49 protein-coding genes and 2 pseudogenes (1 of these 51 running past the window's edge) are annotated in these 57,671 nt (G+C 59.4%); 22 read left to right on the top strand and 29 right to left on the bottom strand.

What is annotated here, in order from left to right; all coding sequences use genetic code 11:
* Positions 1 to 36, top strand: the 3' end of a protein-coding gene (locus tag ACYZT0_RS02205; RefSeq protein WP_218536281.1) for a putative RNA methyltransferase. The gene continues 774 nt to the left of window position 1, outside the view; only the last 36 of its 810 coding nucleotides appear in the window; its start codon lies beyond the left edge, outside the window; the stop codon is at positions 34 to 36.
* Between the two features lie 75 nt (positions 37 to 111).
* A complete protein-coding gene (locus ACYZT0_RS02200) occupies positions 112 to 489 on the top strand; it encodes a hypothetical protein (RefSeq protein WP_462044447.1) in 378 nt (125 codons plus the stop codon).
* Positions 490 to 595: 106 nt separating this feature from the next.
* Here ACYZT0_RS02200 and ACYZT0_RS02195 read toward each other — a convergent pair whose 3' ends face one another.
* Complete coding sequence (locus ACYZT0_RS02195) at positions 596 to 1,864, bottom strand: IS110 family RNA-guided transposase (RefSeq protein ID WP_462041914.1); 1,269 nt, start codon at positions 1,862 to 1,864, stop codon at positions 596 to 598.
* A gap of 307 nt (positions 1,865 to 2,171) precedes the next feature.
* On the bottom strand, positions 2,172 to 2,381 hold the full coding sequence (locus ACYZT0_RS02190) for a cold-shock protein (RefSeq protein ID WP_010462862.1): 210 nt from the start codon (positions 2,379 to 2,381) through the stop codon (positions 2,172 to 2,174).
* Between the two features lie 165 nt (positions 2,382 to 2,546).
* Between ACYZT0_RS02190 and plsB the strand changes: the two genes are divergently transcribed.
* The 3 genes from plsB to ACYZT0_RS02175 all read left to right on the top strand — a co-directional run bounded on the left by plsB (position 2,547) and on the right by ACYZT0_RS02175 (position 6,283).
* Positions 2,547 to 5,048, top strand: coding sequence for a glycerol-3-phosphate 1-O-acyltransferase PlsB (plsB, locus tag ACYZT0_RS02185; RefSeq protein WP_462044446.1), 2,502 nt, complete (start codon positions 2,547 to 2,549; stop codon positions 5,046 to 5,048).
* Positions 5,049 to 5,167: 119 nt separating this feature from the next.
* Complete coding sequence (locus ACYZT0_RS02180; protein WP_462044445.1) at positions 5,168 to 5,566, top strand: YbaY family lipoprotein; 399 nt, start codon at positions 5,168 to 5,170, stop codon at positions 5,564 to 5,566.
* 27 nt (positions 5,567 to 5,593) lie between these two features.
* A complete protein-coding gene (locus tag ACYZT0_RS02175; RefSeq protein ID WP_462044444.1) occupies positions 5,594 to 6,283 on the top strand; it encodes a DUF4197 domain-containing protein in 690 nt (229 codons plus the stop codon).
* Positions 6,284 to 6,376: 93 nt separating this feature from the next.
* Here ACYZT0_RS02175 and ACYZT0_RS02170 read toward each other — a convergent pair whose 3' ends face one another.
* The 3 genes from ACYZT0_RS02170 to ACYZT0_RS02160 form a co-directional block, all read right to left on the bottom strand.
* Positions 6,377 to 7,726 (bottom strand): Fic family protein, encoded by a 1,350-nt coding sequence (locus ACYZT0_RS02170; protein ID WP_462044443.1) that lies wholly within the window; start codon positions 7,724 to 7,726, stop codon positions 6,377 to 6,379.
* A gap of 96 nt (positions 7,727 to 7,822) precedes the next feature.
* Entirely contained in the window at positions 7,823 to 10,894 is a 3,072-nt protein-coding gene (locus ACYZT0_RS02165) for an efflux RND transporter permease subunit (protein WP_462044442.1), read from the bottom strand.
* A 6-nt stretch (positions 10,895 to 10,900) separates the two neighbouring features.
* Positions 10,901 to 12,001, bottom strand: a complete 1,101-nt coding sequence (locus ACYZT0_RS02160) for an efflux RND transporter periplasmic adaptor subunit (RefSeq protein WP_462044441.1) — start codon at positions 11,999 to 12,001, stop codon at positions 10,901 to 10,903.
* Positions 12,002 to 12,094: 93 nt separating this feature from the next.
* Between ACYZT0_RS02160 and ACYZT0_RS02155 the strand changes: the two genes are divergently transcribed.
* Positions 12,095 to 12,739: a TetR/AcrR family transcriptional regulator gene (locus ACYZT0_RS02155; RefSeq protein WP_462044440.1), complete on the top strand. Its 645-nt coding sequence runs from the start codon at positions 12,095 to 12,097 to the stop codon at positions 12,737 to 12,739.
* Positions 12,740 to 12,846: 107 nt separating this feature from the next.
* Here ACYZT0_RS02155 and ACYZT0_RS02150 read toward each other — a convergent pair whose 3' ends face one another.
* Positions 12,847 to 13,629 (bottom strand): class I SAM-dependent methyltransferase, encoded by a 783-nt coding sequence (locus tag ACYZT0_RS02150; protein WP_462044439.1) that lies wholly within the window; start codon positions 13,627 to 13,629, stop codon positions 12,847 to 12,849.
* A 93-nt stretch (positions 13,630 to 13,722) separates the two neighbouring features.
* On the opposite strand from ACYZT0_RS02150, the gene ACYZT0_RS02145 reads away from it, so the two are divergent.
* The gene (locus tag ACYZT0_RS02145) at positions 13,723 to 14,343 is read left to right on the top strand and encodes an energy transducer TonB (protein ID WP_462044438.1); all 621 of its coding nucleotides are present in this window, start codon (positions 13,723 to 13,725) and stop codon (positions 14,341 to 14,343) included.
* A gap of 17 nt (positions 14,344 to 14,360) precedes the next feature.
* Here ACYZT0_RS02145 and ACYZT0_RS02140 read toward each other — a convergent pair whose 3' ends face one another.
* From ACYZT0_RS02140 to ppc, 7 genes are all read right to left on the bottom strand, one after another.
* The gene (locus ACYZT0_RS02140) at positions 14,361 to 15,056 is read right to left on the bottom strand and encodes an extensin-like domain-containing protein (protein WP_462044437.1); all 696 of its coding nucleotides are present in this window, start codon (positions 15,054 to 15,056) and stop codon (positions 14,361 to 14,363) included.
* A gap of 2 nt (positions 15,057 to 15,058) precedes the next feature.
* A complete protein-coding gene (locus ACYZT0_RS02135; RefSeq protein WP_462044436.1) occupies positions 15,059 to 15,880 on the bottom strand; it encodes an isocitrate lyase/PEP mutase family protein in 822 nt (273 codons plus the stop codon).
* A gap of 33 nt (positions 15,881 to 15,913) precedes the next feature.
* The gene (locus ACYZT0_RS02130; RefSeq protein ID WP_462044435.1) at positions 15,914 to 16,774 is read right to left on the bottom strand and encodes a DUF72 domain-containing protein; all 861 of its coding nucleotides are present in this window, start codon (positions 16,772 to 16,774) and stop codon (positions 15,914 to 15,916) included.
* Positions 16,774 to 17,079, bottom strand: coding sequence for a hypothetical protein (locus ACYZT0_RS02125; protein ID WP_462044434.1), 306 nt, complete (start codon positions 17,077 to 17,079; stop codon positions 16,774 to 16,776). Before ACYZT0_RS02125 ends, ACYZT0_RS02130 begins: the two co-directional genes overlap by 1 nt.
* Positions 17,080 to 17,367: 288 nt before the next feature.
* Positions 17,368 to 18,042: a tRNA (adenosine(37)-N6)-threonylcarbamoyltransferase complex dimerization subunit type 1 TsaB gene (tsaB, locus tag ACYZT0_RS02120; RefSeq protein ID WP_462044433.1), complete on the bottom strand. Its 675-nt coding sequence runs from the start codon at positions 18,040 to 18,042 to the stop codon at positions 17,368 to 17,370.
* Between the two features lie 86 nt (positions 18,043 to 18,128).
* Positions 18,129 to 18,776: an adenylate kinase gene (gene adk, locus ACYZT0_RS02115; protein WP_461965824.1), complete on the bottom strand. Its 648-nt coding sequence runs from the start codon at positions 18,774 to 18,776 to the stop codon at positions 18,129 to 18,131.
* A 286-nt stretch (positions 18,777 to 19,062) separates the two neighbouring features.
* A complete protein-coding gene (gene ppc / locus ACYZT0_RS02110) occupies positions 19,063 to 21,693 on the bottom strand; it encodes a phosphoenolpyruvate carboxylase (RefSeq protein WP_462044432.1) in 2,631 nt (876 codons plus the stop codon).
* Positions 21,694 to 22,016: 323 nt separating this feature from the next.
* On the opposite strand from ppc, the gene ACYZT0_RS02105 reads away from it, so the two are divergent.
* The 4 genes from ACYZT0_RS02105 to ACYZT0_RS02090 all read left to right on the top strand — a co-directional run bounded on the left by ACYZT0_RS02105 (position 22,017) and on the right by ACYZT0_RS02090 (position 26,036).
* Positions 22,017 to 23,321, top strand: coding sequence for an IS4 family transposase (locus tag ACYZT0_RS02105; RefSeq protein WP_462046491.1), 1,305 nt, complete (start codon positions 22,017 to 22,019; stop codon positions 23,319 to 23,321).
* 843 nt (positions 23,322 to 24,164) lie between these two features.
* On the top strand, positions 24,165 to 24,509 hold the full coding sequence (locus tag ACYZT0_RS02100) for a pilin assembly protein (RefSeq protein WP_462044431.1): 345 nt from the start codon (positions 24,165 to 24,167) through the stop codon (positions 24,507 to 24,509).
* 275 nt (positions 24,510 to 24,784) lie between these two features.
* Complete coding sequence (locus ACYZT0_RS02095) at positions 24,785 to 25,198, top strand: DUF4398 domain-containing protein (RefSeq protein ID WP_462044430.1); 414 nt, start codon at positions 24,785 to 24,787, stop codon at positions 25,196 to 25,198.
* Positions 25,199 to 25,247: 49 nt separating this feature from the next.
* The gene (locus ACYZT0_RS02090; protein ID WP_462046490.1) at positions 25,248 to 26,036 is read left to right on the top strand and encodes an OmpA family protein; all 789 of its coding nucleotides are present in this window, start codon (positions 25,248 to 25,250) and stop codon (positions 26,034 to 26,036) included.
* A gap of 178 nt (positions 26,037 to 26,214) precedes the next feature.
* Here the strand turns inward: ACYZT0_RS02090 and ACYZT0_RS02085 are convergent, their stop codons facing one another.
* From ACYZT0_RS02085 to ACYZT0_RS02010, 16 genes are all read right to left on the bottom strand, one after another.
* Positions 26,215 to 26,544, bottom strand: a complete 330-nt coding sequence (locus ACYZT0_RS02085; RefSeq protein ID WP_462044429.1) for a hypothetical protein — start codon at positions 26,542 to 26,544, stop codon at positions 26,215 to 26,217.
* Positions 26,541 to 27,455 carry an alpha/beta hydrolase gene (locus ACYZT0_RS02080; RefSeq protein ID WP_462044428.1) on the bottom strand — a complete coding sequence of 305 codons (915 nt, stop codon included), beginning with the start codon at positions 27,453 to 27,455 and terminating at the stop codon, positions 26,541 to 26,543. Before ACYZT0_RS02080 ends, ACYZT0_RS02085 begins: the two co-directional genes overlap by 4 nt.
* A gap of 138 nt (positions 27,456 to 27,593) precedes the next feature.
* Complete coding sequence (locus ACYZT0_RS02075; protein ID WP_462044427.1) at positions 27,594 to 28,871, bottom strand: flavohemoglobin expression-modulating QEGLA motif protein; 1,278 nt, start codon at positions 28,869 to 28,871, stop codon at positions 27,594 to 27,596.
* A 35-nt stretch (positions 28,872 to 28,906) separates the two neighbouring features.
* Positions 28,907 to 29,461, bottom strand: a complete 555-nt coding sequence (locus ACYZT0_RS02070) for a hypothetical protein (protein WP_462044426.1) — start codon at positions 29,459 to 29,461, stop codon at positions 28,907 to 28,909.
* Between the two features lie 164 nt (positions 29,462 to 29,625).
* Entirely contained in the window at positions 29,626 to 30,330 is a 705-nt protein-coding gene (locus tag ACYZT0_RS02065) for a TetR/AcrR family transcriptional regulator (RefSeq protein ID WP_462046489.1), read from the bottom strand.
* 114 nt (positions 30,331 to 30,444) lie between these two features.
* The gene (gene lysS, locus ACYZT0_RS02060) at positions 30,445 to 31,947 is read right to left on the bottom strand and encodes a lysine--tRNA ligase (protein ID WP_462044425.1); all 1,503 of its coding nucleotides are present in this window, start codon (positions 31,945 to 31,947) and stop codon (positions 30,445 to 30,447) included.
* Between the two features lie 71 nt (positions 31,948 to 32,018).
* A protein-coding gene (gene prfB, locus ACYZT0_RS02055) for a peptide chain release factor 2 (RefSeq protein ID WP_462044424.1) occupies positions 32,019 to 33,114 on the bottom strand; the annotation gives its coding sequence in 2 pieces (ribosomal slippage) (positions 32,019 to 33,041 and positions 33,043 to 33,114; 1,095 coding nt in all).
* 106 nt (positions 33,115 to 33,220) lie between these two features.
* The gene (locus tag ACYZT0_RS02050) at positions 33,221 to 34,222 is read right to left on the bottom strand and encodes a diguanylate cyclase domain-containing protein (protein ID WP_462044423.1); all 1,002 of its coding nucleotides are present in this window, start codon (positions 34,220 to 34,222) and stop codon (positions 33,221 to 33,223) included.
* Positions 34,223 to 34,270: 48 nt separating this feature from the next.
* Positions 34,271 to 35,281 carry a chemotaxis-specific protein-glutamate methyltransferase CheB gene (cheB, locus tag ACYZT0_RS02045; protein ID WP_462044422.1) on the bottom strand — a complete coding sequence of 337 codons (1,011 nt, stop codon included), beginning with the start codon at positions 35,279 to 35,281 and terminating at the stop codon, positions 34,271 to 34,273.
* A complete protein-coding gene (locus ACYZT0_RS02040; RefSeq protein ID WP_462044421.1) occupies positions 35,278 to 37,566 on the bottom strand; it encodes a response regulator in 2,289 nt (762 codons plus the stop codon). The genes cheB and ACYZT0_RS02040 overlap by 4 nt, the downstream gene beginning before the upstream one ends.
* Entirely contained in the window at positions 37,563 to 38,246 is a 684-nt protein-coding gene (locus tag ACYZT0_RS02035; protein WP_462044420.1) for a chemotaxis protein CheW, read from the bottom strand. The genes ACYZT0_RS02040 and ACYZT0_RS02035 overlap by 4 nt, the downstream gene beginning before the upstream one ends.
* On the bottom strand, positions 38,243 to 39,514 hold the full coding sequence (locus ACYZT0_RS02030) for a CheR family methyltransferase (RefSeq protein WP_462044419.1): 1,272 nt from the start codon (positions 39,512 to 39,514) through the stop codon (positions 38,243 to 38,245). The genes ACYZT0_RS02035 and ACYZT0_RS02030 overlap by 4 nt, the downstream gene beginning before the upstream one ends.
* Positions 39,511 to 40,047, bottom strand: coding sequence for a chemotaxis protein CheW (locus ACYZT0_RS02025; protein ID WP_462044418.1), 537 nt, complete (start codon positions 40,045 to 40,047; stop codon positions 39,511 to 39,513). Before ACYZT0_RS02025 ends, ACYZT0_RS02030 begins: the two co-directional genes overlap by 4 nt.
* Positions 40,047 to 41,669, bottom strand: coding sequence for a methyl-accepting chemotaxis protein (locus ACYZT0_RS02020; RefSeq protein WP_462044417.1), 1,623 nt, complete (start codon positions 41,667 to 41,669; stop codon positions 40,047 to 40,049). Before ACYZT0_RS02020 ends, ACYZT0_RS02025 begins: the two co-directional genes overlap by 1 nt.
* Positions 41,670 to 41,954: 285 nt before the next feature.
* On the bottom strand, positions 41,955 to 44,345 hold the full coding sequence (locus ACYZT0_RS02015) for an Ig-like domain-containing protein (protein WP_462044416.1): 2,391 nt from the start codon (positions 44,343 to 44,345) through the stop codon (positions 41,955 to 41,957).
* Between the two features lie 206 nt (positions 44,346 to 44,551).
* Positions 44,552 to 45,274 (bottom strand): tellurite resistance TerB family protein, encoded by a 723-nt coding sequence (locus ACYZT0_RS02010; protein WP_462044415.1) that lies wholly within the window; start codon positions 45,272 to 45,274, stop codon positions 44,552 to 44,554.
* 186 nt (positions 45,275 to 45,460) lie between these two features.
* On the opposite strand from ACYZT0_RS02010, the gene ACYZT0_RS02005 reads away from it, so the two are divergent.
* The 11 genes and pseudogenes from ACYZT0_RS02005 to ACYZT0_RS01955 all read left to right on the top strand — a co-directional run.
* Entirely contained in the window at positions 45,461 to 46,375 is a 915-nt protein-coding gene (locus ACYZT0_RS02005; protein WP_462044414.1) for a LysR family transcriptional regulator, read from the top strand.
* Positions 46,376 to 46,475: 100 nt separating this feature from the next.
* A complete protein-coding gene (locus tag ACYZT0_RS02000; RefSeq protein ID WP_462044413.1) occupies positions 46,476 to 47,963 on the top strand; it encodes a gamma-aminobutyraldehyde dehydrogenase in 1,488 nt (495 codons plus the stop codon).
* Between the two features lie 80 nt (positions 47,964 to 48,043).
* The gene (gene ydcS, locus ACYZT0_RS01995) at positions 48,044 to 49,195 is read left to right on the top strand and encodes a putative ABC transporter substrate-binding protein YdcS (RefSeq protein WP_462044412.1); all 1,152 of its coding nucleotides are present in this window, start codon (positions 48,044 to 48,046) and stop codon (positions 49,193 to 49,195) included.
* A 192-nt stretch (positions 49,196 to 49,387) separates the two neighbouring features.
* The gene (locus ACYZT0_RS01990) at positions 49,388 to 50,425 is read left to right on the top strand and encodes an ABC transporter ATP-binding protein (RefSeq protein WP_462044411.1); all 1,038 of its coding nucleotides are present in this window, start codon (positions 49,388 to 49,390) and stop codon (positions 50,423 to 50,425) included.
* Between the two features lies 1 nt (position 50,426).
* Positions 50,427 to 51,374 (top strand): ABC transporter permease, encoded by a 948-nt coding sequence (locus ACYZT0_RS01985; protein WP_462044410.1) that lies wholly within the window; start codon positions 50,427 to 50,429, stop codon positions 51,372 to 51,374.
* Positions 51,364 to 52,188, top strand: coding sequence for an ABC transporter permease (locus ACYZT0_RS01980; RefSeq protein ID WP_462044409.1), 825 nt, complete (start codon positions 51,364 to 51,366; stop codon positions 52,186 to 52,188). Before ACYZT0_RS01985 ends, ACYZT0_RS01980 begins: the two co-directional genes overlap by 11 nt.
* A 174-nt stretch (positions 52,189 to 52,362) precedes the next feature.
* Entirely contained in the window at positions 52,363 to 53,787 is a 1,425-nt protein-coding gene (locus ACYZT0_RS01975; protein WP_462044408.1) for a gamma-aminobutyraldehyde dehydrogenase, read from the top strand.
* 106 nt (positions 53,788 to 53,893) lie between these two features.
* The gene (locus tag ACYZT0_RS01970) at positions 53,894 to 55,378 is read left to right on the top strand and encodes an APC family permease (protein ID WP_462044407.1); all 1,485 of its coding nucleotides are present in this window, start codon (positions 53,894 to 53,896) and stop codon (positions 55,376 to 55,378) included.
* A gap of 445 nt (positions 55,379 to 55,823) precedes the next feature.
* Positions 55,824 to 55,949, top strand: a pseudogene (locus ACYZT0_RS01965) (phage antirepressor protein); the annotation flags it as partial.
* Positions 55,950 to 56,012: 63 nt separating this feature from the next.
* Positions 56,013 to 57,175 (top strand): IS3 family transposase gene (locus tag ACYZT0_RS01960; RefSeq protein WP_462042754.1). Its coding sequence is split into 2 segments (ribosomal slippage): positions 56,013 to 56,268 and positions 56,268 to 57,175, totalling 1,164 coding nucleotides; the frame shifts between segments, so codons are not numbered across the junction.
* 9 nt (positions 57,176 to 57,184) lie between these two features.
* Positions 57,185 to 57,568, top strand: a pseudogene (locus ACYZT0_RS01955) (BRO-N domain-containing protein); the annotation flags it as partial.
* Between the last annotated feature and the right edge of the window lie 103 nt (positions 57,569 to 57,671).

Below are 57,671 nucleotides of genomic sequence, written 5' to 3'. Positions count from 1 at the left end.
GTATCGATGCGCTACGATTATTTCGTACTTCAATAATTTTTGGTCTTGAGCAAAGGCTCAAGGCCGGCTAAATCCGCGAATGGATTTTTCAGACCCGCAGTGAGGACATCCATGCGCCAACCCGATATCGAGATTTACCTGAAAGACGCCGACGTCGACTACAAGGCCATCGCGGCCTGGCTCGGCGAAGCTTTGGGCCCATGCACCGACTGGGTCCAGAAAGGCCAGACCTACAAGTGCAAGGCCGGCAACGTGCCCGTGACCTGGCTACCGAAAGCCGTGGGCAAATGGAACAGCCTGTACCTGGAAAGCGACCAGACCCCGTGGGAAGACGACATCGCTTGCGCCCGCGCTGCGTTTGCTGCGCTGAATGTTGAAGTGCGTTGCGCGCCGGGCAGTTGGGTTGAAGAAGAAGGTGAAGAGACAGCCGATCGCTGGATGCGAATCAGCGCTGATGGTGAAGAAGAAATCACCTGGAAAACTGTTTAAAACCAGTACACAAATCAAATGTGGGAGCGAGCCTGCTCGCGAATGCGGTGCATCAGTCAACATCATCGTCGAATGGCACACCGCATTCACGCCCTGAGCCTTTCCGTCAACACGGTTTTGCTGTGTCCGGCTCGCTGGTCAACGGTGAGCCGTGCCGGAGCAAGGCTTGTAAATAAACCTTTTCGTCGTACACGGTGCTGCTCTTCCAGCACTGATAAACGATCCGGATCCACTTGAACGCCAGGGCCCTGAGGGCCGCTTGGTATGAGCAGCCTTTGGCCCTTTGCTGGCGATAATAAGCCTCTGCCCACACCGATTGATTGATGCTGTGTGCAGCCCACTCAACAAAGGTCTGGCGCAAAAAAGTTGCGCATTGATAGCGCCAGTGGACGACTTTTTTCTTGCCACTGCGTTCGGTGACCGGGGCAATCCCGGCATATCGCTGCACAGCACTGGCATCCTTGAAGCGATCACGCTGCTCACCAAAGGCGACCATCAACCGTGGTGCAAGCTGCTGTCCCGCGCCGGGCAAGGCCTTGAAGAGTCGATAGTCGGCCAGGGTGTTGGCAGTTTTTTCGATCTCCCGATCAAAATCTTTGATCGCCGTGATGACCCCTTTCAGTTGCGAGACCAGGGCCAGCACATACAGCGCTGAAGGACTGACCACGCCTGGATCTTCAGTCAACGGCATGGCTTTGGCGATCAATGCCAAACGCTGCTGATTGAGCTCAGCATGGCGAACATTATGCGCGTGAAGGAACTTCAAAACGCTGGCCGGCCGAGCGTGCTTAAGCACTTCAAATGTCGACCAGCGCGCCAAAAACTCACAGAAAACCAGCGTGTCATGGTCATGAAACAGCTCAAGAGCCAACGGATAATACTGTTTGAGCATGCAGACCAGACGATTGCTGATCTTGACCCGGTCATCGACCAACCCGCGGCGATGTTCGGTCAGGCTGGCGAGCGAACGCATGGCGGAGCTTTGCTGGACCAGTTGAGGAAACCGTTCGGGGTGATTCAGCAACAGCTCAAGCGCCCATTGAGCATCCGTTGGATCATCCTTGGCGCCACTGGGGACGAAGGTTTTACGGTGCCGGGCCAAGATGCTCGGATTGATCGGAAAGATACAAAAAAACTCATATTTTTGCAGAGCCGCTATCAGTGGCCCTTTGTTCAACTCCACGGCGATCGCGATCGGGCCACCGTAACGTTGATGCAGCGACTTGGCCCAGCGATCAATCGACTCGGGCTTGTGGTCGATGACCTCGAAACTCCGCTGCGCCTCTCCAGCAATCTGCAAACAGATGTCGTGCTTGGCGTCTGCCCAATCAATTCCGATATAAGCAGTGAAATTCTGAGACAGGAGCGTTTGCATGGAATACCTCCACAGGCGCTAAAGTACATGCAGGGACATGCATGCTTGCGTCCAGCGAAAGCGATATAGAGAGCCGTGTCGGGCTTTCCCTGAGAATTCGTTAGAGGGCGCAAGCGCACCTGTGGACTCGAAGGTGAAGGCGTAATCATCGAGTGCTGCGCGAGCATATTCGTAGCCCGCAGGTGCATGTTCCTTCCTCGCCGACAGCCAACTTCCAGCGAAGTCAGTATGGAAGAGAAAGGAACGGACTACCTATATCGCGAGCAGGCTCGCTCCCACAGGGTTTCCGGTGATGTGAAGAGGGTGTTTACAGCCCCACCACATCCTCAGCCTGCAAGCCCTTCTCACCCGTCACCACCGCATATTCAACCTGCTGGCCTTCAGCCAACGAACGGTGTCCTTCGCCGCGGATCGCGCGGTAGTGCACGAACACGTCCACCCCGTCTTCGCGCTGAATGAAGCCATAACCCTTGGCGTCGTTGAACCACTTCACATTGCCGGTTTCGCGCGTTGCCATGTATCAGTCCCTCTTCTTTTTATTTTGAACGGCCGAGTATATGACAGCCGTCAAAACTCTCAACTCAACTTTACTTAACCGCTTTTTGCCGATTTTCGACGAATACGGCACACTATCGGCCGCCCGAGCATTTGCTCGGTTTAACCCCACTCACGCAGAAGCCGTATGACCCGCTCCCCGCTCCGCCGTCTTGTGTTTGGCACCCTGCGCCGACTGTTGTACCTCTGGGTTCGCTCGGAGACGATCAACCAGTCGTCGTTCACCCTCAACCTCGACCGCAGTCGTCCGGTGTTCTACGTCCTGCAAAACCCTTCGCTGACCGACCTTGCCGTAGTCGATACCGAGTGCAGCAAGGCCGGCCTGCCGCGCCCGGTGTTGCCGGTATCCGTAGGTACGCTGGTGGAACCCGCCGCGTTCTTTTACCTGACGCCGGAGCCCGACTGGCTCGGCCGCCAGGACAAACGGGGCGCGCCGCCGACCCTGACTCGCCTGGTCAGCGCCCTGAGCCAGAACGCCGCTGAAGATGCGCAGATCATTCCGGTCAGCGTGTTCTGGGGTCAGTCGCCGGACAGCGAATCGAGCCCGTGGAAACTGCTCTTCGCCGACAGCTGGGCGGTCACCGGGCGTCTGCGCCGGTTGCTGAGCATCATTGTGCTGGGGCGCAAGACCCGGGTGCAGTTCTCCGCGCCGATTCACCTGCGTGAGCTGATCGATCACAACAAGGGCCACGAGCGCACCGTGCGCATGGCCCAGCGAATTCTGCGGGTGCACTTCCGCAACCTGAAAGCCGCCGTGATCGGCCCGGACATTTCCCACCGTCGCAACCTGGTCAAGGGCCTGCTCAACCAGCCCCTGGTCAAGCAAGCGATCCTCGACGAAGCCGAGCGCGAGAACATCTCCCCGGAGAAAGCCAAGGCCCAGGCCCTGCGCTACGGCAACGAAATCGCCTCGGACTACACCTACACCGCGATCCGCTTCCTCGAAGTGGTGCTGAGCTGGTTCTGGAACAAGATCTACGACGGGATCAAGGTCAACCACATCGAAGGCGTGCAGAAGGTCGCTCAGGGTCACGAAGTGATCTACGTGCCGTGCCATCGCAGCCACATCGACTACCTGCTGCTGTCCTATTTGCTGTTCCGCAACGGCCTGACCCCGCCGCACATCGCCGCCGGGATCAACCTCAACATGCCGGTGATCGGCAGCTTGCTGCGGCGCGGCGGTGCGTTCTTCATGCGCCGCACCTTCAAGGGCAACCCGCTCTACACCTCGGTGTTCAACGAATACCTGCACACCCTGTTCACCAAAGGCTTCCCGGTGGAGTACTTCGTCGAGGGTGGCCGCTCGCGCACCGGGCGCATGCTGCAACCGAAAACCGGGATGCTCGCGATCACCCTGCGCAGCTTCTTGCGTTCGTCGCGGATGCCGATCGTCTTCATCCCGGTCTACATCGGCTACGAGCGCGTGCTGGAAGGCCGGACCTACCTCGGCGAACTGCGTGGCGCGAGCAAGAAGAAAGAATCGATCTTCGACATCTTCAAAGTCATCGGCGCCCTCAAGCAGCGCTTCGGCCAAGTGGCGGTGAACTTCGGCGAACCAATCAAACTGGCGGAATTCCTCGACAGCGAACAGCCGGACTGGCGTCAACAGGAACTCGGTCCGCAGTTCAAACCGGCCTGGCTCAACGAAACCACCAACCGCCTCGGCGAGAAAGTCGCACAGCATCTCAACGAAGCCGCGGCAATCAACCCGGTTAACCTCGTGGCCCTGGCGCTGTTGTCCACCAGCCGCCTCGCGCTGGATGATCGCGCCATGGCGCGGGTACTTGATCTGTATTTGGCGTTGTTGCGCAAGGTTCCTTACTCGCCGCACACCACGTTGCCGGAAGGCGATGGCCGTGCGTTGATAGAGCACGTGAAGGACATGGATTTGTTGTCCGAGCAGAGTGATGCCCTGGGCAAGATTCTGTATCTGGACGAGCAGAACGCCGTCCTGATGACCTACTACCGCAACAATGTGCTGCACATCTTCGCCCTCCCCGCGCTGCTGGCGAGTTTCTTCCAAAGCGCCTCGCGCATGAGCCGCGAACAGATCCTGCGCTACACCCGCGCTCTGTACCCGTACCTGCAATCGGAGCTGTTCATTCGCTGGTCGATGGACGAGCTGGATGCGGTGATCGACCAATGGCTCGAAGCGTTCGTCGAACAAGGTTTGCTGCGTTTTGAGAATGACGTCTATCTACGTCCGGCGCCGAGTTCGCGGCATTTCGTGCTGCTGACGCTGCTGTCGAAAAGCATCGCCCAGACCCTGCAACGCTTCTACATGACGGTTTCCCTGCTGCTCAACAGCGGCCAAAACAGCATCAGTGCCGAAGAACTGGAAGACCTGTGCACGGTCATGGCCCAGCGGTTGTCGATCCTCCACGGCTTGAACGCCCCGGAGTTCTTCGACAAGAGCCTGTTCCGCCACTTCATCCAGACCATGCTCGACCTCGATGTACTGCGTCGCGACGAAGCCGGCAAGCTGAGCTATCACGAACTGCTCGGTGAACTGGCCGAAGGCGCGGCCAAACGAGTGTTGCCGGCGGAGATTCGCTTGTCGATCCGTCAGGTGGCGCTGCATCGCAGTGAAGATGCGGCGGATCAGGTCGCAACACAGCCCGAGACTTGATGCAACAAAACCTGTGGGAGCGAGCTTGCTCGCGATAGCGGTGTGTCAGATAACAGAGATGTTGAATGTCACACCGTCATCGCGAGCAAGCTCGCTCCCACATTAATACGAGAACTGCGATGAAAAAACTTTCTCTATTGGCCATGACCACCCTGCTGGGCGCCTGTCAGTCAATGCAACCCGCCGCTAAAACCAGCCTCGATGGCGAAGTGTTCTACCTGCAACGCATCGCCCTGCCGCCCAGCGCTACCTTGAGCGTCAGCTTGCAGGACGTGTCCCTGGCCGATGCGCCTGCCGTGGTCCTCGACGAACAGAAAGGCCCGATCAAAGGCCAGGTGCCGCTGCCGTTTCATCTGAGTTACGATCCGAAACAGATCAAACCGGGTCATCGCTACTCGGTCAGCGCACGGATCGAAGTCAACGGCGAGCTGATGTTCATCACCACCGAACATCACGCCGTACAGCTTGATGGCAGCGACCCGCAGCCACTTAAAATCCGCGTCGACGCCGCCCGCTAATCCTCTACTTTGAACAAGGAAGCTGCCATGTTCCGCCCCACCCTCCGCTTCGCCGGCCTGTGCGCAGGCTTGATGATCTCCGCCAGCGCCCTGGCGCTGTCACTCAGCGACCTGTCGCAAAAAGACGCCACCGGCGGCCTCAAGGACGCCCTGACCCAAGGTGCGCAACTGGCCGTGAAACAACTTGGCACGCCGGGCGGCTTCAGCAACAACCCGGATGTGAAGATCGAATTGCCGGGCAAGCTCGGCAAGGTCGCCAGCAAGATGAAAGCCTTCGGCATGGGTGATCAGGTCGATCAGCTGGAAACCAGCATGAACAAAGCGGCGGAAACCGCCGTGACCCAGGCCCAGCCGATCCTGGTGGAGGCTGTGAAGAAAATGAGCGTGGAGGATGCCAAGGGCATTCTCAGCGGCGGTAAGGACTCCGCCACTCAGTACCTGAGCAAAACCAGCCGCGAACAGATCCGCGTGAAATTCCTGCCCATCGTCAAGCAAGCCACCGATCAGGTGGGCCTGGCCAAGCAGTACAACTCGTTCGCAGGGCAAGCCGCGACGCTGGGTGTCGTGGATGCGAAGAACGCCAACATCGAAAGCTACGTGACCGAGCAGGCGTTGAACGGTTTGTTCGAGATGATTGGTAAACAGGAAGAAACCATCCGCCAGAATCCGGCGGCGGCAGCGACCAGTTTGGCGAAGAAGGTGTTTGGTACCCTTTGACATTCTTCCCGTAGGAGCAAAGCTTGCTCGCGAAGGCCATAACACGGTCTGAATGATGGACCGCGTTGAGGCCATCGCGAGCAAGCATTGCTCCTACGGGGCTGTGTTTTGAGCCCGCAGAAAGAACACCCACTCGCGCCCCATCTTCCGCTTCTCAAACACCTCCAATTCGACCAACCCATTCAAGGTCGCCGACGCGGTGTTGTAAGAACAGTCCAGATTTTCCTTCACATTGACCGCCGTAAACTCCTTGGCCATCCCGCTCTTGGCCACTTGGAATACGGCTCGTTGCTTCTCGGTCAATCGGTCAAAAAAACCGGACTCCAATAACCAGCGATCAAAGCTTTCGGCATACGCCAGACTTTTCCGATAAGCCTCGGTAAAACCGCTGACAGCCCGCAGGATGACCGAACACTGGAATTCGATAAAATAAGTCAGGTCGAGGTCATCAGCTTCAGTGTTCAAATACGACCGCCCGTATTTCACCGGCGCGTTGCGCAGCAAAATACTGATCGCAATGTAGCGAAAGGCAGAGAAGTCATTCTTAAACATGAACCAATAAAACAACGCCCGCGCCACCCGGCCGTTGCCATCGCGGAACGGATGCTCATAGCCCAGAGCAAAATGCAGTGCGATACCTTTGATCAGTGGATGAAGGTAATCCACTTGATTGGGATCGTTATGGGACTGGTTGATCCACTTCGACAGCACCTGCAATCGTGACACCAGCCCCGCTGCAGGAGGCGGTGTGTGAACGGTGTTTCCTTCGCCGTCCTGCACCACCACGTCATCGCTGCCCCTGAATTCCCCCGGCGAATATTGCGCGTCATCAATGCCCTCGACGCCAACCCGGTGCATGGCTGAAATCAGCTCGACACTCAAGACCTCATTACGCGTTTCCCAGGCGAAGTTCATCATCTTGTAGTTGCCAATCACCATTCGCTCATCCGGTGTACGCGGCAGGCGTTTGCGCTTGAGCATGTCCTTGGCCACCCGCGTGGTGGTCGCCGCGCCTTCGAGCTGGCTGCTGCTGATGGCTTCGTCTTCGATCAAATCGTTGAGCAGATAGCTGAAGTGCGCATGCTCACCAATCCGACTGGTCATGTACTCCAGCGCGGCCGTTGTGGCTTGCCGATCGACGGCGGAAATAGCTTTCTGCGCCAACGGCGTGAGCACGAAGTTGCCCCATTGAAGCGGCTCGCCCAGTGGCAAAAGATTTGAGTACTGCGCAGTCCGGGCTTTCTTCACCAACGCCCAGCAGAGATTCGAATCCAGCCCCGGCGCCCAGCGGTAGCGCAACTCATCGAAAGGCAGATAGCGCCCCTGATCGTCCAGCGGCTTCAGCAGGGCGAGGTAGTCCGAGAGGCGTTCCTTGTGGGGCGACTTCCCCAACAGGTCGAACACCGGGTCGGTCTTTCCCGTCAAAATGGGCGGCTTTTTCATTATCGATGTCTCAAAAACTCATGAAACTGAGTCTTGAGTACAGCATTCGGACCTCTCTGACTCAATATCAGAGGGATCTGAAATACACGTAGGAAGTCAGACCGGCCCTTTCTTGACCCTGAACCAAGCCGCATACAGCGCCGGCAAAAACAGCAACGTCAACGCCGTCGCCACAATCAACCCACCCATGATCGCCACCGCCATCGGCCCGAAGAACACACTGCGCGACAGCGGAATCATCGCCAGCACCGCCGCGAGCGCAGTCAGCACAATCGGTCGGAAACGCCGCACCGTGGCTTCGATAATCGCTTGCCACGGCTTGAGCCCGGCCGCGATGTCCTGCTCGATCTGGTCCACCAGAATCACCGAATTACGCATGATCATCCCGGACAGCGCGATGGTCCCGAGCATGGCGACGAAACCAAAAGGCTGACGGAACACCATCAGGAACAAGGTCACGCCGATCAAACCCAAAGGTGCCGTCAGAAACACCATCACGGTGCGTGAGAAACTGCGCAGTTGCAGCATCAGTAACGTCAGCACCACCACGATGAACAGCGGCACACCGGCCTTCACCGAGTTTTGCCCACGGGCCGAGTCTTCTACCGTGCCGCCGACTTCCAGCAAGTAACCATCCGGCAATTCTGCGCGAACCGGATCGAGAGTCGGCAGGATCTGCTGCACCAGCGTCGCCGGTTGTTCCTTGCCGTAAATGTCGGCGCGCACCGTCACGTTAGGCAAGCGGTTGCGGTGCCAGATGATGCCTTCTTCAAAGCCGTACTCCAGCGTCGCGATCTGCGACAGCGCTACGCTGCGACCGTTGTCAGTCGGTACGGCCAGACTCGGCAGCAACGACAGCTCAGTGCGCTCATGCAACGTGCCGCGCAACAGAATCTCGATCAATTCGTTGTCTTCACGGTACTGGCTGACGCTGGAACCGGTCAGAGAGCTTTGCAGGAACTTCGACAGGTTCGCGGTGCTTACGCCAAGCGCCCGGGCGCGGTCCTGATCGACGTTCAGATAAACGACTTTGCTCGGTTCTTCCCAGTCCAGGTGGACGTTGACCACGTGAGGGTTCTCGCGAACCTTGGCCGCGACTTTGCGAGCCAGCGCGCGGACTTCCTCGATGTGCTCACCGGTGACCCGGAACTGCACCGGATAGCCAACCGGCGGCCCGTTCTCCAGACGCGTAACTCGCGAACGCAGGGCCGGGAATTGTTCATTGAGGGTTTCGATCAGCCAGGTGCGCAGGGTTTCGCGCTCCTCGATGGTCTTGGCCAGGACTACAAACTGCGCGAAGCTCGCTGCAGGAAGTTGTTGATCCAGCGGTAGGTAAAAACGCGGCGAACCGGTGCCAACGTAAGCGACATAGTTATCGATACCGGCGTGATCCTTGAGCAGGGTTTCGAGGCGCTTGACCTCATCGCTGGTGTTGCTTAGTGATGCACCCTCGGCCAGTTTCAGATCGACCATCAATTCCAGACGACCCGATGCCGGGAAAAACTGCTGTGGCACAAAGCGAAACAGGACGACAGAACCGATAAACAACACGACCGTCAGGACAATGACCGTCTTGCGCCGCCGCACGCACCACTCCACCAGACGTCTGACGCGCTGATAGAACGGCGTGTCGTAAGGGTCGGGCTGACCATTGCCAGTGCCGTGTTTGGCTGCATGAATTTTCGCCAGATCCGGCAGGAGCTTCTCCCCCAGATACGGCACAAACACCACGGCGGCCACCCACGAGGCCAGCAGCGCGATGGTCACCACCTGGAAGATCGAACGGGTGTATTCGCCGGTACCCGATTGTGCAGTGGCAATCGGCAAGAAGCCGGCAGCGGTGATCAGCGTGCCGGTGAGCATCGGGAATGCGGTGCTGGTCCAGGCGTAACTGGCAGCCTTGATCCGGTCAAAACCTTGCTCCATTTTGATCGCCATCATTTCCACGGCGATGATTGCGTCGTCCACCAACAAACCCAGCGCCAGTACCAACGCGCCGAGGGAAATTTTATGCAGGCCGATGCCGAGGTAATACATGCAGGCGAAGGTCATCGCCAATACCAAAGGAATCGCCAGCGCTACCACCATGCCGGTGCGCACGCCGAGGGAGAAAAAGCTCACCAGCAGGACGATTGCCAGCGCTTCCACCAGCACCTGAACAAATTCGCCAACACTGCTTTTCACGGCGGCTGGCTGGTCGGAAACCTTACGCAGCTGCATACCGGCAGGAAGATTTTTCTGGATCCGGTCGAACTCGATTTCCAGCGCCTTGCCCAGCACCAGAATGTCGCCACCGTCCTTCATGGCCACGGCCAGACCGATGGCGTCTTCGGCCATGAAGCGCATACGCGGCGCCGGCGGATCATTAAAACCGCGATGCACATCCGCCACATCGGAGATGCGGAAGGTGCGATCTCCTACGCGAATCGGGAAGCTCTTGATCTCTTCGACTGTCTGAAAATTCCCCGAGACGCGTAGCTGCAAGCGCTCGCTTGTGGTCTCGAAGAACCCGGCGGTGGACACCGCGTTCTGTTCTTCAAGGGCCTGCTGCACCGCCGCCAAAGGGAGACCCAGGGTGGCGAGCTTGACGTTGGAGAGTTCGATCCAGATCTTCTCGTCCTGTAACCCGAGCAGATCGACCTTGCCGACATCCTTGACCCGTTGCAGCTGAATCTGGACGCGGTCGGCGTAGTCCTTGAGCACCGCGTAATCAAAACCGTCGCCGGTCAGCGCGTAGATATTGCCAAACGTGGTGCCGAACTCATCATTGAAGAATGGCCCCTGGATGCCCGGTGGCAGGGTCTGGCGGATGTCGCTGATCTTTTTGCGAACCTGGTACCAGAGGGCCGGGATTTCCACCGAGTGCATGGAATCACGGGCGACGAACGTCACCTGGGATTCCCCCGGACGGGAGAACGAAACGATGCGCTCGTACTCGCCGGTTTCCATCAGTTTCTTTTCAATGCGCTCGGTGACCTGGCGCGACACTTCCTGCGCCGTGGCCCCCGGCCAATTGGTACGAATCACCATGGCCTTGAAGGTGAACGGCGGGTCTTCACTTTGGCCGAGTTTGGTGTAGGACAGTGCGCCGACAACTGCCAGCAAGAGCATCAGGAACAGTACGATCTGGCGATTACGCAGCGCCCATTCGGAAAGATTGAAACCCATCGGGGATTACTCCTTGTCCGCCAGATTGACCACGCGGTTGGAACGATCCACCGGGCGCACTTGCTGCCCGTCATGAAGCACATGAACACCCGCAGCCACCACCCAATCGCTGGCGTTCAGGCCTTCGAGCACCGGCACGGTTTTCTCGCCGAAGGCACCAACCCGGACCGGGGCTTTTTTCAAGGTGTTGTTGGCGCCAACCACCCAGACGTAGGTGGCACCGTTTTCCGCGGTGACGGCCGACAGCGGCACCGACAGCGACACCACATCGGCGGTCTGGATGAACACTCGGGCGCTTTGGCCAAGCTCTGCGGAGACCTTGCCGGCGGTGAAAGCAATGCGGGCGGCAAAGGTGCGCGATTTTGGATCGGCAGCAGGCGACAGTTCACGGATGCGCCCGGCGAAACGTTGGTCCGGTTGGGTCCAGAGTTCTACCGACACCGGCTGACCGACCTTGAAACGGCCGAAACTTTGTTCCGGCAGGCTGATCGACACTTCGCGCTCACCCTCGGTGGCGAGGGTAAACACCGTTTGCCCGGCCGCCACGACTTGCCCGACTTCGACCGCACGTTTGGCCACCACGCCATCCTGAGGCGCACGCAGCACAGCGTAACTGGCCTGATTGGTCGAGACGTTGAATTCGGCTTTGATTTGCTTGAGGCGTGCTTCACCGGATCGGTAAAGGTTTTCAGAATTGTCGTACTGCGAACGGCTGACCATCTGACGGTCCATCAGGGTCTTGTAGCGATCACGCTCAGCACGCACCAGGCTCAGATTGGCCTCGGCAGCGGCGACCTGGGCGCGGGTGGCTTCCAGTTGCAGGCGTACATCCTGAGGATCGAGCTCCGCCAACGGTTGGTCGGCCTTGACCCGCTGTCCCTCTTCGACCAGTCGTCGACTGACTTTGCCGCCGATGCGAAACGCCAGGTCCGGCTCATACCGTGCGCGCACTTCACCGGGAAAACTTTCCATCGCCTGGACCGAAGGCTCTGGCTGCACGACCATGGCCGGGCGAACGGTGACTTGGGGCGCCTCTTCGTGACCACACGCAGACAATAAAAACGCCAGACTGACTGGCAACGCGAGGGGCAAGGCATAGCGGAACATGGTGAAGGACCTTTCGCTAATGGTGCTTGGAATAATTATACTGAGCGGTATGTTATTAATAGCAAACTCACCAGTCCAGTAATAAAAGCGCATATGCCTAACAATCTTTCAGCACCCAACGGCCCAGGCCGCCCCAAGGATTTGGCCAAGCGCCAAGCGATCCTCGATGCGGCGAAAATTCTGTTTCTGAGCAAGGGTTATGCGAATACCAGCATGGACGCCGTGGCGGCCGAGGCCGGTGTGTCGAAGCTGACGGTCTACAGCCATTTCAACGACAAGGAGACACTGTTCTCCGCCGCCGTGATGGCCAAGTGCGAAGAGCAGTTGCCGACACTGTTTTTCGAGTTACCGGACGGCACTGCCGTAGAAACGGTGTTGTTGAACATCGCGCGCGGCTTTCATCAGCTGATCAACAGCGACGAATCAGTCAACCTGCACCGGCTGATGATGACGCTGGGTAGCCAGGATCCGAAACTCTCGCTGATCTTCTTCGAGGCCGGCCCCGAGCGCATGCTGCATGGCATGGAGCGGCTGCTGATCAAGGTTGATCAGAGCGGCGCCTTGAGCATCGACAAACCGCGCAATGCGGCCGAGCATTTCTTCTGCCTGCTAAAGGGTGCGGGGAATTTCAGGCTGCTTTATGGCTGCGGCGAGCCGTTGACCGGGGAGGCGGCCGAGAGCCATGTGCAGGAAGTGGTGGGGTTGTTTATGCGAGCGTATCGGCCTGAGCAAGCCTGATAGATAGTGGGTGTCTGGTCCGGCGCCTTCGCGGGCAAGCCACGCTCTTACAGGATCTCCACTAACCCGTAGGAGCGAGGCTTGCCCGCGAATGGGTCTACGCGGTCTTAAGGCTTCAACGCCTTCTTCGGATAAATGTCATACCGACTGGATTTACCATCCAGCGCATGGCTCGGCTTCGGCCCTTCAATGCACGGCGCCTTGCGCGGGCGCTTGACAACCACCCGGTGGCTGGCCAGGGCCAACGCGGCTTCGAGCAATGCAGGGGCATCCGGATCATCGCCGACCAGCGGCCGGAACAGGCGCATTTCCTTCTTCACCAAGGCAGTTTTCTCACGATGGGGAAACATCGGGTCGAGGTAGATCACCTGCGGCGGCTCGCCTTCCCAATTGCGCATCACCTCGATCGAATTGCCCTTGAGCAAGCGCATCCGCGCCACGATCGGCGCCACATCAAAGTCTTCCGCGCCGCGCGCCAGGCCATCTTCAAGCAAAGCGCCAATCAGCGGCTGACGCTCGATCAGGCTCATCTCGCAGCCCAGGCTCGCCAGCACGAACGCATCTTTGCCCAACCCCGCCGTGGCATCCAGCACGCGCGGACGCACGCCTTGGGCAACCCCGACAGCCTTGGCGATCATCTGACCGCTACCGCCGCCGTACAAGCGGCGATGGGCCGCACCGCCCTCGACGAAGTCCACCCGCACCGGCCCCGGAGCGTCCGGGCCCAGTTGTTGCAGCTGCAACCCCAGGTCGCCGACCTGCAAGGCAAACTCACCGTCATCCACCTGCATGGGCAAGCCCAGGCGCTCGGCCCATTGTTCGGCCTGTGGCTGATAAGTCTCGGCCAGGGCCTCGACATGGATGCGGCAGGCCGCAGGTTGCTCAATCATGGGAAAAGGTGCTCAAAAAATTAATGATCGGCAAAAACGGCCGATAACAAAACTATCGAGCATTTTGCCAGAGCTGAGCGTCGACCGAGAGAAATGTCAGACATTCAAACCACATCCGTAGGCTACATCTCGCGCCACGGCGATTTTGGTCTACGAAACTCCCAAGCACTGAGCGGCGTCAGTCACCTGTGGCAAGATTTTTTTGCCCAGGCCCTGGCCGAACAGTCGAGCGATGTGGTGCCTGCATGCGGGACTTTCCCGCCGGTTGATCTCGAGAGCCCGGTCGAGCCGACCGTCGGCAGCGAGCTCTACGCACACATCATTTCCCAGCGCGAATGCGATGTGAAAGAAACCGAGGTCCGCCCGCCGGAGCCACTGTTCCTGCCGATTGCCGAGTTCGACATGGACCTGGCCGACAAACCGTTCCCACCGTTCCCGGCACAAGAAATCGTCGATCAACAGAAGCAACAGGACTTCGAAAGCGCTTGGGTCCGCCCGATCGTGCTCAAGGCCGGTCAACCGCTGCCAGCGCCTGTCGCCGCACCGCAACCGCGTCCGCTGCACCTGCCGATCGCCGAATTCGAACTCGATCTGCTGGACAAGCCATTCCCGCCGTTCTCGCCCGAAGAGCGGGTGGAGCAACAGAAGCAACTCGATTTCGACAACGGCTGGGCTCGCCCGATCGTCCTGCAGAATCTGCGCATCGCCGCCTGACGTTCAATAACAGGCCTTCAGCGACACACCCACCACGGCCCGACATCCACATGAAAGTGATTGCGATGGGCGGCGTTGTAATCCGGGCTCAATACCACACTGAACATGTCGCAGGCGCCATCGCGGACCTGGCGTAAAAACTGTGCGTCCTGATTATCCTTCGGCCAATCCTTGAGCACGTTGATGGATCGGCCATCGGCCAACCGAAACCCGGCGATATCCAGCGCGTTGGCGCTGGCATGCTGGCTGCGTCTGCCGTTTTCGCTGCTGTAGACGTTGCGGCAGGCAAAGCTGCCGAGATGGTCGACACGCGTAACCGCTTGCCCATAGATCGCCTGTGCCGCCGGTTGCAGGGCGTGATGTTCGAACAGGGCGAACGACACCGCCAGGCGACAACTGGCGAGGAAACTGCTGCTCAGGGCCACCTCGCCGCCTTGCACACGCAACGTGTTGATCAACGGGCATGTCGCGTCGGGGCTGTCCGCCTGACGGGTCACGCGCAATCCGGAGCTGCTCAGGGCTTGATCGCACAACTGCGGATCATCGCGCAGGCGCATCAGTTTGTAGCGGGTCAGAAAATTGGGCGCGGCCTTCACGTCCAGCGGCGCCCAAGGATTCCACTGGGGTGGCAGAGAGATCCAGCCGCGCCAGACGCTCACGGCTGCCGCCCCCATGATCAACAGCATAGACAGCAGCCACCACCGAAACCGCATCGTCAGCCTTTGAACAAATGATTGGCCTGAGCGAACGGCATGGATCGCGACGTGAACCCGAACGTGCCCGACGTCTTGATCTCTTCGGCAGCGCGGAAAAACTCGCCATACGCTGCCAGGGCCAGCGCCGATCCGACGCTGATGCGTTTGACGCCCATTTCGCTCAACTGCTCGACCGTCAATTTCAGCCCGCCAGACATCAACACATTGACCGGTTTCGGCGCCACGGCGCGGACCACCGCCAAAACGTCCTCAGCACTGCGCAGACCCGGTGCATAAAGTACGTCGGCACCCGCCTCGGCAAATGCCTGCAAACGGCGAATGGTATCGGCGAGATCAGGATTGCCGTGCAGAAAGTTTTCGGCCCGGGCTGTCAGCACGAAGGGGAATGGCAAGCTGCGAGCTGCCGCCACGGCAGCCTCGATACGTGCAACGGCATGTTCGAAGCAGTAAATCGGCGCTTCTTCACGACCCGTGGCATCTTCGATCGAGCCGCCGACCGCACCAGCCTCTGCTGCACGCAAAATACTCTGTGCGCATTCGGCTGGATCGTCGGCGAAGCCGTTTTCCAGATCGACGGCGACTGGCAGATCAGTTGCCGCGACAATCGCCCGAACGTTTGCCAGGGTGTCGTCCAGCGTCAACGCGCCATCGGGGCGGGCGTTGGAAAAGGCGTAACCGGCACTGGTGGTCGCCAGCGCTTCGAAACCAAGGCTGGCGAGCATTTTCGCCGAGCCAGCGTCCCACGGGTTGGGAATGACAAAAGCGCCCTCGCGTTCGTGCAGTGCTTTGAACGCTTGGGCTCGAAGGGTTTGCGTATCCATTGGCAGGCTCCTGAAAAAGGCAAGGAAACCGCTTCAGAGCAGGCCAAGTTGCTCGGCAGCGGGTTCTCTGTATAGCTCAGGCAGCGGCGGCAGGCCAGGCAAACGCAGCATCAGTTTTACGTGAAAACGTTGCGCCAGTTTGGCGGCCAGTAGATTGTCGGCGGTGTGCAGGAAGATATAAGGCGTGCGGCCCTCTTCGATCCACACGGCGATTTTCTCGACCCACGGCACCAGGAACGGGTCGTTGGCCTCAAGCTGCGGATGGCCGATGAAGCGCACCTGCGGACATTGCGTGAATGCTGCCGGACGGGTTGGCACTCTGGGCTTTTTCGATTGGGCGTGAAGTACCGAGGGATCGGTCGATGTGCAGCTGAACAGCGCTCGGGGATCAAGGCAGATACGCTCGACACCGCGATCGAGCAGCAGGCGATTGAGCCTTCTCTCGGCATCGCCCTTGGCGAAGAATTCGTCATGCCGCACTTCAACCGCCAAAGGCCGGTCCACAGCGTCGATAAAACCGGCAAGCTCTGACAGTCGCTGAGGGGTAAAGCTTTTGGACAGTTGCAGCCACAGCGGTGAAACCCGATCACCAAGGGGGCTGAGCAATTGCAGGAAGGTGTCGGCGGCGGTCAATTGTTCGCGCAGGTCACCGCTGTGGCTGATGTCACCGGGAAACTTGGCCGTGAAGCGAAACTGTTCGGGCATGGTCTCGGCCCAACGCTGCACGGTGGTCGCAGCCGGGCTCGCGTAGAAAGTCGTATTGCCTTCCACGGCGTTGAACACTTGGGAATAGAGATTCAGAAATTCGGCGGGTTTTGCGTCTTGCGGATACAGGTAGTCGCGCCAGGCGTTTTCACTCCAGGACGGACAGCCCAGGTAATAAGGCAGCCGCATCAGATGTACAAGTCTAGGCCCAGCACATCCGAATCCCAATCAACAAAACCGGCGGTGCTCAGGTAGCTGGCCAGGGCCTTCGCGACACTGTTGCTCATGGCACGGTGATAAATCATGTCTTGTTGACGGGCGGGGAGATTACTCAAACGTTGCGCAGAGGCTTTGGCGGCGCGGGCGGCCATTTGCTCTTCGGACGGAATTTCCAGCTCGCCGTCGATATCGACGGACTCGTCCTCTGCCACATGGCCTTTGCGAGGCTTGCGCTTGATGGGATAGGACTGAGAGGGAACGCCGTCTATACGCATGAGTACATGTCCGGTATCAATGATGGCAGTTTAGTGGCGCATAGCCCACTTCGCAAACCGCCGAGTGATAACTAGAACACAGAAAATGGAAAAGGTTTTAAAGCGGGAGTGTAAATCGACGATTGGTTACATCCTTTAGATCGCCTTCGCGGGCAAGTCGGATCGCCGCACCGCTCGCTCCCACAGGGTTTGTGTCGTTCACACATTTTGCGGTTGACCCAAAACCTGTGGGAGCGAGCGGTGCGGCGATCCGACTTGCCCGCGAAGGGCCGACTCGAACTCTGGGAATTAACGCGCCTTGGGCGTCGCAACCTTATCGCGCAAATAAACCGGCTGCGCCTCATCAGCCACAATCGCTTCGCCGCGCGCCCAGGCAAAACGTGCCAGGGTCAGCAGGTCTTCAGCGTGAGGCAGCATGCCCGCATCCTGCCCGGTCAGGCTCACGGCGATACGCTCGGCATAACCCCAGCCAGTGCCGGCGCCAAACCACTCACCGCTGGCGTCAGCCGGCAACGCTGCCACTTCCGGCGGCAACACCGCTTCATTGCCGACCAATCGCATCTCCCCCGCCGTTTCGCGGTAGCAACCCCAATACACCTCATCCATCCGCGCATCGATGGCGGCCGCGACCTGGCTCGCGCCGTGTTCGCGATACGCCCGTTGCGCCAACACGGCCAGGTTGGAAACCGGCAGCACCGGGCGATCCAGCGCAAACGCCAGGCCCTGCACCACGCCGATGGCGATCCGCACGCCGGTGAACGCACCCGGACCACGTCCGAAAGCGATCGCATCGACCGCTTGCAGAGTGGTCCCGGCATCCGCCAGCAGTTGCTGAATCATCGGCAGCAACTTCTGCGCATGCAGGCGCGGGATCACCTCGTAATGGCTCGTGACTTTGCCGTCATGCAGCAAGGCAACGGAGCAAGCTTCAGTCGCGGTGTCCAGGGCCAGCAAGGTGCTCATCGATGTTTCCGTAAGAGAGTTCAGAAAAAGTTCGCCAGTATAAACAACTACGGCCCGCAAGCGGGCCGTAGAAGATGAAGCAGTTTTCAGTTCAGTGCTTCAAGCACCTTGCCGGTGATCGCTTCAACGGAGCCGACGCCAGCGATGTGGCTGTACTTCGGCTTGCCCTGATCAGCGGCCAGGTTCTGGTAGAACGCTACCAGTGGCTTGGTCTGGGAATGGTAGACCGACAGGCGATGACGCACGGTTTCTTCGGTATCGTCCTTGCGCTGCACCAGTGCTTCACCGGTGATGTCGTCTTTACCGGCGATTTTCGGCGGGTTGTAGACGGTGTGGTACACGCGGCCGCTGGCTTCGTGAACACGACGCCCGGCGATACGCTGCACGATTTCTTCGTCGTCGACGGCGATTTCGACCACGTGATCCAGCTCGACGCCGGCTTTCACCAGGGCTTCAGCCTGAGGGATGGTGCGCGGGAAACCGTCGAACAGAAAACCGTTCTCGCAATCAGCCTGGCTGATGCGTTCCTTGACCAGGTTGATGATCAGATCATCGGAAACCAGACCACCGCTGTCCATGACGCTCTTGGCGATCAGGCCCAGCTCGGTGCCGGCCTTGACCGCAGCACGCAGCATGTCGCCGGTGGAAATTTGCGGGATACCGAATTTTTCGGTGATGAACTTAGCCTGAGTACCTTTACCGGCCCCGGGAGCTCCCAGCAGAATGACGCGCATCGATGTGCTCCTCAATTTTTATATGGATAACGTCAGATTCGCCTCGTGGGGCCAATCTCAAAAAAGGGTCGTGACCGCCCAAACGGCCAAAGGCTGATCAAGATACACAGCAGGCCCAGACCACACAAGCCGCCGAAAGTCGGAGAAACCCGCGCCTGATGTGACCTTTCGTCGGGGTACCCCAAGTCGCAACCCCATCACTAACTGTCGCCTGGCAGCACTTTTCAACCCCTCGCCCACGGGCACTCGACGCTCGCGCCGAGTGCCTTCCCCCACGACGAAAACCTCAGCCGGTATTACGCAAACCGGCGGCAATCCCCGCCACAGACACCAGCAGCGCCTGTTCTACCGGGCTGTCCTGTGCCACTTCCTGTTGTCGCGAACGCGCCAACAACTCGGCCTGCAATAGATGAAGAGGGTCGAGGTAAGTGTTGCGCAAGCGGATGAATTCAAGCGTGGCTGGGCTATGTGCCATTAGCTGCGACTGACCAGTCAACCCAAGGACCACCGAGCAAGCCTGCGACAATAGGTCGCGTAAATGCGCACCCAAAGGGAGCAGATCCGGCTCGACCAAGCGCTCATCGTAGGACCGGGCGATATCGGTATCGGCTTTGGCCAGCACCATTTCCAGCATATCGATGCGCGTGCGGAAGAACGGCCACTGCTCGCGCATCTGCCCCAGCAGCTCGCCTTCGCCGCGCTCCAGCGCCTTGCTCAACGCCGCTTCCCAGCCGAGCCAGGCCGGCAGCATCAGACGCGTCTGGGTCCAGCCGAAGATCCACGGGATCGCCCGCAAGCTTTCAATCCCGCCGGCGCGACGCTTGGCCGGGCGACTGCCCAGCGGCAAGCGTCCGAGTTCCTGTTCCGGGGTGGACTGACGGAAATACTCAACGAACTGCGGGTTTTCCCGCACCACGGCGCGATAAGCACTGACACCATCCGCAGCCAACTCGTCCATCAAATGGCGCCAGGCAGGCTCCGGTGGAGGCGGCGGCAGCAAGGTCGCTTCCAATACCGCTGCCAGGTACAGATTGAGATTCTGCTCGGCGATGTCCGGTAGACCGAATTTGAAACGAATCATTTCCCCTTGCTCGGTGGTACGGAAACGCCCCGCCACCGAACCCGGCGGCTGCGACAGAATCGCCGCGTGAGCCGGACCGCCACCACGACCCACGGTGCCGCCACGACCGTGAAACAACAACAGCTCCACTTGCTGCTCGCGGCAGATGTCGACCAAGCGCTCCTGCGCCCGATATTGCGCCCAAGCCGCCGCCGTCGTGCCGGCGTCCTTGGCCGAGTCGGAGTAGCCGATCATCACTTCCTGCGGCCCTTGCAGGCGCGCGCGATAACCCGGCAACAGCAACAGCTTTTCGATCACCGGGCCGGCGTTGTCGAGGTCGGCAAGGGTTTCGAACAACGGCACCACGCGCATCGGCCGCAACACGCCAGCTTCTTTGAGCAGCAGTTGCACGGCCAGCACGTCGGAAGCGGCGCCGGCCATGGAGATCACATAAGAACCGAGCGATGCGCCCGGTGCCGCGGCGATTTCCCGGCAGGTCGCCAGCACCTCGGCGGTGTCCGCCGACGGTTTGAAATACGCCGGCAGCAGCGGCCGGCGGTTGTTCAGTTCACGCATCAGGAAAGTGATGCGCTCCTCCTCGCTCCAGTCTTCGTAACGACCGAGGCCGAGGTAGTCAGTGACTTCAGTCATGGCCGCGATATGCCGCGACGAGTCCTGTCGCACATCGAGCCGCACCAGGAACAGCCCGAACGTCACCGCCCGGCGCAAGCAATCGAGCAGCGGCCCATCGGCAATCACGCCCATGCCGCATTCATGCAGCGAGTGGTAGCACAGCTCCAGCGGATCGAGCAGCTCGCGGTTGTTTTGCAACACATCGGCCGTTGCTGGCGTGGCTGCCGTCAACGAGGCGTGAGCCCAGTTACGCGTCGCGCGCAGGCGCTCACGCAACTGTTTAAGGACCGCGCGATAGGGTTCGGCGCTGTCCCCGGCCTTGGCCTTCAAATCGTCGCTGGCCTGCTGCATCGACAACTCGGCCGCCAGGTGATCGACATCACGCAGGTACAAATCGGCGGCCATCCAACGCGCCAGCAGCAAGACTTCACGGGTGACGGCGGCGGTCACGTTCGGGTTGCCGTCCCGGTCGCCGCCCATCCACGAGGCAAAGCGAATCGGTGCCGCTTCCAGCGGCAAATGCAGGCCGGTGGCGTCATGCAGCGCTTTATCGGCCTTGCGCAAATAATTGGGGATCGCCTGCCACAGCGAATGCTCGATCACCGCGAAGCCCCATTTGGCTTCATCGACGGGCGTCGGGCGGGTGCGGCGGATTTCTTCGGTGTGCCAGGCTTCGGCGATCAGGCGCTGCAACTTCGCGTGGATCTGCTCGCGCTCGGCAGTGGTCAGGTCGCGATGGTCCTGGGCGGCCAGCTGCGCGGCAATGGCGTCGTACTTCTGGATCAGCGTGCGGCGCGCCACTTCGGTCGGATGAGCGGTGAGGACCAGTTCAATCTCCAGCCGCCCCAGTTGCCGGGCCAGGGATTCGGCACCATGGCCTTCGGCAAGCAGGCGAGCCAGCAATTCCGGCAGCACTCGCGCTTCGAATGGCGCCGGCTGCGACTCTTCGCGACGGTGAATCAACTGATATTGCTCGGCGATATTGGCCAGGTTGAGAAACTGGTTGAATGCCCGCGCCACCGGCAGCAACTCTTCTTCGCTCAATTGGTTGAGGCTGGCGCTCAGTTCAGCGTCCATCGAACCGCGACGGTCGGCTTTGGCGCCCTTGCGGATCTGCTCGATCTTGTCGAGAAAGCCGTCCCCGTACTGTTCACGAATGGTGTTGCCCAACAGCTCACCCAACAGGTGAACATCCTCGCGCAAGCGTGCATCAATATCGGTCATCAGCAGTTCTCCAGCGAAAATCCGGGTGACTAAGGGGCCATGCTCTTGAGTTAGAGAGTGCCGCTGTAAAGCGGTTCTTACAAGCAGACGGCGAAGGGAATGCTGTTCACCTGAGAAAGTTTTGGGATTGGGGATTGGGGATTGGGGATTGGGGATTGGTGGGGTACATATCCGTTTCTGCGGTGATGGCTGCTGGCGGTTTCGCTTTTACAGCCATCCCTTTCAAGGTCTTTGATAAAATCCCCCAAAACTCCAGTCAGGACAACGAGACGATGTGGGCAGAGGTTGTAGCGCGGTTCGAGAAAAAAGCACCGGCCAGTGTCATGGCCAAATTGGTTTTGGAGCAGGCCGTTGCGCCCGAGTGGGTCGATCAGGTGTTCGAAGAACATCGTCAACGGCAGTATCCGCGTGAGCTTTTGTTTTCGACCATCGTTGAGCTGATGTCCCTCGTTTCACTGGGTTTGCGACCCTCGCTACATGCCGCGGCGCGGCAGATGGAAGATCTTCCCGTCAGCTTGGCTGCGCTTTATGACAAGGTCAGCCGCACGGAGCCCGCGCTGCTGCGTGCGTTGGTAGTCGGCAGTGCGCAACGCCTGGCTCCGACAATTGAAGAATTGGGCTGCTCGGCCATTTTGCCTGGCTGGCAACTGCGGGTTGTTGACGGCAACCACCTGCCTTCCAGCGAAAAACGTCTGGGCGCTTTGCGCCGTGAACGCGGTGCCGCCCGGCCTGGTTTTTCCGTTGTGGTTTATGACCCTGATCTGGACCAGGTCGTCGACCTTCAGCCCTGCGAAGATGCTTACGCGAGTGAGCGCGTCAGCGTGCTGCCCTTGCTGGAAAAGGCCCGCGCGGGCCAGCTGTGGATGGCTGATCGACTTTACTGCACGCTCCCGGTCATGGAGGCCTGCGAAGAGACCGGGGCCTCATTCATTATCCGCGAACAAAGCAAGCATCCACGCCTGCTTAAGGAAAGCGACTGGCAGCAGCCTGTTGCGGTCGCGACAGGCAGCGTGCGCGAGCAAACCATCGAAGTAAAAGGTGGGCGCCAGTGGCGGCGTGTCGAATTGAGCCTGCACACCCCCACCGAATCAGGCGACACCGCATTGCTGTTTTGGAGCAACTTGCCCGAGACCATCAGCGCTGAGCAAATCGCCGATTTGTACCGTCGTCGCTGGAGTATTGAAGGAATGTTTCAGCGCCTGGAGTCGGTGCTGGAAAGCGAAATCAAAACCTTGGGCAACCCCAAGGCCGCCCTGTTGGGGTTTGCGTCGGCCGTGCTGGCTTACAACGTCTTGTCGGTGCTTAAGCGCAGCGTTGAACAGGCTCATCGCCAGACCCAGCCCGAAGACTGGGAAGCTTCGATCTTCCACCTGACGGTACAAGTACGCAGCGGTTACGAGGGCCTGCAGATTGCCTTGCCGCCAGAGCACTTAGCCATCCCAATCCGCGCAGGAGGGCTGGCTCAGCACTTGCTGGCGCTGGCTAAAAACATCCCGCCCAAATCCGTCGCCAAAAGCAAACGAGGTCCGAAAGTGCCGAAACCCAAGGAATGGCTGGAAGGCAAGGCAGTGAATGCTCACGTGTCGACAGATAGGGTGCTCAAGGCCGCCAAGGTCAAAAGACCTTGAAAGGGATGGCTTTTACAGCGAGTCACTTGGAAATACGGAATGCCGCCCAACCCCAAGTAACCAAGGGCTCCTGCCCCGCCATTCGGTGCCTCGCCTAGGCTCGGCATGCCCTCACTCCGGCATTGCTCCGGGGGCCCGCCGCCATCGGCCATCCATGGCCGGGGGCGGCTACCGCGGCATCCTTGCCGCGGTGCCCCCTGCGCAACGCCTGCGTTCGGCCTCTGGGAAAGGGGCAACAGATCAAAATCAAAAGCCAAAGCCAAAGCCAAAGCAACGACAACGACAACGACAACGACAACGACAAGATCAACAGCTTCGCGAGCAGGCTCGCTCCCACATAAAGCAGATCAGCGTACGGCTTTCGCTCTTCACCACTCAACAGGCCGAGCGTTAGCTCGCCTGCAGCTTTTGACCTTGAGGCACCGCCCTATATCGAGAGGCTTCGTTCCGGTTCTGCGCAGTGGGCAACCCGGCATGGATGCCGGGTTAGCCGCCCCCGGCCATGGATGGCCGATGGCGGCGGGCCCACGGAGCAGGACCGGAGCGCGGGCATGCCGAGCCTAAGCGAGGCACCGAACGAAAGGGGCAAGAGCCCTTGGTTACTTGGGGTTGGGCGGCATTCCGTATTTCCAAGTGACTCGCTGTAAAAGCGAAACCAATAGCCGCCGCTACCGCAAAAACGGATATACACCCAATCCCCCCCAACGTTCACCATTAGACGACGAAGGGACTTTAAACCTTGGGCGTTAAAGCTAGTCTGAAGAATAAGCCGTACAACGGCTGCAGCCGGCTTTGCCGGACACTGACACTGCCTGCCACGAGCAGGTACGCAATGAGGTCATTATGAAAATCCGCGAGCTTGCCCATCACTGGGAAGAAAACGCCAAGGGTCGGCTGACCGATACCGAATACTCAATTCATCTGGATGTGGAGTCCGCCGCGCGGCTGGCGGCAATTATCGAGATGTACCCCAAACGACACCCCGAAGAACTGCTCGGCGAGCTGATCGGCGCCGCGCTTGAAGAGCTCGAAAAGAGCTTCCCGTATGTGAAGGGCTCAACAGTCGTAGCCACTGACGAAGAAGGTGATCCGCTGTACGAAGACGTCGGTCCGACTCCGCGCTTTCTCGCGTTGTCCCGTCGTCATTTGCACGTTTTGTCGGCCGTTGACGACAAACAGAAACACTGATTTCCGCGCCTATTTCCCCCTCAAAAAATGTGCATTCCTGGCCCTGTACAGGGCTGGGAATACAGCTATGCGCAGTGAAAATTCCCGGTTTAGAGCCGTGTCCGTTCGGTCAAAGTTTTTTCAGGCAATGGGCCATATTCTCTGAACTTTTGAAAAACGCCTCGGGTCACACCCATTAACCACGCCTGGGACGGCCGTTTCAAAACACCCCCGGAAATTGAAGGTTGCGGCTCCTTGCCCAGGATGGATTTTTAAGTTTTTCAGGAGTTATTCCAATGGAGTTGAAGACCATGAAAACCAGAACTGCCAAATCCTTGTTTCCCCCTCTGCGTAGCCTGAAACTGGCTGCACTGGCAATTGGCAGCAGCCTCGTTCTGGCCGGTTGTGCCGGCAACCCGCCAAGCGAGCAATTCGCCGTGACGGAATCGGCGGTCAACAGTGCCGTCAGTGCCGGCGGTACCGAATTCGCGGCAGTAGAGATGAAGTCCGCCCAGGACAAGCTCAAACAAGCCGAAATCGCCATGCACGACAAGAAGTATGACGAAGCCAAGACCCTCGCCGAACAGGCCGAGTGGGACGCTCGAGTGGCTGAACGCAAAGCCCAGGCGCTGAAAGCCGAGCAGGCTGTGAAGGACTCTCAGAAAGGGGTTCAGGAACTGCGTCAGGAAAGCCAGCGCACGGTGCAATAAGCGGCGCGGCACGACGCACTTCTTACTCGACTAAAAGGACGAAACCATGATGCGCAAACAATTGATGATCCCTGCCCTGCTGGCCGCAAGCGTTGCACTGGCCGCCTGCTCCACCCCGCCTAACGCGAACCTGGAACAGGCCCGTACCAACTACACCGGCCTGCAAACCAACCCGCAATCCAGCAAAGTCGCGGCGCTGGAAACCAAAGAAGCCAGCGATTACCTGGACAAGGCCGACAAGGCTTACATGGACAAAGAGAACCAGGCCAAGGTCGACCAACTGGCTTACCTGACCAATCAACGTGTTGAAGTGGCGAAGCAGACCATCGCGCTGCGCACCGCCGAAGCCAATCTGAAAAATGCCTCTGCGCAACGGGCCCAGGCCCGTCTGGACGCACGCGACGCGCAGATCAAGCAGTTGCAGGACAGCCTGAACGCCAAGCAGACCGATCGCGGCACGCTGGTAACGTTCGGTGACGTGCTGTTCGCCACCAACAAGGCCGAGCTGAAATCCAGCGGTCTGGTGAATATCAACAAACTGGCCCAGTTCCTTCAGGAAAACCCGGACCGTAAAGTGATTATCGAAGGCTACACCGACAGCACGGGTGCGCCGAACTACAACCAGTCGCTGTCCGAACGCCGTGCGACTTCCGTGCAGGTGGCCTTGATCAAGATGGGTGTAGATCCAGCGCGCATCGTGGCCCAGGGTTATGGCAAGGAATACCCGGTGGCCGAGAACACCAGCGTTTCGGGTCGCGCGATGAACCGTCGGGTGGAAGTGACCATTTCCAACGACAACCAGCCGGTGATCCCGCGTTCGGCTATTAGCTCGAACTAAGCATCGTCTGCTGAAACACAAAAGCCCCGCCTGATCTGATCAGGCGGGGCTTTCTGTTTGGTTTTTCGTAGGAGCGAAGCTTGCTCGCGAAGAAGGCAACTCAGTCTTTCAGATGTACCGCGTTATCGTTCTTCGCGGGCAAGTCGAATCGTCGCACCGCTCGCTCCTACAGGGTTTTTTATTGCTCAAGTTTCTGCGGGGTTTCCTGACCTATGCAGCGCACGGCTTTTTTCTTGTTGTTGACCAACACACCACTCAGGCCTTTCTGTTCGGTGTCGAACATCACCAGCACGCCATCGATGCACTGGGCGACTTGCGGGGCCGGCTCCAGGGAGACTTTGTAGTCTTCGCCCGGCACAGTCTTTAGCAGGGTGAAGTCGCTGAGCAACAGCGCATCTTCGGGTTTGGCGAAGTGCAGGTAGCCGTAGAACCACAGGGCCCCGACAGTGCCGAGGATGCTGCAGATACCGGTGATGATCAGCGGGATGGCGTTACGTTCTTCACTCATTGCGGACTCTCTGGTGGTTCATCTTCAGAATTTTTCGGCGCCGGGTAATTCGGGACTTCACCCAGTCGGCGCAAACCGTTGAAATGTTGCGGGTCTTCGAGATAACGCAGCATGACTTTGCGCCAGACCGGGTCGGCGAACGTCTGCACATGACCTCCACGGGTCAGTTGCAGCACTCGCGGCGGCGGCGCAGCTTGATACAGACGGATGCCGTTGGAAAGGGGCACGATCGGATCGTCGATGCTGTGGTAGATCAGTTTCGGTACGCCGCCCAGCTGCGCCATGGAATTGATCGCGCTGTCGCCGTCCGGTACCAGCCACGACAACGGCACCTGGAACGGCCAGGTCAGCCAGGAAATACTCAGGGCAAACCGGCCGATACTGCGATAACTGGCAGGCACGCCGTCGAGGACGATGGCTTTGAGTTGTTTCTGGCGCTCGGGATGCTGAACCAGATAATGCACGGCCATCGAACCGCCGAGGCTTTGGCCCAGAAGTATCAGCGGTTTGCCTTTGACTTCCGGTGCCTGGTCGAGCCATTTGAACGCGGCGTCGATGTCTTGATAGATCGCCGGCAGGCTCGGTTCCCCCTCGGACAAACCATAACCGCGATAGTCCACCAGCAGCACTTGATAACCCTGTGCCGGCAACCACCAGCTCCCACCCAGGTGCAAGGGTAGATTGCCGCCGTTGCCATGCAGATGCAGCACGGTGCCTTTGACCTCAATACCTTTTTTCGCCGGCAACCACCAGCCGTGCAGCTTGAGGCCGTCGGCGGTGGTGAGAGTGACGTCGCGGAATTCGAGTTTGGCTTTTACCGGAGTGAACAACTGGCCGGGCTCGGGGTAGAACAGCAGTGAGCTGCAACCGCTCAAGGTCAGAAGAAGGCAGGCAATGCCGAGGATTCTCATCCTGTGAAACCTCGCAAAAGTTGAGCTGATGATCGTTCCCACGCTCTGCGTGGGAATGCCGCCATGGACGCTCCGCGTCCTCTGTGACGCAGAGCGTCACGGGATGCATTCCCACGCGGAGCGTGGGAACGATCTGTATCAAAGGATATTGGAATAGTCCGCTTCGATCCGGTCCAGGCTCAGGTGATTGAGGAAGTTGGAGAAGCACATCCACGCCGACAGCGCGTTCAGGTCACGGAACTGATCCGGAAGATACTTCGGTGCCACCACCAGTCCTTCATCCACCAACTGGCGCAACGTCCGCATGTCTTCCAGCGTGGTCTTGCCACAAAACAGCAGTGGTATCTGCTCGAGTTTGCCTTTACGCACGGCCAACTGAATGTAGTTGTAAACCATGATAAAGCCCTTGAGGTAGGACAAGTCTTTGGTAAATGGCAGCCCATTCGGCACCGAGCCGCGGAAAACCCGACTGGCGTTGCCGTAGCTTTCGGCCATTTCGAAACCCTGCTCGCGGAAGAACTCGAAGATCTGCAGGAAGTCCGCGCCCTCCTCCACCATATGAATGGCGCGGGTGCGGTTGGTCAGTTTGCGTAGACGACTCGGGTAGGAGGCGAAAGTGATGATTTCCATCAGAATCGCCAGGCCTTCCTGAGTCACCGTCGACGAGGGCGGGCCTTTGGAGAGGAAGGTGCAGATCGGCTGGTTCAGACCATTTAGCGTGGTCCCGACGTGTACCAATCCTTCGTGGACTTCAAGGGCGCGCACGTCACGCTCGTTGAACATCGCGTCGGCGCGAATCTTGATGTAGTCGGCGCCGGCCGCCGCATCGGCGACGATCCCGTCGGACTCGAACACCCGAATGGTTTCCTCGGCCTCGCCAAACACCTTGTTCAACCGATGTTGCAGCAGGCTGACGGCTTCCTTGGCGGTGAGGGTTTTCGGTTCGTCCTTCAGATCTCCACGGCCGTCGATGTTGTTCAGGTAATCGGAAAGCATCAGCCCCAGGTCGGCCAGGGTCGGGTCGCCGGCGTGGAACGCGTCGGACGCGGCGCCGTACAACTCCTGGGAAATCAGCCCGAAATCCTCGGTGCCGCGCGCTTCGAGCATGCGCACCACCATCCGGTATTCCTTGCACATGCGGCGCATGATCTGGCCGACCGGGTTGAATTGACCCAGCTGACGGGTGATGTCGCGCTCGATGTTCTGGAATTCCAGTTTCACTTTGCTGGAGTCAAAAGACAGCGGCCGACTGAGGTAATAGTCGCGGTCCACGGCCGGCATTTCCTTGCCCTTGGCCTTGAGGAAACCCTTGCGGATGCCGTCGTCCCACTTGACCGCATCGAGGACGCGAATCGGCGTCTGCGCCAGCACAATGCGATCGGACAAAATGCGTATCGTCTGCTGGTAATCGTCCACCCGAAACTCCTGTAGAAAAACCGTTACGTGCTGGGTTATTTGGCTTTGGCCGGGCGCTGGTAGCGCACCGCTTCGATGAACACATCGGAATTGGCCGGGTCGTCGAGGTAGGCGAACACCTGGTCCAGGTTGTTGTTGATCAACACGCCGTCGCCATCGTCGGTCTGGAAGCCTTCGCCACTCAGGACTTTCTGCCCCAGGGCCTGGTTGATTTGCTCGAGGTCGAGGTTGTAGACCACCAACTCATGCTTATCGGTGAGTTCGAAACCGGCGATAGTGAAGTGCCCACCGAATCGCGCCGGCACCTTCGCCGACAGGTACCAGCGACTACCATGGCGGGTCACCGTGAAGGGGTAGGCTTCGCGTTCCTTGGGTTTAGCCTTGAAGTAGCTGACTGCCTGATAGTGGTTGTCGCCAATGCGCGTCAGCTCCAGGTTAAGCGGCTCGCCCCAGGCATTGGTGCTGGTCCATTTGCCGAGCAACCCTTTGGGCGCGGGTTCACTCGAGGGCAGCGGCTCCTTGAAGGTCACCAGACAGCCACTGAGCAGCAGGAACGACAAGGCGATCACAACGAAACGCCAGGCTTTCATTCAACACTCCCTATGAACACACGCGGACCTCAAGTGAACACCGCCTCCCCTGTAGGAGCGAGGCTTGCCCGCGAAAGCGGTTTAACATTCAACAACTACGTTGACTGACACATCGCTTTCGCGGGCAAGCCTCGCTCCTACAGGGTGTAGCTGCGCCGCGAGGGTTACACCGACGCCAATACCAAATGCATGTAGCGGGTCAGGATGCCGAGCATTTCGGCTTCGGCGACAGGCTCGGCGGCGTTGAGCAGGCCCTGATATTCCATCCGTCCGATAATCGCCGTCAACACTTTGGCATCCTGTTGTGGCTCGCGCGAACCCAACACCTCGAAGAAATGGCAAGTGCCTTGCAGAAGAATCTGCTGATGCGAGCGCACCAACATTGCCAGGCGCGGGTTCAACAGAGCTTCCTGACGGAACGCCTGCTCGGCCATCAAGTGTTCGCGACGGTTGTGTAATTGACGCTGCACATAATCAGCGGTCAGGCGCGCAATGTCGTCAGCCAGCTGTGAACGGGCTTCAGGGCTGCCATCGCCATAAGCAACCATTTCACGCAGCAAGCCTTCGTTGCCGGCCCACAACTTGGCCATGAACGCCGCGCTGCGTTCCACGTATTGGGCAAAGGTATCGGTGAGCAAGTCATCGATATCCTTGAAATAGTAAGTCGTAGCCGACAGCGGCACACCGGCCTCGGCAGCCACCGCGCGATGACGCACAGCCCGCACGCCATCGCGCACGACAATGCGCATTGCCGCATCGAGAATGTCCTGTCGACGCTGCTCGCTGCCCTGTCGGCTGGCCTTGCGGCCCTGGTACTGAACACTTTCAGCGACCGCAGTGGCGACGTCCGCTGCACCCTCTTGAGCAATTGCACGGTTCACGACAGGTATTCCTCTCTTACTTCAAAAGTAACCAATTGATACGTTTGTACCAGACAGGCAATAAAAAGCCGCCTGTTTTAGGCGGCTTTTTAGTTGAAACATTTACGCTTGCGGCCGCATGTGCGGGAACAAGATCACGTCGCGGATCGACGGGGAGTTGGTCAGCAGCATCACCAGACGGTCGATGCCGATACCTTCACCAGCCGTTGGCGGCATGCCGTACTCCAACGCGCGAACGAAGTCGGCGTCGTAGTGCATGGCTTCGTCATCGCCGGCGTCCTTGTCGGCCACCTGCGCCATGAAGCGCTCGGCCTGGTCTTCCGCGTCGTTCAACTCGGAGTAGGCGTTGGCGATTTCGCGGCCACCGATGAACAGTTCGAAACGGTCGGTGACGTTCGGGTTCTCGTCGTTACGACGGGCCAGCGGCGACACTTCGAACGGGTACTGAGTGATGAAGTGCGGCTGCTCCAGCTTGTGCTCGACCAGCTCTTCGAAAATCATCACCTGCAGTTTGCCCAGACCTTCGAAGCCCAGCACCTTGGCGCCGGCCTTCTTGGCGATTGCGCGGGCCTTGTCGATGTCGGTCAGGTCGTCAGCGGTCAGCTCAGGGTTGTACTTGAGGATCGAGTCGAACACCGACAGACGCACGAACGGTTCGCCGAAGTGGAACACTTTGTCGCCGTATGGGACGTCGGTGCTGCCCAGAACCAGCTGAGCCAGCTCGCGGAACAGTTCTTCGGTCAGGTCCATGTTGTCTTCGTAGTCGGCGTAAGCCTGGTAGAACTCCAACATGGTGAATTCTGGGTTGTGACGCGTCGAAACGCCTTCGTTACGGAAGTTGCGGTTGATCTCGAACACTTTCTCGAAGCCACCAACAACGAGGCGCTTGAGGTACAGCTCCGGCGCAATACGCAGGAACATTCCCATGTCCAGCGCGTTGTGGTGAGTCTCGAACGGCTTGGCTGCAGCACCACCGGGGATGGTTTGCAGCATCGGCGTTTCGACTTCCAGGAAGTCACGCTGCATCAGGAAGCTGCGGATGTGCGCAATCACTTGCGAACGAACGCGAAAGGTCTGGCGCACGTCTTCGTTGACGATCAGGTCAACGTAACGCTGGCGATAGCGCTGCTCGGTGTCGGACAGGCCGTGGTGCTTGTCCGGCAACGGGCGCAGGGACTTGGTCAGCAGGCGCACGCTGGTCATTTCGACGTACAGGTCGCCCTTGCCGGAACGCGCCAGGGTGCCTTCAGCGGCGATGATGTCGCCCAGGTCCCAGGTTTTCACCGCGGCCAGGGTTTCTTCGGACAGGGTTTTACGGTTGACGTAAACCTGAATGCGCCCGGACATGTCCTGGATCACCATGAACGAACCACGGTTGAGCATGAGACGACCGGCAACCTTGACCGCGATTGCAGCCTCTGCCAACTCTTCCTTGGTCTTGTCCGCGTACTGTTTCTGCAAGTCTTCGCAGTAGTTGTCGCGGCGGAAGTCGTTCGGGAAGGCATTGCCCTTGGCGCGCTCGGCAGCCAGCTTTTCCTTGCGCAGGGCGATCAGGGAGTTTTCTTCCTGTTGCAGGGCTTGCGGGTCGAGTTCTAGGTCGCTCATGTCTTTAAAAATTCCATCACAGGTTCGTTGCCCCCACCGGTGGCAGGGGACTTAAGGTCTTGACTGGCGGTTTACAGGCCTTGCTTCAGGCTGGCCACCAGGTATTCGTCGATGTCGCCGTCGAGCACCTTGTCGCAGTCACTGCGTTCGACGTTAGTACGCAAATCCTTGATTCGCGACTGGTCGAGCACGTAGGAGCGAATCTGGTGACCCCAGCCGATGTCCGACTTGGTGTCTTCCAGGGCCTGGGAGGCGGCGTTGCGTTTCTGCACTTCCTGCTCGTACAAGCGCGCCCGCAACATTTTCATCGCGGTGTCTTTGTTGGCGTGCTGGGAGCGTTCGTTCTGGCAGCAGACCACGGTGTTGGTCGGTACGTGCGTGATACGTACGGCCGAGTCGGTGGTGTTTACGTGCTGACCACCGGCACCGGAGGAACGGTAGGTGTCGATGCGCAGGTCCGACGGGTTGATGTCGATTTCGATGTTGTCATCGATTTCCGGCGACACGAACACGGCCGAGAACGAGGTGTGGCGACGGTTACCGGAGTCGTACGGGCTCTTGCGCACCAGACGGTGCACGCCGATTTCGGTACGCAACCAGCCAAAGGCGTATTCGCCCTTGATGTGGAGGGTGGCGCCCTTGATCCCGGCGACTTCACCGGCCGACAGCTCCATGATGGTCGCGTCGAAACCGCGTTTGTCGGCCCAGCGCAGGTACATGCGCAGCAGGATGTTGGCCCAGTCTTGGGCCTCGGTGCCGCCGGAGCCGGCCTGGATGTCCAGGTAGGCGTTGTTGGCGTCCATCTCACCGCTGAACATGCGACGGAATTCGAGTTTTTCCAGGGACTCGCGCAGACGCTCGACTTCGGCAGCAACGTCATCGACGGCGGCCTGGTCTTCTTCTTCGGCGGACATCAGCAGCAGGTCTTTGGCGTCGGCCAGGCCTGTGTGCATTTCGTCGAGGGTTTCGACGATCTGAGCCAGCAGGGACCGCTCGCGGCCCAGCTCCTGAGCGTACGTCGGATTGTTCCAGACATTCGGATCTTCAAGCTCGCGATTGACTTCAGTCAGACGCTCATGCTTTTGATCGTAGTCAAAGATACCCCCGAATAGTTTCGGAGCGCTCGGACAGGTCCTTGATACTGTTAAGGATCGGGTTGATTTCCATGGCGGGCAGCACTCGTTGGCGAACTTTTGAAAGCCGGCGAGTATAACGTAATCAGGCTGTCACGGCAGCCCGCCTGGCGGCTTTAGGGGCGAATGAACCTGATGGTTCATTCGATACCCACCTGATTACGCCCATTGTTCTTCGCCAGATACAGCCCCTTGTCCGCCGCCAAGATCAATTGCCGGCAATCGCCGCCCGGTTGCGGGGTCATGGTCGACAGACCGATGCTGATGGTCAAACTCGAACCTTCGGCCGGGAAAATGTGCGGGATCTTCAGCGCCGCAACGGTCTGGCGGAGCTTTTCCGCGACCAGTCGCGCGCCGCCCGGCGAAGTATTGGGCAGCACCAGAACAAACTCTTCGCCGCCGTAACGGGCCGGCAGGTCCGAAGGCCGCGAACCGGCATCACGAATCGCCGTGGCCACTTTGCACAAGGCTTCATCGCCTTCAAGGTGGCCGAAGCTGTCGTTGAAGGACTTGAAGTAGTCGACATCGATCATCAGCAGCGACAGTTGGGTCTGGTCACGCAGCGAGCGGCGCCACTCCAGCTCCAGGTATTCGTCGAAATGCCGGCGGTTCGACAGCCCGGTCAGGCCGTCGGAGTTCATCAAGCGTTGCAGCACCAGATTGGTGTCGAGCAACTGCTGCTGGCTGACCCGCAACGCGCGGTACGCCGCGTCACGCTGCAGCAAGGTCATGAAGGAGCGCGAGTGGTAGCGAATGCGCGCCACCAGTTCGATGTTGTCCGGCAGCTTGACCAGGTAATCATTGGCCCCGGCCGCAAATGCCGCGCTCTTGATCAGCGGGTCTTCCTTGGTCGACAGGACAATGATCGGGATGTCCTTGGTCGCCGGATGGTTGCGGTACTCGCGCACCAGGCTCAAGCCGTCAAGACCGGGCATCACCAGATCCTGGAGGATCACCGTCGGTTTGATGCGGATCGCCTGGGCGATGGCCTGGTGGGGGTCGGAGCAGAAGTGGAAGTCGATATTGTCTTCGTTCGACAACCCGCGACGCACCGCCTCGCCGATCATCGCCTGATCGTCTACCAACAACACCATGGCGGCGTTTTCGTCGGTTTTGAAGTCATCGAGCTGTAAATCATTCATAGGCAGTCACCTGAGTACTACTTGGGCCAGGATTGCTGTGAAAATTCTTCATTTGGGGAATATCTCCAGCAATCGTGGCGCTATTTTGTCCAGTGGGCGAATTTCCATCGCGGCATCGATGGCCGCTGCCGCCTTCGGCATTCCGTACACCGCACTGCTGTTTTGATCCTGAGCGATGGTCAGGTAGCCCTGTTGGCGCATGAGTTTAAGCCCCTGCGCGCCATCACGTCCCATGCCGGTGAGCAAAACACCCACGGCATCGCCGTTCCAGTGATTGGCCACGCTCTCGAAAAACACATCGATCGAGGGCCGGTAGATCTCGTTGACCGGTTCGGCGGTGTAGGCCAGCGTACCGTTTTTCAACAAGCGAATATGGTGGTTGGTACCCGCCAGCAGCACCGTGCCGGCCTGCGGAGGCTCGCCCTCCAGGGCCAGGCGCACGTTCAGGCCACTGGCGCTGCTGAGCCATTCGGCCATGCCGGCGGCGAATACCTGGTCAACATGCTGCACCAGCACGATGGCCGCCGAAAAATCTCGCGGCAGCCCCTTGAGCAAGACTTCCAGCGCGGCCGGCCCTCCTGCCGATGAGCCGATCGCTACCAGACGCTGGCGCGAAGCCGAACTGCGCAGCGGGCTCGGAGCCGATCGCCGCCGATTGCCCCGGTCACCGATCAGCCAACCGATGTTCATGATCTTGCGCAATAACGGGGCCGCTGCCTCTTGGGCATTGCCGGCACCGAGGGCCGGCGTATCCACCACATCCAGCGCTCCGTGACCCATGGCCTCGAACACCCGATGAACGTTTTGCTCGCGGTCGACTGTGACGATGACGATTGCGCACGGCGTATCGGCCATGATCCGCCGGGTCGCCTCCACGCCATCCATCACCGGCATGATCAGGTCCATCAGGATCAGGTCTGGCGTGTTTTCGGCACAACGTTGCACCGCCTCGGCCCCATTGCTGGCGACCCAAACCACCTCGTGCGCCGGCTCGAATGCCAGGGCGCGGCGCAGGGCCTCCACCGCCATGAGCATGTCGTTGACGATTGCGATTTTCATGCCCGCGCTCCTCCAATGAGCTCAACCACCGCGTCAAGCAGGGCGTCGTCATGAAAACTGGCTTTGGCTAGATAATAGTCGGCTCCAGCGTCCAATCCACGACGACGGTCCTCTTCACGATCTTTGTAAGACACCACCATAACCGGAAGCGATTGCAGGCGATTGTCCCGGCGCAATAAAGACACCAGTTCGATGCCATCCATGCGCGGCATATCAATGTCGGTGATCAGCAGATCGAAATCCTCCGAACGCAAGGCGTTCCAACCATCCATACCGTCCACCGCCACCGCCACGTCGTAGCCGCGATTGAGTAACAACTTGCGTTGCAGCTCGCGCACGGTCAGCGAATCGTCGACCACCAAAATCCGTTTTCGAGCGACTTCAACTGCCTGGCTGCCCTGACGGGCAATGCGCTCAAGACGCCCGGTATTGAGCAGTTTGTCCACCGAACGCAGCATGTCTTCGACGTCGACGATCAGCACCACCGAACCGTCGTCGAGCAAGGCCCCGGCGGAGATGTCCTGCACCTTGCCCAAACGCTCGTCCAGCGGTAGTACGACCAACGTCCGCTCGCCGATAAAACGCTCGACCGCCACGCCGTAAATCGCCTCGCGCTCGCGAATCACCACGACCTTGAGGGTTTGCTGACTGTTCTGGCTCGCCGGACGCTGTAACAGTTGACTGGCCGCGACCAGTCCGACATGTCGGCCTTCGTGCCAGAAATGCTGACGGCCTTCGACCTGGACGATGTCCGCAAGCTCCAGATCGCACATCCGTTCGATGTGGGCCAGCGGGAAGGCATACGCCTCGTCACCGACGTCCACCACCAGACTGCGCACCACCGACAGGGTCAGCGGCACTTCGAGATGGAAGCGACTGCCCTCGCCCGCCGCCTGCTCCAGCACGACCGCGCCGCGCAACTGGCGGACCATGTGCTGAACCGCATCCAGACCGACGCCGCGCCCGGAGACCTCGGTGACCGTATCGCGCAGGCTGAAACCCGGTAAAAACAGAAAGGTCAGCAGCTCTTCTTCACTCAACTGCGCGGCGGTTTCGGTCGGGGATAATTGGCGTTCGATGATGCTGCGGCGGACTTTTTCCAGATCGACGCCACTGCCGTCATCGCTCAGCTCCAGCACCAACAGACCAGCCTGATGGGATGCGCGTAAACGGATCAGGCCTTCAGCGGGTTTGCCCGCCAATAGCCGTAGCTCCGGGGATTCGATGCCGTGATCCACGGCGTTGCGCAGCAGGTGGGTCAGCGGCGCTTCAAGCTTCTCCAGCACGTCGCGGTCGACCTGGGTTTTCTCACCCTCGATCTCCAGTCGCACCTGTTTACCGAGGCTGCGACCGAGGTCGCGGACCATGCGCGCTTGCCCGGTCAACACATCGGCAAACGGCCGCATGCGGCAGGCCAGCGCGGTGTCGTACAACACTTGCGCCCGTTGACTGGCCTGCCAGGCGAACTCGTCCAGCTCGGCGTTTTTCTCTATCAGCAATTGCTGGGATTCAGCCAGCAATCGGCGGGCATCGCCGAGGGCTTCCTGGGCCTCCAGGCTCAAGGCGTGATCCTTGAGGTGGACGTTGAGGTTTTCCAGTGCCCGCAGGCCGTTGTTCTGCATGCGCTTGAGGCGCTGCATGGTGGCCAGGTGCGGTTTGAGCCGCAGGGTTTCCACCAGGGATTTGCTCGACAGATCGAGCAGGCTGTTCAGGCGTTCGGCCGTAACTCGCAGCACCCGCTCGCCGTTTTCGGTGGTGCGCTTAATCTTGCGCGGCGGCTCTGCGGTGTGCAGTTCGGCGACCGGGATTGGCGTCTCGACCTTGGGCGCCGGTGGTTCGAGCTGAAGCTCTGCCATCACTGGGGCGACAGGTGCAGGGACCGGCGCAGGTGCCGCCATCGGATCAAGCAACCGCGCCATCAAAGCCACATAGGCCTCGATATCCGCACGTTCAGGATTGTTGTTCGGCGTCGCAATGCGCATCAGCAAATCGGTGCCGTGCAACAACGCATCGATGTGCTCGGGCCGCAGGTACAGGCGCCCTTCCTGAGCGCTGACCAGACAATCTTCCATCACATGCGCAACGCTGACACCGGCATCGACGCCGACGATCCGCGCCGCGCCCTTGAGCGAGTGCGCCGCGCGCATGCACGATTCGAGGTGACCGGCCTGGGTCGGGTCGCGCTCCAGCGCCAAAAGACCTGCGCTCAGCACCTGGGTCTGAGCCTCGGCTTCCAGACTGAACAGTTCCAGCAAAGAGGCGTCGCGCATTTGCTCGGGGGTCATGTGAGGCTCCGGGTCACGGCACAAAGCAGCTGTTCTTCATCCAGCCAACGCAGGCTGCGACCTTTGAATTGCAACACGCCACGGGTGTATTTGCCGCTGGCCTGAGTGCCGGAGCGGGACGCCGCCTCGAGGAGGTGTTCGTCGATGGCGTGAATCCCGTCCACTTCATCCACCGGCACCACCACCGGCCCACCGTGGGCGGCGATGATCAGCATCCGCGGCATGACCCGCGCGCCGGACGCCACGCTGCTGGCGCCGTCGAGCCCCAGCAGTTCCACCAGCGACAGGCACGCCACCAGAGCGCCGCGCACATTCGCCACGCCGAGCAAGGCCCGGGAGCGCTGGTGCGGCAAGGAGTGAATCGCTTGCAGCGGCGCCACTTCCACCAGACTGCGAGTGGCCAGGCCCAGCCATTCTTCACCGAGACGGAACATCAACAGCGAACGGGTTTTCACCTCGCTCTCGACCGCCGTGGAGACTTGCCCGCGGTCTTCCTGCTGCAACGCGTAGCGGTCGAGCAAGCGCGTCGCGGCGGCCGAATACACCGCGCAATTGCGGCAGTGAATGTGATCGCTCAGCAGTGGGCAGGACTTGTCGCCGTGAATACCGATGCGGTTCCAGCAGTCGTCGATGGCCTGGGCATCTTCATGGGTGAGGCTAAAGGTGTCGGCGGCGTTCATCGTTTACGCTCACTGTCCGCGGCGCGCTCACTGCGGGCAGCGCGGTCCTGCAACCGTCTGGCACCCGCCGTGTCGCCCAAAGATTGTAACAACGCCGCCAGGTGCATCAACGCGTCGGGATGTTGCGGTTCGAGGTACAACGCCTTGCGATAAAAACCCTGGGCCTCCAGGACTCTGCCGGCGACATCGCTGAGCAAGCCCAGCCAGTAAAAGACTTGGGCTACTGGCTCGTGACTGCGCAAATAGCTATCGCACGCGACGCGGGCTTCGGCGCTTTTGCCTTCGTTGGCCAGCGCGGCGATGTTCGCCAGCAGCGCGGCGGCGTCCGGGTTGGCGGTTTTCGTCGCAGCAGGTAACGGCGTCACCGTTGCGAAGGGTCGACTGCGAACGGGCGGCGGGGTCACGCTGCGCACCGATTGGCGCACGGGCAGAGGCGGCGGAACGAAAGCCGGAATGGGCGCAGGCTCAGGGGCGCTCTGACGACGGAACGCAAAGGACTGCGCGATGCCGATCGAACGCATGCCGAAACGACCGAGCAAACTGCCCTCGGCCGGGCCGATAAACAGCACGCCGTCGACATGGGTCAGGCGCTTGAGCACTTCGAACACTTGCTGCTGGGTCGGCTGATCGAAATAGATCAGCAGGTTGCGGCAAAACACAAAATCATAAGGCGGCTCGTTGGCCAGCAACGCCGGATCCAGTAGATTGCCGACCTGCAAACGCACTTGTTCATGCACTCGCCCGCTGAGGCGATAGCCCTCATCTTCAGCGGTGAAATGCCGCTCGCGAAACGCGATGTCCTGACCACGAAACGAATTCTTGCCGTACAGCGCGCGCCGGGCTTTTTCCACCGACAACGGGCTGACGTCCATGCCTTCGACCTTGAACTGGTGCGGCTGGAACCCGGCATCAAGCAACGCCATGGCGATGGAATACGGTTCTTCACCCGTGGAACAGGGCAGGCTGAGAATCCGCAGGGCGCGCATGTTGTTGATGTCGGTCAGGCGCTTGGCAGCCAGTTTCGCCAGGGTGGCGAAGGATTCCGGGTAACGGAAAAACCAGGTTTCAGGGACGATCACCGCTTCGATCAGCGCTTGCTGCTCGTCCCGCGAACCCTGCAAGGTGTGCCAGTACTCATCGGCCGTCAGCGCGTTGGACGCCGTGCTGCGCTGACGCACCGCACGCTCGATGATCGCCGGCCCCACCGAGGTCACGTCGAGACCGATGCGCTCTTTGAGGAAATCGAAAAACCGCTGATCGCTGCTCATGGCCGCTCCTCAAACAGCGCCAGGTCCAACGACTGCGACGGAAACAGCAGCGCGCGAACCTGCTCGTCCAGCAGATCAGCGACCCGCACCCATTGCAGCAAACCCTGAGCATCTTCGCGCACCGGCCCGAGGTACGGCGCCTGGCGATTGTCCAGGCCATAAGGCTGAAAATCCGCCGGGTTGCAGCGCAAGGTATCGGTGGCCTGTTCCAGAATCAGCCCGAGCAATTGCGTCTCAGCGGTTTCATCCGGGCGGTAATGGACCAGCACCAAGCGCGTGCTGGTGCGGGCCTGGGCCGGTTGGCCGAAAGTCAGCGCACTGAGGTCGATCACCGGCACCACCGCGCCGCGGTAGGCGAACACTCCGCAGACCCAGTCCGGCGCGCGGGGAATCGGCTTCAACGGCAGGCGCGGCAGCACTTCCGCCACCTCGATGGCCTGCAAGGCAAAGCGCTCCTTGCCGATGCGGAACACCAGAAACAATGATTGCAGCGCCGGCTTCACGGCGGTGCGTTTAGCCGTGAGTTCGCTCATCAGACTTTGAATCGCGAAACGCCGCCGCGCAGCCCTACGGCCACCTGGCTCAGTTCATCGATGGCGAAACTGGCCTGACGCAGGGACTCGACGGTCTGGCTGCTGGCATCGCCCAACTGCACCAGCGCATGGTTGATCTGTTCGGCGCCCGTGGCCTGGGCCTGCATGCCTTCGTTGACCATCAACACCCGTGGCGCCAGCGCTTGAACCTGATGAATGATCTGCGACAGTTGCTCGCCGACCTGCTGCACCTCGGACATGCCGCGGCGCACTTCTTCGGAGAACTTGTCCATGCCCATGACCCCGGCCGATACCGCCGACTGGATCTCGCGCACCATCTGCTCGATGTCGTACGTGGCAACGGCGGTCTGGTCCGCCAGACGCCGCACTTCGGTGGCGACCACGGCAAACCCGCGGCCGTATTCACCGGCCTTTTCGGCCTCGATGGCGGCGTTGAGAGACAGGAGATTGGTCTGGTCGGCGACCTTGACGATGGTCACCACCACTTGGTTGATGTTGCCGGCCTTCTCATTGAGGATTGCCAGTTTGGCGTTGACCAGATCGGCCGCACCCATCACCGAGTGCATGGTCTCCTCCATACGCGCCAAGCCTTGCTGCCCGGAGCCGGCGAGCACCGAGGCCTGATCGGCAGCGGTGGACACTTCAGTCATCGTGCGCACCAGATCCCGCGAAGTGGCCGCAATCTCACGGGACGTAGCGCCGATTTCGGTGGTGGTGGCGGCGGTTTCGGTGGCGGTCGCTTGCTGTTGCTTGGAGGTGGCAGCGATCTCAGTGACTGAGGTGGTGACCTGCACTGAGGAGCGCTGAGCCTGAGACACCAGGGATGTCAGCTCGGCCATCATGTCGTTGAAGCCGGTTTCCACGGCGCCGAACTCGTCTTTGCGCGCAAGGTTCAAGCGATTGCTGAGATCACCGGTGCGCATGACGTCGAGAATTTCGACGATCCGGTTCATCGGCGCCATGATCGCGCGCATCAGCAGCAGACCGCAGAGGCCGGCGGCCAGCACCGCGACCAGCAGGGAAATGCCCATGATGACTTTCGCGGTGACCACGGCGTCATCGATGTTCGCGATGTCCTGGTCGGCCACCGCTTTGTTTTCGCGAATGATGTCATTGAGCTTCATGCGACCCGCGGTCCATGCCGGGGTCAATTGCTCGTTGAACATCTTGATGGCTTCGGCTTCCTGATTGCGCTTATGCAAATCGAGCACGGCCGCCAGGACCTTGTTGTAATCGTCGTGGCGCTTTTCAAAGACCGCGTACTCGCCCTTGTCTTCATCCGTGGTGATGGTGCCTTGGTAGTTCCTCATCTGCTCTTGCAGACGCACCTCGAAATTCTTGAAGTTTTCGGCCTCTTGCGCGCTGAAGCCCTGCCCCGCCTTGAAGCCCAGCATTTCCTGGGTGCGAACATAAGTATCGACCCAGGCGCTGCGAACCATCGAGATGTAATACAACCCAGGAAGCGCGTCTTCACGGACGCTCGCTTCACTGGTTTCGATCTTCAACAGCCGGGAATACGAGACGACGACCATCAGCAACATGATGGCGATAATCACCGCAAAGCTCGCCAAGATGCGTTGGCGCAACGTCCAGTTCTTCACAGTCAGTCCTCGGGGTGCGGTTGAAATGTTGCGGAGTATAGCTGAGGGCGGTGTTTCATTTGTAATGACTGTTGCCAGTGGTGAACCGGAAGAAACGGGTCGTGGAAGGGCAATGAAATCTGTGGCGCTGCTGAAAATGCCATCGCGAGCAGGCTCGCTCCCACACTCGACCGAGTTGTCCAAACGGACGCGATCTAATGTGGGAGCGAGCCTGCTCGCGAAGAACGATGACGCAATAAAAGCGGGACAGGTTTATTAATCAAAAAAATCCATCCCGATTACCCACTAAATGATTTTGCTGACTATTGGAAGTCGGGTTCCGCCTCCTACCTGAACTTTGCCGTCATCACTGCCAATGTTTTCGTTCAATCGGAACGCCCAGGCATCACCGATAACAGTAATGTTGTCGTTGCTCCAATAGAGTGTCGTAGGCCACCCCAATGCAGCGGCCACAGGTCCCTCGGATGGATAATAGGATTCCCAAAACACCCTCAGCTCTGCAAGTGAAAGCGCCTTCTCTCGCCAGGCTGAGATCGGATACCACCAAATATTATCGATCCTAGTAACTAACGTTATTCCCAAGAATTCAATGCGATAGGAGGCCGTTCTCTGAGTTGCATCCGTGACCGTGATCATGGCGAAGCCATTGCTACCAGCGCGTACTGTCCCGGTGGCTGGATCTACTAGCGCAACTCGGCTGTCGGAAGAAGAATATCGATAAGGCTCAGTACCACCCGTGGCGGTTCGAGTATAGGTACCGCGATCGGGAGGAGTTCTCGGCGGCCGACCTTCCACTATGAAGTAATTGCTAATGGGCTGAACATGATCATCACTGTCGAAAAACGTTTTGACGGTATAGGTTCGCATCGGAAAACTCACCGCCGTTGCCGCACTGGCCACACCGTCAAAGTTCACCTTGAAGGTGATGCTCAGCGCGCTGCCATCCTTGAGCGTTTTTAACCAGTCAAGCGGTACCGGACGGATCAGTCCTCCTACCGTGTCGTGCGCCTCACCCTTGCGGTCCTCCAGGAAAATCCCCGAGCCATTGGCGTCGACCCCCTCATACCGCAACCAGACGTTCTGCCCCAACACTTGATGCGGCCATTCGCCCACCCGTAGTTGATCGGAGGCCTGCAGTTTGATCACATTCAGTTCGTCGCCCGTTGCCCCATCAATCGCTGGGGTGGGCAGGCTCGGATGGTTATTAGGGATGGTGCCGATTGAAGCCGGCAAACCCGGAGAAGGATATTTTTTGCCATCACGAATCAGTACATAACTCAGCTCCACGTCCTTACCCATGTTCAACGCGATAAAGGCCTTGTCCAGCGGGAAGTTGGCGCGGCTGTTGGTGTTGAGTGATTTGGCAGTAAAGGTCGGAGAACCGGCATCCGGAGCGCCTTTGACGATGAGTTGCACGGTGTCGCCCGAGCGAAAGCCCAGCAGTTCAACCTGACCATTGGCCCCTTGCAGGTTTTCCAGGGGGTTGAGGACGCCGTTGACTGATTTTTGCAGGCGAGGACGGATAAGGTCGGGAAGTCCTTCTCCGATGACTGATGCAATGGCGGATCTGGCGCTGGCGACAACTTCGCCGGCTCTGAGCAAGGTGTAGGTGGCTTGAACGGCACTGGCGGGAATGACCTTGTCGTTAGGCACTTCAAGCACGCAGGGTTTTTTCTGCCCAAACTCGTCGGCTTCAACAGTACCCGTCAGGGTGACCACAACATCCGGTTGGCCCGCTAACTTCGCGGTATAGGTCGCGCTGATCGTGTCCCCTGGCTGGAAGCGTTTGTCTGTGGTCAGAACAATCAACAACAGCGGATTGGCGCCCAGTTTTTCCAGATCGATGATGCTCGGGTCGTCCATAGGATCGTTCTGGATTTCCCGCAGGAGCGGCGCGGGCAATCGGTTGCCAGCCAGATCCACATCCACGGTTTGCGTTGCCGACCAGGGCGAGTCGGTATCTGGACCGTTACCGAGCTGATCGGTGACGGTGTAGGAAAACTTGAATTGAGGATGATCGTTGGCACTTTCCAGATCGGCGCGTGTGACGGTGAAACACACGGTGACCGGGGTGGCCGAACCGAGTTGCGGCGCTTGCAGTTCAGTGACCGTGTGGAACACGTCATGGCCATTGCAGTTCAGCCGAATGCGGTCATAAGCCCTGCAATACGGGTAGGACACGCAGACCTGGGCACTGATGAAATCAGCGCCAACGCCGTTCTTGATCGCATCCGGCAGGATCAACTCTAGCTCGGAGTGGCCATTGATAACCGGGTCACGGTCCTGGTTGCCGGGTCGGATGGCGTTGTACAGCAATGTCAGCACGGGCGTGGAAGTCCCCATGTTCTGGCTGCCGCGAATCACCGTGTACACCAATTGATTGACGCGGTCGGTCAGCAATAGGCCCTTCGGAATATAAAGCGTGACGCCGGTCATTTCATCAGGGGTTTGTGCGCTTGCAATGTCCCTCTGACCATTGAGGTTGAGCTCGACGGTATCTCCCCCGTCCTGCTCCGAGTAAGGATCAACGTCTACCGCCAGCCCCATGGGACTAGCGTTATAGTGGTGGATAGACACCCCATAGTGGGCGCCAATCACCGGAAAAGTATTGAGGGGAACTCGTGGTGGAAATAGCGCCAGCACGGTATTTTCAAATTGTTCTGAATCGTTGGGCATGGAAATGCTCCTTGTCGACAGGCTGTCTGGGCACGCATTTGTTGGCGTTATCAGACCCTCAACAAGGAGAGATGGCTACTGTCATAACTAACAGATATAGGAAGTTTTACGACGAACGGCGTGTGAATGAAATGTTTACCTAGGGATGCATCCAGAAACAACAAACCCTGCCCCTTCGCAGGCAGGGTTGTTATCAATGACGCAGGTTAGACCGAAGCCTGACGCACCTGCTTCTCCAACTCAGCCTTCAACCCCGGCTCAAGCTTCAGTTGCCGCGCCAGTTCATCGAGGTAGGACTTCTCCATGAAGCTCTCCTCATCCACCAGCATCACGCTGGCGATGTACATTTCCGCGGCCATTTCCGGCGTACTGGCAGCGCGAGCGACGTCGGCCGGGTCAAGCGGTTTATTGAGTTCGGCGTGCAGCCAGTGCTGCAACTCCTGATCGTTATCGAGCTTGGTGAATTCACCTTCAATCAGCGCACGTTCACGCTCATCGACATGGCCATCAGCTTTGGCCGCGGCCACCAATGCTTTGAGAATCGCTTGGCTGTGCAGTTCGACTTGCTCCGCCGGCAAACGATCAAGTGTTTGCGGCTCGGTTTGGGGGGCAGTGCCCTGTTGTGCCTGCCAGTTACCGTACGCCTTGTAGGCAATCACGCCCAATGCGGCGAGGCCACCGTAAGTCAGGACCTTACCGCCGACATTGCGCCCTTTCTTGCTACCCAGCAGCAAACCCATGGCGCCGGCCGCCAACGCTCCGCCGCCCGCGCCCGAGAGCAAACTGCCGAGGCCGCCCGAACCACCGCTGCCGCCGAGCAATCCGCCCAAGCCACCGCCAGCGGTCTTGTTTTGTGAGCCGCCGGCCTTGTTCTGCAACATGTCCTGACCGGACTTGAGTAGCTGATCGAGCAATCCACGAGTGTTCATTTGCTGCCTCCACGCATTCGGGTTAACAGGTCTTTAAGGCCTCCAGCCTAGTTCGAAAGTGCCCGACATCCGGGAGCGAGAGTGCTTCGAGATGTTGCGCAGCGCTCTTTAGCTGACCGCAGCCCTTCAGAAAAAAAGATATACACTCAAGCAAATCTATAAAAACCGCCCACCGGGTACTTCCCCATGATGACCCTGCGTCAGATCCGTCACTTCATTGCCGTGGCCGAGACCGGTTCAATCTCCGCCGCCGCGCAAACCGCGTTTATTTCCCAGTCCACCCTGACCCTGGCGATCCAGCAACTGGAGCAGGAAATCGGCGTTGGCCTGTTCAATCGTCACGCCAAGGGCATGACGCTGACCCACCAGGGCCACCAATTTCTACGCCAGGCGCACCTGATTCTGGCGACGGTGGACAACGCCAAACGCAGCCTGCAACAGAGCACCGATCAGGTCGCCGGGCAGTTGATCATCGGTGTAACCAGCCTTGTCGCCGGTTACTACCTTGCGGATCTACTCACCCGTTTTCAGCGTGCCTACCCTAACGTCGAAATCCGGGTGATGGAGGACGAGCGCCCTTACATCGAGCATTTGCTGGTCAGCGGCGAGATTGATGTCGGCGTGCTGATCCTCTCCAACCTCGAAGACCGCCACGCCTTGCAGACCGAAGTGCTGACCCACTCGCCCCATCGGTTATGGCTGCCGGCCCAGCATCCGCTGCTGGAACACGACAGCATCAACCTCGCCGATGTGGCCCGCGAACCGTTGATTCAGCTGAATGTCGATGAAATGGATCGCAATGCGCAACGCATGTGGTCGGCGGCCTCCCTGCAACCGCGCATCACATTAAGAACGGCCTCAACGGAAGCCGTGCGAAGCCTGGTTGCCGCAGGATTAGGCGTTTCGATCCAGCCCGACATGACTTACCGCCCGTGGTCATTGGAAGGCGACATCATCGAAGCCCGCACAATCGCGGACCTTAGCCAGACCCTCGACGTCGGCCTGGCCTGGCGTCGCGGCACCGCGCGCCCGGCGCTGGTAGACCCTTTCCTGACCGTCGCCCGCGAACAACCCCACGGCGGGCGCAAGCCATCTATTTAATCGAACGCCACCTTCAGTATTTAGAATTTGTAGACCTCGGGCCTGAGCACTAGTCTTGCTACATCTATAAGACGGCCGGGCCCCAGTCACAGGGAGCACCATGGCCACACAAGAAAAGAGAACCCGAAAAATGGCTGGCGCGCAGACCCCGTTGTTCACCGCGTTGTTGATCGATGGCGAATTGGTCGCGGGCCAGGGTTTTGTCGAACCCATTCTCAACCCGGCCACTGGTGAAGTGCTGACGCACATTGCCGAAGCGAGCACCGAGCAGGTCGAAGCCGCGATCCTCGCCGCCCACCGCGCCTTTGTCGGTTGGGCGCGGACCACGCCGCAACAGCGCTCGAATTTACTGTTGGACATTGCCAACGCCATTGAAAAACAAGCCGACCTCCTCGCCCGCCTCGAATCCCTGAACTGTGGCAAGCCATTGCACCTGGCCCGTCAGGATGACTTGAGCGCCACAGTCGATGTGTTCCGCTTCTTCGCCGGCGCCGTGCGCTGCCAGACCGGTCAGCTCAGCGGCGAATACCTGCCGGGCTATACCAGCATGGTTCGGCGCGATCCGATTGGCGTGGTCGCGTCGATTGCGCCGTGGAACTACCCGATCATGATGGCCGCGTGGAAAATCGCTCCGGCCCTCGCCGCCGGCAACACGCTGGTGTTTAAGCCGTCCGAACACACGCCGCTGTCGATTCTGGCACTGGCGCCAGCGCTGGCCGAGATCCTGCCGCGCGGCGTGATCAACATCGTTTGCGGCGGCGGTGAAGGCGTTGGCAGCCATTTGGTCAGCCATCCTAAAGTGCGCATGGTGTCGCTGACCGGCGATATCGTCACCGGGCAAAAAATCCTCCAGGCCGCCGCGAAAACCCTGAAGCGCACCCACCTTGAGCTCGGCGGCAAAGCGCCGGTGATCGTTTGTAACGATGCTGACATTCAGGCCGTGGTCGAAGGCGTGCGCACTTACGGCTATTACAACGCCGGTCAGGATTGCACCGCAGCGTGTCGAATTTATGCACAGGCCGGGATTCATGACCGCTTGGTGGCCGAACTCGGCGCGGCGGTCAGCAGCCTGCGCTTCGCCAGTAAACGCGATGCCGACAACGAGATCGGCCCGCTGATCAGCACCCGCCAACGCGACCGCGTGGCCAGTTTCGTCGAGCGTGCTCTCGGCCAGCCGCACATCGAGCGGGTAACCGGCGCGGCGGTGCATTCCGGTGCCGGCTTCTATTACCAGCCGACCTTGCTGGCCGGTTGCAAGCAGAGCGATGAAATCGTCCAGCGCGAAGTCTTCGGGCCGGTGGTCACCGTGACCCGTTTCGATGGACTCGAACAAGCCGTGGACTGGGCCAATGACTCGGAATACGGCCTCGCCTCATCGGTCTGGACCCAGAACCTGGACAAGGCGATGCAGGTCGCGGCGCGGTTGCAGTACGGCTGCACCTGGATCAACAGCCATTTCATGCTGGTCAGCGAAATGCCCCACGGCGGACTGAAGCGCTCGGGCTACGGCAAAGACTTATCCAGCGATTCGCTCCAGGACTACAGCGTGGTGCGGCACATCATGGCCCGCCACGGACAGCATCTCTGACTACGCTTATAACCAGCCACTAACGGCGCTGCACCACGTTCAAAACTGCCCCGACCATAATTAAAGAAGAGGGAAACCCCATGTTCGTGCACAAGACCGCACTGCTCAGTGCAATCACTACAGCGCTGTTGGCCAGCGCCAGTATCCAGGCCGCCGAACCGCTGAAAGCCGTCGGTGCCGGCGAAGGTCAGCTGGATATCGTTGCCTGGCCCGGCTACATCGAACGTGGCGAAAGCGACAAGGCCTACGACTGGGTGACCGGTTTCGAGAAGGAAACCGGCTGCAAGATCAATGTGAAAACTGCCGCCACTTCCGATGAAATGGTCAGCCTGATGGCCAAGGGTGGTTACGACCTGGTGACCGCGTCTGGCGATGCGTCCCTGCGACTGATCGCCGGCAAGCGTGTGCAGCCGATCAACACGGCGTTGATTCCGAACTGGAAGAACATTGACCCTCGTCTCAAGGACGGTCCTTGGTACGTCGTCAATAAGCAAACCTACGGCACCCCGTACCAATGGGGCCCGAACGTGTTGATGTACAACACCAATATCTTCAAAACAGCGCCGGACAGCTGGAGTGTGGTATTCGAAGAACAGACCCTGCCGGACGGTAAGTCCAACAAGGGTCGAGTCCAGGCCTACGACGGCCCGATCTATATCGCCGATGCGGCGCTTTATCTCAAATCGAAACAGCCGGAACTGGGCATCAAGGACCCGTACCAGCTCAACGAAGCGCAATACAAAGCGGCGCTGGACCTGCTTCGCAAGCAACAGCCCTTGATCCACCGCTACTGGCATGACGCAACAGTCCAGATGAGTGACGTCAAAAACGAAGGCGTGGCGGCGTCCAGCACCTGGGGTTACATGGTCAATGGTCTGGTGGCGGACAAGCAGCCGGTTGCCTCGGTCATTCCAAAAGAAGGTGCAACGGGTTGGGCCGACACCACCATGCTCCACGCCGAAGCCAAGCACCCCAACTGTGCCTACAAGTGGATGGACTGGTCGCTGCAGCCGAAAGTCCAGGGTGACGTAGCGGCGTGGTTCGGTTCGCTGCCAGCGGTGTCCGAAGGCTGCAAGTCCAGTGACTTGCTGGGTGCCGAAGGGTGTGCGGCCAATGGTTACGCTCAGTTCGACAACCTGGCCTTCTGGAAAACCCCACAGGCTGAAGGCGGCAAGTTCGTACCGTACAGCCGCTGGACCCAGGACTACATCGCGATCATGGGCGGTCGCTAACACCCCCGTACTGATCGTTCCCACGCTCTGCGTGGGAATGCATCACCGGACGCTCCGCGTCCATTCGTGGCAGATGTGACGCAGAGCGTCACGGGCTGCATTCCCACGCAGAGCGTGGGAACGATCATCACTGAAGTCAGAAGTCCAGGCAGGGCCGCCGCGACGGCCCTCGCCTTTTTGGAGCACCGCACCATGACGCTTGCAGTTCAGTTCACCAACGTTTCCCGTCAGTTCGGCGAAGTGAAGGCCGTTGACCGGGTTTCCATCGATATCCAGGACGGCGAGTTCTTTTCCATGCTGGGCCCTTCCGGTTCGGGCAAAACTACCTGTCTGCGCCTGATCGCCGGTTTCGAACAACCGAGTGCAGGCTCTATCCGTATTCATGGCAAAGAAGCCGCCGGGCTGCCGCCGTATCAGCGTGACGTGAACACCGTGTTCCAGGATTACGCGCTGTTCCCGCACATGAACGTACTCGACAACGTCGCCTACGGTTTGAAGGTCAAAGGCGTCGGCAAATCCGAACGCCAGAAACGCGCTGAAGAAGCCCTCGACATGGTCGCCCTCGGCGGGTACGGCGAGCGTAAACCGGTGCAACTGTCCGGCGGTCAGCGTCAGCGTGTGGCGCTGGCCCGCGCCTTGGTCAATCGTCCGCGAGTGCTGCTGCTTGATGAACCGCTGGGCGCTCTCGACTTGAAGCTGCGCGAGCAAATGCAGGGTGAACTGAAGAAGCTGCAACGCCAGCTCGGCATCACCTTCATCTTCGTCACCCACGACCAGACCGAAGCGCTGTCGATGTCGGATCGCGTGGCGGTGTTCAACAAGGGACGCATCGAACAGGTCGACACACCGCGCAACCTGTACATGAAACCGGCGACAACCTTTGTCGCGGAATTCGTCGGCACCTCCAACGTGATTCGCGGCGATTTGGCGAAGCAATTGAGCGGCAACCCACAGCCGTTTTCGATTCGCCCGGAACACGTGCGTTTCGCCGAAGGCCCGCTGGCCAGCCATGAGATTGAAGTCAGCGGCTTGCTCCATGACATTCAGTACCAGGGCAGCGCCACCCGCTACGAAGTGAAACTGGAAAACGGCCAGACCTTGAACATCAGCCAGGCCAACGTCCAGTGGCTGGACGTCAGTGCCCAGCACCAGACCGGACAACGCATCAGCGCGCGCTGGGCACGGGAAGCGATGATCCCGCTGCACGACACCGTTGTCGGCGGGGTATGAGATGAACAGCGTGGCGATGACTCAAACCCCGGCCGGCGGCTCGCCGTTGCGCAGGTTTTCCAACCTGCTGTATCGCCGGCCGAACCTGTACCTGTCGATGCTGCTGGTACCACCGCTGCTCTGGTTCGGCGCGATCTATCTCGGCTCACTGCTGGTTTTGCTGTGGCAAGGCTTCTATACCTTCGATGATTTCACCATGGCGGTCACGCCCGACCTGACCCTGGCGAACTTCGCTGCCCTGTTCCAGCCCTCGAACTTCGACATCATCCTGCGCACCTTGAGCATGGCCGTCGTCGTGTCGATCGCCAGTGCCGTGGTCGCGTTCCCGATTGCCTACTACATGGCGCGCTACACCACCGGCAAGACCAAGGCGTTTTTCTACATCGCGGTGATGATGCCGATGTGGGCCAGTTACATCGTCAAGGCCTATGCCTGGACCTTGCTACTGGCCAAGGGCGGCGTGGCGCAATGGTTCGTTCAGCACCTGGGGCTTGAGCCAGTTTTGCAGTTCGTGCTGGGCATTCCGGGGGTGGGCGGCAGCACGTTGTCGACCTCGCACCTGGGCCGTTTCATGGTGTTCGTCTACATCTGGCTGCCGTTCATGATCCTGCCGATCCAGGCCTCGCTGGAACGTCTGCCGCCGTCCTTGCTGCAAGCGTCTGCCGACCTTGGCGCCAACCCGCGCCAGACCTTCATGCAAGTGACTTTGCCGCTGTCGATTCCGGGCATCGCGGCCGGTTCGATCTTCACCTTTTCGCTGACCCTGGGCGACTTCATCGTGCCGCAACTGGTGGGGCCACCGGGCTACTTCATTGGCGGCATGGTTTACGCCCAGCAAGGCGCGATCGGCAACATGCCGATGGCGGCGGCTTTCACGCTGGTGCCGATCGTGCTGATCGCCATTTACCTGTCCATCGTCAAACGACTGGGGGCCTTCGATGCGCTCTGACGCTTCCTCTCAAGATCAGGCTTCTCTGGGCCTGCGCATCGCAGCCTGGGGCGGGTTGGTGTTTCTGCACTTCCCGATCCTGATCATCTTCGTGTACGCCTTCAACACTGAAGACGCAGCGTTCAGCTTCCCGCCCAGGGGCTTCACCCTGAAGTGGATAGGCGTGGCGTTCTCGCGTCCTGACGTACTGGAAGCGATCAAGCTGTCGCTGCAGATTGCGTCCGTCGCAACGTTGATTGCATTAGTCCTCGGCACCCTCGCGTCGGCGGCGTTATACCGCCGGGATTTCTTCGGCAAGCAAGGCATCTCGCTGATGCTGATCCTGCCGATTGCCTTGCCCGGGATCATCACCGGTATCGCCTTGCTGGCGACCTTCAAGACGCTGGGGATCGAGCCTGGGATGTTCACCATCATCGTCGGTCACGCGACCTTCTGTGTGGTGATCGTCTACAACAACGTCATCGCCCGGTTGCGTCGCACCTCTCACAGTTTGATCGAAGCGTCGATGGACCTTGGCGCCGATGGCTGGCAGACCTTCCGCTACATCGTTCTGCCGAACCTCGGCTCGGCGTTGTTGGCCGGCGGCATGTTGGCATTTGCGCTGTCGTTCGACGAAATCATCGTCACCACTTTCACCGCCGGCCATGAACGCACCCTGCCGCTGTGGCTGCTCAACCAGCTCAGCCGCCCACGGGACGTGCCGGTGACCAACGTCGTCGCGATGCTCGTGATGATGGTGACCATGCTGCCGATTCTCGGCGCCTATTACCTGACCCGGGGCGGCGAAAGCGTTGCGGGCAGTGGCGGAAAATAGCGAACAACTCATTTTCCAATGTGAGAACCGGATCCTGTAGGAGCGAGGCTTGCCCGCGATGGCTGACTTACATTCAACATAAATGTCGACGGCTAGACCGCTATCGCGAGCAAGCTCGCTCCCACATTGATTCGGTTCCGGCAGAAAAATAATAGTTTCGATGAGGACAAAGCCATGCAAACCAAACTCTTGATCAACGGCCAACTGATTGACGGTGAAGGCCCCGCCCAACCCGTGTTCAACCCTGCGCAGGGCAGCGTATTGGTGGAGATCAATGAAGCCAGCGAAGCTCAGGTCGATGCCGCGGTGCGGGCCGCCGACAGCGCCTTCGAAAGCTGGTCGCAAACCACCCCGAAAGAACGCTCGTTGCTGCTGCTCAAACTCGCCGACGCCATCGAAGCCCACGGCGAAGAGCTGGCCAAACTGGAATCGGACAACTGCGGCAAGCCTTACGGCGCCGCATTGAACGACGAGATCCCGGCGATTGCCGACGTGTTCCGTTTCTTCGCCGGCGCCAGCCGTTGCATGAGCGGTTCGGCGGGCGGTGAATACCTGCACGGCCACACCTCGATGATCCGCCGCGACCCGGTGGGCGTAATCGCCTCCATCGCGCCGTGGAACTATCCGCTAATGATGGTCGCCTGGAAAATCGCCCCAGCCCTCGCAGCGGGTAATACCGTGGTGCTCAAACCGTCGGAACAAACCCCGCTGACCGCCATGCGTCTGGCAGAACTGGCGTCGGATATTTTCCCGGCCGGCGTGCTTAACCTGGTGTTCGGCCGTGGTCCTACGGTTGGCAGCCCACTGGTCACACACCCGAAAGTGCGCATGGTCTCGTTGACCGGTTCGATCGCCACCGGTTCGAACATCATTTCCAGCACTGCTGACAGCGTCAAGCGCATGCACATGGAACTGGGCGGCAAGGCCCCGGTGATCATCTTCGACGACGCCGACATCGATGCTGCCGTGGAAGGCATTCGCACTTTCGGTTTTTACAACGCCGGCCAGGACTGCACCGCCGCCTGCCGAATCTACGCGCAGGAAGGCATCTACGACACGTTCGTCGAGAAGCTCGGCGCGGCGGTCAGCAGCATCAAGTACGGCGTGCAGGATGATCCGTCGACCGAGCTCGGTCCGTTGATCACAGCGCAACACCGCGACCGAGTGGCCGGGTTTGTCGAGCGTGCCGTGGCGCAACCGCACATCCGTTTGGTCACTGGCGGCAAGGCTGTTGAGGGCAATGGCTTTTTCTTCGAACCGACTGTATTGGCCGACGCTCAGCAGGACGACGAAATCGTCCGTCGCGAAGTATTCGGGCCGGTGGTGTCGGTGACCAAATTCACCGATGAAGCACAGGTGCTGGGCTGGGCCAACGATTCCGACTACGGCCTGGCGTCGTCGGTCTGGACCTCGGACGTCGGTCGCGCGCATCGCTTGTCTGCACGCTTGCAGTACGGCTGCACCTGGGTGAACACGCACTTCATGCTGGTCAGCGAAATGCCGCATGGCGGTCAGAAACTGTCCGGTTATGGCAAGGACATGTCCATGTACGGGTTGGAGGACTACACCGTCGTTCGGCATGTGATGTTCAAGCACTAAAAGCATCGCAGCACAAAACAAAAATTACCGATCCGGGCGGTGCCGTGATGGCCCTGCCACGGTTTCGGACATCCGAAATCTGCCGATTTTCCGGAGTTAACACACCATGAGTGCATCACCCGATCTCTCTGCAGCCGTTGCCGACAGCGACGCCGAGCAACTGCGCAAACTGGGCTACACCTCGAACTTCAATCGCAGCATGAGCCTGTGGGAAAACTTCGCCCTGGGCTTCACTTATCTCTCTCCGGTCGTAGGGGTTTATACCCTGTTCGGCCTGTGCCTCGCCGCCGGCGGGCCACCGATGTTCTGGGCTTATTTGCTGGTCGGATGCGGCCAGTTGCTGGTGTGCCTGATCTTCGGTGAAGTGGTCTCGCAGTTCCCGATTTCCGGCGGCGTGTACCCGTGGGCTCGCCGCTTGGTGGGCAAGCGCTGGGCGTGGATGGTCGGCTGGATCTACTCCATCGCCTTGTGCGTGACCATCGCGGCTGTTGCGGTGGGCGCCGGTCCGTACCTGGCCGCCATGATGGGCTTTGAACCGAGCAACAACACCAACATCGTCATCGCACTGTTTCTGACCTTGTTCGCTACCCTGGTCAACCTCAGCGGCACCAAGGTGCTGGCGCGGATCGCCATGTTCGGCTTCCTCTGCGAGCTGGTCGGTGCGGTGATCGTCGGCGTTTATTTGCTGATCTTCGAGCGTCATCAATCGATCAGTGTGTTGTTCAACACCTTCGATATCAGCGTTGATGGCTCCTACCTTCCGGCGTTCCTCACCGCATCGCTGGCCGGGATGTTCCTGTACTACGGCTTCGAGGCCTGCGGTGATGTGGCCGAAGAAACCCCGAACCCGAGCAAGCAGATTCCGGTGGCCATGCGCATGACCATCTACATCGGCGGCATCTCGGCGATGTTCGCTTGCCTGGCACTGATCCTCGCTGTGCCAGACATGCAAGCGGTGATCAACGGCACCGACAAAGACCCGGTCACCACCATCCTTAACAACGCCTTCGGCCCGGTGGGTTCGAAAGTGGTGATGGGCGTGGTAATGATTTCCTTCATCTCCTGCGTCATCAGCCTGCAAGCGGCGGCGAGTCGTCTGCTCTATTCCTACGCTCGAGATGAAATGGTCATCGGCAGCTCACTGCTGAAGAAGATTTCCCCTACGACTCAGGTTCCGGTTGCGGCGCTGTTCGTGTCCGGCGTCCTGCCGGCGCTGATCATTGTGCTGGGCTTTTTCCTGCAGGATGCGGTGGCAACCATCGTCAGCTTCGCGGCCATCGGTATCTACCTGGCGTTCCAGATGATCGTGCTCGCGGCACTCTATGCACGCATGAAAGGCTGGAAACCGAGCGGTAAATTCACCCTCGGCGCCTGGGGTTGGGCAGTCAACATCGGTGCGCTGGTCTATGGTGTTGCCGCGATCATCAACATGGCCTGGCCGCGCACCCCGGATGCGGCGTGGTACATCAACTATGCGATGGTGTTGAGCACGGCCATCGTGATTGGTTTGGGGCTGGTTTATATGTGGCTTGCCAAGCCGTATGACCATGGCACGGCGCCTGCGGGGGATGCCTGGAAGGTTAGTCGGTAATTGAATTCGCCCCGGTGCCGATCAGGCGCCGGGGCGAGTTATTCCAAATATTGATCGCAATTGCGCTGCTCCGCGTTTTTTGCTCAACCGCAAAAACAGGAAATTCCTACAGATCGAGCCTTCCCGAAAAGACTCTGATTCCTACGACAAGCGTCGCCAGAGTAGACTTGGCGCCGCAAGCGCCTGACCGATAGGCTTTACCCCGTCGCTGCAAAATCAGCGATCCGGGGTCGAAGCCGGAAACTCATCAACATGGCGCATCTGCGCTCCCATATGAACTGGGGCATTTTTTGCCTTTCAGTTTCACTTTATGGCGGGCCGTGTGACGCGGGCCTCTTGGCTTACATGTTGATCGAGAATGTCCGACTTCGAACGCCGCACGGTCCGCCACCCAAATCTGTCGAAGGATTTGTGGCGGCTCCTTTTTCAACATGGAGTCGAAGAAATGCACACGCTAAATCAGTCTGAAATTCATCCTCATTTCATCCCTACCGTTTTCCCTCGCCACAACCGGTTCCTCCACGCCATCATCCAAGCAAATCAAGCTTGGTTCTGCGTTCAGGACCTGGGTGTAGTGGTCTAATGAAACCGGACACCCATTTAGGCGAGAATGCTCGCCAGATCGAGGTGTCAGATGACCAAACAACGCCGTTCCTTTTCTGCTGAATTCAAACGCGAGGCTGCCGACCTCGTGCTCAAGCAAAACTACAGCTACATCGAAGCCAGCCGTTCACTCGGTGTCGGCGAGTCGGCACTACGCCGCTGGGTCGACCAGGTTCAGCAGGAACACCAAGGAGTCACCCCGCAGAGCAAAGCGCTGACACCGGAACAGCAAAAAATTCAGGAGTTGGAAGCCCGAATTACCCGCCTTGAACGGGAAAAATCGATATTAAAAAAGGCTACCGCGCTCTTGATGTCGGAAGATCACGAGCGTACGCGCTGATCCATCAGCTGAGCGTCCATGAGCCGATTGATTGGCTGTGCAAAGTGTTTGAGATCAATCGATCAAGTTACTACGCCCACCGCCTCAAGCACCGAACGCCGGATGTCGAACGGCTTCGGTTGCGCAGCCGGGTGAGCGAGTTGTTTTCACAAAGTCGCAGTGCTGCCGGCAGCCGTAGCATCCTCTCGTTGATGCGTGACGATGGTGAGCAACTCGGTCGGTTCAAAGTGCGCAGCTTGATGCGTGAGCTTGACCTCGTCAGCAAACAGCCAGGTTCTCATGCTTACAAACGGGCAACGGTTGAACGGTTGGATATCCCGAATATCTTGAATCGGGAGTTCGATGTCCCGGCACCCAACCAAGTGTGGTGCGGCGACATCACCTACATTTGGGCTCAGGGGAAATGGCACTATCTGGCTGTCGTGATGGACCTTTGCGCGCGTCGGGTGGTGGGCTGGGCGCTATCGGAAAAGCCGGACGCCGAGCTGGTTATCAAGGCGCTGGATATGGCTTACGAACAACGGGGAAGGCCTCAGGGGCTGCTGTTTCACTCGGATCAAGGGTCGCAGTATGCGAGTCGTTTATTTCGCCAGCGACTGTGGCGTTATCGCATGCGTCAGAGCATGAGTCGTCGGGGGAATTGCTGGGACAACGCGCCGATGGAGCGCGTGTTCCGCAGCTTGAAAACCGAATGGATACCGACCACGGGCTACAGGACGGCTCAAGAAGCCCAACGCGATATCAGTCATTTCTTGATGCATCGGTACAACTGGATTCGGCCCCATCAATTCAACGGTGGGCTGGCGCCAGCTCGGGCCGAAGAAAAACTTAACGTCGTGTCCGGGATTAGTTGACCACTACAGGGACGTTTGATGGGCCGCCCACTGGACCAACGACTCACCCAAAAACTCGATCCCGATCAGCGCCGATATGTCTGGCTGCTGAAGAACGGCAAAACGGTCGAATCACTCATGATCAGCGAGTCCGGAATGTACGCTCTGCTTGTCCACCATTTCGTCCCGGAAAACCGCAACCTGCGCCAATGGCTGAGCAATGAAGTCATACCTGCGCTCCGTGAGTCGAACGCGGCACCTGTGGAAAACATCCCGAGTCTGAGTTCGTTGCAATGGGGCGGGCTCTCTGTGCCGCTATTGCACTGGCAACAGTCGGCCTGGATCAAGTGGCGGGATATGCCTGATCTGGTGCAGGCGCAGCGACCGTTCCCGATCATGGGCACCTGTAGGTGAAGGCAGGGTGAATCAGCGGATGTAAAGCAGCCCGGCGTAGGAATAAGCCTGCGGGGATGCTTGGGAAGGTTAGTCGGTCAACGAGTTTGCCCCGGTGCCATTA

The organism is Pseudomonas sp. ZS1P83, assembly GCF_054897825.1.
The sequence above is the reverse complement of the archived record's forward strand: the minus strand, read 5'-3'. Positions and strand labels throughout refer to the sequence as shown.

Bases quoted from the DNA above. Each gene is read 5' to 3' on its own strand.
- ACYZT0_RS02200 (WP_462044447.1), top strand. From the start codon at position 112: ATGCGCCAACCCGATATCGAGATTTACCTGAAAGACGCCGACGTCGAC.
- ACYZT0_RS02195 (WP_462041914.1), bottom strand. From the start codon at position 1,864: ATGCAAACGCTCCTGTCTCAGAATTTCACTGCTTATATCGGAATTGAT.
- ACYZT0_RS02190 (WP_010462862.1), bottom strand. From the start codon at position 2,381: ATGGCAACGCGCGAAACCGGCAATGTGAAGTGGTTCAACGACGCCAAG.
- plsB (WP_462044446.1), top strand. From the start codon at position 2,547: ATGACCCGCTCCCCGCTCCGCCGTCTTGTGTTTGGCACCCTGCGCCGA.
- ACYZT0_RS02180 (WP_462044445.1), top strand. From the start codon at position 5,168: ATGAAAAAACTTTCTCTATTGGCCATGACCACCCTGCTGGGCGCCTGT.
- ACYZT0_RS02175 (WP_462044444.1), top strand. From the start codon at position 5,594: ATGTTCCGCCCCACCCTCCGCTTCGCCGGCCTGTGCGCAGGCTTGATG.
- ACYZT0_RS02170 (WP_462044443.1), bottom strand. From the start codon at position 7,726: ATGAAAAAGCCGCCCATTTTGACGGGAAAGACCGACCCGGTGTTCGAC.
- ACYZT0_RS02165 (WP_462044442.1), bottom strand. From the start codon at position 10,894: ATGGGTTTCAATCTTTCCGAATGGGCGCTGCGTAATCGCCAGATCGTA.
- ACYZT0_RS02160 (WP_462044441.1), bottom strand. From the start codon at position 12,001: ATGTTCCGCTATGCCTTGCCCCTCGCGTTGCCAGTCAGTCTGGCGTTT.
- ACYZT0_RS02155 (WP_462044440.1), top strand. From the start codon at position 12,095: ATGCCTAACAATCTTTCAGCACCCAACGGCCCAGGCCGCCCCAAGGAT.
- ACYZT0_RS02150 (WP_462044439.1), bottom strand. From the start codon at position 13,629: ATGATTGAGCAACCTGCGGCCTGCCGCATCCATGTCGAGGCCCTGGCC.
- ACYZT0_RS02145 (WP_462044438.1), top strand. From the start codon at position 13,723: ATGTCAGACATTCAAACCACATCCGTAGGCTACATCTCGCGCCACGGC.
- ACYZT0_RS02140 (WP_462044437.1), bottom strand. From the start codon at position 15,056: ATGCGGTTTCGGTGGTGGCTGCTGTCTATGCTGTTGATCATGGGGGCG.
- ACYZT0_RS02135 (WP_462044436.1), bottom strand. From the start codon at position 15,880: ATGGATACGCAAACCCTTCGAGCCCAAGCGTTCAAAGCACTGCACGAA.
- ACYZT0_RS02130 (WP_462044435.1), bottom strand. From the start codon at position 16,774: ATGCGGCTGCCTTATTACCTGGGCTGTCCGTCCTGGAGTGAAAACGCC.
- ACYZT0_RS02125 (WP_462044434.1), bottom strand. From the start codon at position 17,079: ATGCGTATAGACGGCGTTCCCTCTCAGTCCTATCCCATCAAGCGCAAG.
- tsaB (WP_462044433.1), bottom strand. From the start codon at position 18,042: ATGAGCACCTTGCTGGCCCTGGACACCGCGACTGAAGCTTGCTCCGTT.
- adk (WP_461965824.1), bottom strand. From the start codon at position 18,776: ATGCGCGTCATTCTGCTGGGAGCTCCCGGGGCCGGTAAAGGTACTCAG.
- ppc (WP_462044432.1), bottom strand. From the start codon at position 21,693: ATGACCGATATTGATGCACGCTTGCGCGAGGATGTTCACCTGTTGGGT.
- ACYZT0_RS02105 (WP_462046491.1), top strand. From the start codon at position 22,017: ATGGCCAAATTGGTTTTGGAGCAGGCCGTTGCGCCCGAGTGGGTCGAT.
- ACYZT0_RS02100 (WP_462044431.1), top strand. From the start codon at position 24,165: ATGAAAATCCGCGAGCTTGCCCATCACTGGGAAGAAAACGCCAAGGGT.
- ACYZT0_RS02095 (WP_462044430.1), top strand. From the start codon at position 24,785: ATGGAGTTGAAGACCATGAAAACCAGAACTGCCAAATCCTTGTTTCCC.
- ACYZT0_RS02090 (WP_462046490.1), top strand. From the start codon at position 25,248: ATGCGCAAACAATTGATGATCCCTGCCCTGCTGGCCGCAAGCGTTGCA.
- ACYZT0_RS02085 (WP_462044429.1), bottom strand. From the start codon at position 26,544: ATGAGTGAAGAACGTAACGCCATCCCGCTGATCATCACCGGTATCTGC.
- ACYZT0_RS02080 (WP_462044428.1), bottom strand. From the start codon at position 27,455: ATGAGAATCCTCGGCATTGCCTGCCTTCTTCTGACCTTGAGCGGTTGC.
- ACYZT0_RS02070 (WP_462044426.1), bottom strand. From the start codon at position 29,461: ATGAAAGCCTGGCGTTTCGTTGTGATCGCCTTGTCGTTCCTGCTGCTC.
- lysS (WP_462044425.1), bottom strand. From the start codon at position 31,947: ATGAGCGACCTAGAACTCGACCCGCAAGCCCTGCAACAGGAAGAAAAC.
- ACYZT0_RS02050 (WP_462044423.1), bottom strand. From the start codon at position 34,222: ATGAATGATTTACAGCTCGATGACTTCAAAACCGACGAAAACGCCGCC.
- cheB (WP_462044422.1), bottom strand. From the start codon at position 35,281: ATGAAAATCGCAATCGTCAACGACATGCTCATGGCGGTGGAGGCCCTG.
- ACYZT0_RS02040 (WP_462044421.1), bottom strand. From the start codon at position 37,566: ATGACCCCCGAGCAAATGCGCGACGCCTCTTTGCTGGAACTGTTCAGT.
- ACYZT0_RS02035 (WP_462044420.1), bottom strand. From the start codon at position 38,246: ATGAACGCCGCCGACACCTTTAGCCTCACCCATGAAGATGCCCAGGCC.
- ACYZT0_RS02030 (WP_462044419.1), bottom strand. From the start codon at position 39,514: ATGAGCAGCGATCAGCGGTTTTTCGATTTCCTCAAAGAGCGCATCGGT.
- ACYZT0_RS02025 (WP_462044418.1), bottom strand. From the start codon at position 40,047: ATGAGCGAACTCACGGCTAAACGCACCGCCGTGAAGCCGGCGCTGCAA.
- ACYZT0_RS02015 (WP_462044416.1), bottom strand. From the start codon at position 44,345: ATGCCCAACGATTCAGAACAATTTGAAAATACCGTGCTGGCGCTATTT.
- ACYZT0_RS02010 (WP_462044415.1), bottom strand. From the start codon at position 45,274: ATGAACACTCGTGGATTGCTCGATCAGCTACTCAAGTCCGGTCAGGAC.
- ACYZT0_RS02005 (WP_462044414.1), top strand. From the start codon at position 45,461: ATGATGACCCTGCGTCAGATCCGTCACTTCATTGCCGTGGCCGAGACC.
- ACYZT0_RS02000 (WP_462044413.1), top strand. From the start codon at position 46,476: ATGGCCACACAAGAAAAGAGAACCCGAAAAATGGCTGGCGCGCAGACC.
- ydcS (WP_462044412.1), top strand. From the start codon at position 48,044: ATGTTCGTGCACAAGACCGCACTGCTCAGTGCAATCACTACAGCGCTG.
- ACYZT0_RS01990 (WP_462044411.1), top strand. From the start codon at position 49,388: ATGACGCTTGCAGTTCAGTTCACCAACGTTTCCCGTCAGTTCGGCGAA.
- ACYZT0_RS01985 (WP_462044410.1), top strand. From the start codon at position 50,427: ATGAACAGCGTGGCGATGACTCAAACCCCGGCCGGCGGCTCGCCGTTG.
- ACYZT0_RS01980 (WP_462044409.1), top strand. From the start codon at position 51,364: ATGCGCTCTGACGCTTCCTCTCAAGATCAGGCTTCTCTGGGCCTGCGC.
- ACYZT0_RS01975 (WP_462044408.1), top strand. From the start codon at position 52,363: ATGCAAACCAAACTCTTGATCAACGGCCAACTGATTGACGGTGAAGGC.
- ACYZT0_RS01970 (WP_462044407.1), top strand. From the start codon at position 53,894: ATGAGTGCATCACCCGATCTCTCTGCAGCCGTTGCCGACAGCGACGCC.